We start from the raw sequence: 57,671 nt of genomic DNA on the forward strand, positions 1-57,671 counted from the left end.
GAATCTCGTTTCCCGCTCCAAATTTTAGTTATCAGGTATACACCGTTGTGATGCGGGAATAGCTCAGTTGGTAGAGCACGACCTTGCCAAGGTCGGGGTCGCGAGTTCGAATCTCGTTTCCCGCTCCAATCTCTTTTCTTCTTATATCGTTTTTCTCTTCTGTTCATTTTCTGTTGTAAAAATACCATTATTATTTTTCTGTCTTTCTGAATGCCGCTGCTTTTAGTTAAATTGTTGCCGGTATAAATAAGCATCTGTGTCCGCCGCTGCGGAGAATAATCGCCTGTAATGATTCATAACGGAATAATGCTGATTATTTAACCGGTTAAGGCGATTTTTCTGAAAAAATCAGGTAAAACGCTTGCTAATCCGGGGCTGGCGAAATAGAATGTGCGCCCTCTCTGATGAAGGTCAGGCAGCGGATCACCGGTGGTGATTATTTAAACACAAACAGATTGCCAACGGGACTTTCCGGCAGGTTTTCGGGTTAGTTTCCGGTTTATACCCTCTTTCAGGGGATAATTAAGGTAAACTGACAGATTATTTTTGTCCGCGTGTTATTTTTTATCCATAATCAGGTGCGCCACGCTATTAACATCCTGCGCGCTCAGTCACACTTTCCTGCACAGAGTTATCCACAGATCGGATTTTGACGCCTGTTCTTCTGAATACGGTAAAACTTCGCATGTCATTTATTTAATTCATTGATATTTATATATTAATTTAATTTATGCTATTTGCGTGACAGCTCTCTTGCATTTTTTTCTTCACGTTGATAGACAAGGTTTTTTTTATATTATTCACAACTCATAGCATTGTGGATAACTTTTTCTGCTATAGGGGGAAGGCTCAGGCGTCGCGGGGTAAACCTTTGGAAATAGCACGAATAAGTCGTTTTTGCTGTGAAGTCTGTATTTCAATACCGGATTCATCTCTTTTCACATACTGACAGGCAACCGCCCAGTCAATATGCTCATCCAGCCAGTCTGCCAGCCCTTTTTTCTCTGTCAGGGCAATTACAATATTATCTTCATAAGGCGCATTGCCGAGTGCAACACTGATATTTCTCAGCCAGCGCAGATACCCGATACGCCGTATCGCGGAGCCTTCCGTGATGCGCAGAAAGGTGGCTTCATCCCATGCAAAAAGTGTCAGTAACTCAGGTGTATGCAGTTGTTTACGCGGTGAAAAATCATCTTCATCAGTCAGCTGTGAAAAACGGTTCCACGGACAGATAAGCTGGCAGTCGTCGCAGCCGTAGATCCGGTTACCCATCAGCGGGCGGAATTCTTCAGGGATCGCACCTTCCAGCTCGATAGTCAGATAAGAGATGCAGCGGCGGGCATCAATAGTATAAGGCGCCACAATTGCCTGTGTCGGGCAGGTGGTCATACAGGCCACACAGCGTCCGCACTGCTCTTCAACCGGTTGATCAACAGGCAGAGGCAGGTTAATCAGAAGTTCTCCGAGAAAAAACCAGGAGCCGGCATCACGATTTAAAACAAGTGAGTGCTTACCAACCCAACCGAGACCGGCCTTCGCTGCCAGAGGGCGTTCGAGTACCGGCGCGGAATCAACAAACGGGCGGTAACTCAGGGAATGATCGGATGTCAGCGTATCGCAGTGTGCCTGAATACGCTCACCAAGCTGTTTCAGCCGTTGGCGCAACAGCTTGTGATAGTCCCGTCCCAGAGCATACCGGCTGATATAACCCTGTGCGGGGTTTTGCAGTGTGGCGGCAAATGCTGCTTTGGCAGGCAGATAGTTCATCCGCACACTGATAACACGCAACGTGCCGGGCAGTAATTCATGAGGGCGCGCGCGCATCATGCCGTGGCGCGCCATCCAGTCCATCTCTCCCTGATACCCGGCATCCAGCCACGCCTGCAGTTTCGGCTCTTCGGCACTGAGGTCTGTATCGCAGATACCCACCTGCTGAAAACCAAGTTCATTTCCCCACTGTTTTATCTGTGCGGCGAGGGCGTGTAAATCGGGGCTATTGCTCATGATGTGAGTACTTGCTTACTATGCAGAGGGCGGTCCGGAATGGGGCGGAGTTTATCACAGACTGCCGGACACAAAAACCGCACATTATTGTCGTTTTATCGCACACGGCTATGCAGGTATAATGCCGTAATGTGGTATGTTTATTACGAAACACGCTCAATTATTTCAATAAAAATAACCTGTGACGAAAAAGAACATGAAAGAACGCCTTTTTACGCTGGCAGATGAAGCTGCCACGGTTGCACTGGGCCGCGCATTGGCGCAACAAAGCCAGCGCGGGTTTGTCCTGCATCTTTTCGGTGATTTGGGCGCCGGTAAAACCACATTCAGCCGCGGTTTTGTTCAGGCTCTGGGTCACTCCGGGCATGTTAAAAGCCCGACATACACACTTGTTGAGCCTTATGAGCTCTCCCCGCGTCCGGTTTATCATTTTGATCTGTACCGCCTGTCTGATCCGGAAGAACTGGAATTTATGGGGATCCGTGACTATTTCGGAAAAAATACAGTTTGTCTGGTGGAGTGGCCACAAAAAGGGGCGGGTTTTCTGCCGGATGCAGATTTGGAATTGCACTTACGGTATGATGGAGAAGGTCGGGAAGCCCGTTTTGCTGCCCGCTCACCCTATGGTGAGGAACTCCTGGATAAGTTAGCGGAGAAATAAGGAATTGCCGAGAATGAATGCATATCTGACACGGAAACCGGGTTTAACCTCAGTGTCATGGCTGGCGGGGCTTTTATTTTGTATGAGCCTCCTGTTTACGGTCACCGGACAGGCTGCGGTACTGACAGCGCTGAATGTGACCAATGACGGGTCACAGGGTACATTGTTACTCGATTTTGATGCAAAACCGGATTACAAACTGTTTCCGCTGCACGACCCTGAACGGTTGGTGATTGATATCCGCCAGTCACAGAAAATTACCGGGCTGCCGATGAAGCTCAATAACGGGCTGATTAAGGTTGTCCGGGAAAGCAAGGCTCCTGATGCACAACATCAGCGCATTGTGCTGGAGCTGGCAGAGAAAAACAGTGTCCGCGACGCTGTTGTGAATAAGGGCGGGCAGCCTCAGCTGGTCATTACCCTGACCGGAAAGAATGGTTATTCATCACCGGCATCTGCTCCGGTGGCAGCGGCACAGCCGGTGACCGGTTCCGGTAAACCGCTGAGGATGAATAACAGCGCACCGGCTGTTTCTGCACCGGTCGCAGAGCCTGTTCAGACAAAAATCCCGGTAGTACCGACAGGTAAAATACCGAAAAACAGCCGTCAGGTTGTGGTCGCGATTGATGCCGGGCACGGCGGGAAAGATCCCGGCGCGATTGGTCAGAACGGACTGAAAGAAAAAAATGTCACTATCAGTATCGCCCGCAAGCTTGAAAAACGCCTGAAAAATGACCCGATGTTTAAACCGGTTCTGACCCGCGACGGAGACTATTTTATCTCAGTTGCCGGGCGTTCAGAGGTTGCCCGTAAATTCGGCGCCAATATGCTGGTGTCTGTTCACGCAGACTCTGCACCAAACCGCACTGCGCGGGGTTCTTCTGTATGGGTGCTCTCTAACCGCCGTGCAAACAACGAATTAGGCAGCTGGCTTGAGAAGAGCGAGAAGCAATCTGAGTTACTTGGCGGCGCAGGGGATGCACTGGCAAATGGTGCGGATCCGTATCTCAGCCAGGCGGTGCTGGATTTGCAGTTCGGTAACTCTCAGCGGGTCGGCTATGCCGTGGCACAGGATGTTATCCGCCAGCTCCGTCAGGTGGGTAAAGTTCATAAAGGTACGCCGGAACATGCTAGTCTCGGGGTTCTGCGCTCGCCGGATATTCCGTCCATTCTGGTGGAAACCGGGTTTATCAGTAATGAATCCGAAGAGCAGCTTTTAGGATCAGATACGTATCAGGAGCAGGTCGCTGCCGCGATCCACGGCGGATTACGCGCCTATTTTACGGCGAATCCGCTCCAGGCCGCGCCGTCCAAATAACAGAGAAACGGGAGCGATTATGGCAATCCGGATTTTACCGCCACAGTTGGCAAACCAGATAGCCGCCGGCGAAGTGGTTGAGCGCCCGGCATCGGTGGTAAAAGAGCTGGTGGAAAACAGTCTGGATGCCGGAGCAACCCGTATTGATATTGATATCGAACGGGGCGGGGAGAAACTGATCCGCATCCGTGACAATGGCTGCGGAATAGCCAAAGATGAGCTGGCATTAGCGCTGGCACGCCATGCGACCAGTAAGATCGCCACGCTGGATGACCTTGAAGCCATCATGAGTATGGGGTTTCGCGGCGAGGCGCTTGCCAGTATCAGTTCGGTATCCCGCCTGATGCTTACGTCAAGGACTGAAGATCAAAACGAGGCCTGGCAGGCGTATGCCGAAGGGCGCGATATGGCGGTAACCCTGAAACCGGCGGCACACCCTGTCGGCAGTACAGTGGACGTGATCGATCTCTTCTTCAATACCCCCGCCCGGCGCAAGTTTATGCGCACAGAAAAAACCGAGTTCGGTCATATTGATGAGATTGTCCGCCGTATTGCGCTGTCACGTTTTGATGTGGCGATAAATCTGACCCATAACGGCAAGCTGATGCGTCAGTACCGCGCAGTTAAAGCAGACGATCAGCATGAACGGCGCTTAGGCACTATTTGCGGCACTGTATTTATGCAGCATGCTTTGGCAGTTGCCTGGTCTCATGACGGGCTGGATATCAAAGGCTGGGTGGCGTCACCGGTGGATTACAGCGGTCCTGCGGATTTGCAGTACTGCTATGTAAACGGACGGATGATGCGGGACCGCTTAATTAACCACGCGATCCGTCAGGCGTATGAAGATAAGCTGGGCAGTGACCGGCAGCCCGCCTATGTGCTCTACCTGGAGATTGACCCGCGTCAGGTGGATGTTAATGTTCATCCGGCAAAACACGAGGTACGCTTTCATCAGGCGCGTCTGGTGCATGATTTTATTTATCAGGCCGTACTCAGTGTGCTGAAGCAGCATGAGCAACCTGCACAATTATTTGCTCAGGAAGAGTCTGCCGCCCAAACTCATCATGTGATTGAAAACCGGGCCGCTGCCGGTAAAAATATTTTTGAACGAGAGCAAGTGCTCACACCTGTTTCCCGCCCCGGGGGTGCAGAAAATAATCCTCCCCGCAGTGAACGCAACGGTGCGCTCCCGGCATATTCTGCGGAAAAACCCGTTTACAGCGCAAAAGAAGGCGGGGTATATCAATCATTAATGCAGGTTCCGGCAGAAACAAAGCCGCAGCTGTTCCCTGAACGAAGCCGTTTTCTGTCAGAAAGCCGGGTTAGTGCGGGAAGTCAGCCGGTAACGGAAAAAAATGAGCGTGTAAGTTTTGGTAAAATCCTTACGCTTTATCCGCCGTGTTATGCGTTAATTGAAACAGATGCAGGGATAGCCTTGTTTTCCCTCAGTAAAGCAGCACATTATCTGCGTTGCCAGCAGCTTCTTCCCGGGGTTCAGGGACTGAAAGCTCAGCCGCTGATGATCCCGCTTCAGATTACGCTGAACGCGCAGGAATGTGAGATATTTACGCAATTTTCCGGGGTATTACATGCTTTCGGTATAGAAGGCTCAATTTCCCGTGGAAAAGCGACGATTCGTACGGTATCGTTACCGCTTCGTCAGCAAAATTTACCGCATCTTATCCCCGCGTTACTGAATTTTCTGGCCGCTGCACCTGATGCTGCGTCTGATGCTGTTGCCGGCTGGCTGGCAGAGCAGCTTGTCAGTGAACCGGCGGTACAGAGTAAAGCGCAGGCGGTTCAGATAGTCGCTGAGGTTGAGCGGCTCTGTCCGACCCTGGTACAGAACCCGCCAAAGAATTTATTGCAATTAATTGATTTAACTGAGGTCGTTTCGGCATTTTGTCATGAGTGAACTGAATAATCATAAACCTGCCACCCTGTTTCTGATGGGACCGACGGCCTCAGGAAAAACGGCGCTGGCGATTGAATTGCGTCAGCACCTGCCGGTGGAAATCATCAGTGTGGATTCTGCACTGATCTACAGGGGTATGGATATCGGAACGGCAAAGCCGACCGCAGCCGAACTGGCTCTTGCCCCGCACCGGCTGATTGATATTCTGGATCCGTCCGTTGCTTATTCTGCGGCCGATTTTCGCCGTGATGCGCTGGCCGCCATGAATGAGATAACCGCACAGGGAAAAATCCCGTTGCTGGTGGGCGGCACCATGCTGTACTTCAAAGCCCTGCTGGACGGATTATCACCATTACCGTCAGCGGACCCGGTTATCCGGGCGCAGATTGAGGCGCGGGCAGCACAGGATGGCTGGCAGGTACTGCATGATGAACTGTGTGTTGTTGATCCGGTTGCCGGTGCGCGGATCCATCCGAATGACCCGCAGCGCCTGAGCAGGGCGCTGGAAGTGTATTATATTTCCGGTAAAACAATGACAGAACTGACGCAGACGGCAGGGGAAAATTTGCCCTTTAATGCTTATCAGTTTGCCATTGCGCCGGCAGATCGTAAAATATTGCATCAGCGCATTGAAATGCGTTTTCAGATGATGCTGGAAGCCGGTTTTGAGGACGAAGTCCGCGTGTTGTATCAGCGTGGTGATCTTCATCCTGATTTGCCGTCGATCCGCTGTGTCGGCTACCGCCAGATGTGGTCTTATCTGGCGGGCGAATGCAATTATGACGACATGGCGTACCGCGGCATTTGCGCCACCCGTCAGCTTGCCAAGCGGCAGATGACGTGGTTGCGGGGTTGGGAGGGTGTTCAGTGGCTCGACAGCGAACAGCCTGAACAATCTCTTAAAACCGTTATGCAGGTTCTTCGTGCATAGCGCCGTTGATTGTGTACAATTAACGGGTTATGAAAATTTTTGAGTAGTTATTTTTCGAACCCTGTTTGGGTTTAATCTAAAAAACAACAAAATAAGGATAATACAGAATGGCTAAGGGGCAATCTTTGCAAGATCCGTTCCTGAACGCATTACGTCGCGAAAGGGTTCCGGTTTCTATTTATTTGGTCAACGGCATTAAGTTGCAGGGTCAGATCGAATCATTCGACCAATTTGTTATTCTTTTGAAAAACACGGTCAGCCAAATGGTTTACAAACACGCAATCTCTACCGTCGTACCTTCGCGTCCGGTTTCTCACCATAGTGGCAGCGCAAACCCGGGTACTGGTGGCAGCAGCAATTACCATCAGCCAGCCGGTAATGGCGGAGTTCAACAGGATACTGATGGCGCTGAATAAATCAGTGTCCGGACGTCATTCGCGGAAAAACATGGGTAGGGAGACTTTACCTGTGTTTTTTCCTGCGTATTTTTCACCCGTCCTGAGAGGTTATGCTGTTGTTTGACAGATATGAAGGCGGTGAACGGGCCGTACTGGTCCACGTATTTTTCTCACAGGATAAAAACACTGATGATCTCAGTGAGTTTGAATCCCTTGTGACATCCGCGGGCGTAACTCCCGTCCAGATTGTTACCGGCAGCCGCAGCTCCCCGCACCCGAAATATTTTGTGGGTGAAGGTAAAGCGGAAGAAATCGCCGGTGCCGTGAAAGACAGTGAGGCAGACGTGGTGCTGTTTAACCATGCCCTCAGTCCGGCACAGGAACGCAACCTTGAGCGTTTATGTGAGTGCAGGGTGGTCGGAAGAACCGGGGTTATCCTGGATATCTTCGCCCAGCGGGCACGGACACACGAAGGTAAACTACAGGTGGAACTGGCGCAGTTACGCCACATGTCCACGCGTCTGGTTCGTGGCTGGACGCACCTGGAACGCCAGAAAGGCGGGATTGGTCTGCGGGGACCGGGCGAAACACAGCTTGAGTCTGACCGCCGGATGCTGCGGGATAAAATAAAACTTATCGCCGGTCGTCTGGAAAAAGTAGAACGTCAGCGCGGACAAGGTCGTCAGGCGCGCAGCAAAGCGGATATTCCGACTGTGTCACTGGTCGGTTACACCAATGCCGGAAAATCCAGCCTGTTTAATCACATAACTGACGCGAAAGTCTATGCTGCGGATCAGTTATTTGCGACACTCGATCCGACACTGCGGCGGATTGATGTTGATGATGTCGGCACGGTCGTGCTGGCGGATACCGTCGGGTTTATCCGTCAACTGCCGCACGATTTGGTGGCTGCATTTAAAGCCACATTGCAGGAAACGCGTGAAGCCACCCTATTGCTTCATATTGTGGATGCTGCAGATAACCGTGCTGATGAAAATATTCAAGCCGTTGATAGTGTACTGGAAGAAATAGATGCAAATGAAATTCCGGTACTGATGGTGATGAATAAGATCGATATGCTGGAGGATTTTGAACCGCGTATCGACAGAAATGAGGAAAATCTGCCGGTCAGAGTCTGGCTTTCAGCGCAGACCGGGGCAGGTATCCCGTTATTGTTCCGCGCGCTGACCGAACGCCTTTCAGGTGAGATCGCACATCTGGAATTGTGTTTGCCTGTACAGGAAGGTCGTCTGCGCAGTCGTTTTTATCAGCTTCAGGCGATTGAGCGTGAATGGCTTGATGAAGATGGCCGGATTTGCCTTGAAATCAGACTGCCCATTGTTGAGTGGCGCCGTCTCTGCAAGCAGGAACAACAGTTAGCCGATTACGTTATCTGATTATCAGGGGGCGTAATATATTAATTAAGAGTGCGTTTTTGCGCTCTTAGCCCTGGAAAACCGATCATAAAAGAGTGGAGCGAAGGCATGGCGTGGAATCAGCCCGGCAATAACGGACAGGACCGCGACCCTTGGGGGAGCAGCAATAAAGGCGGCAACTCCGATGGTAACAAAAGCGGCCGCAACCGTGGGGCATCTGATCTCGACGATCTGTTCCGGAAATTGAGCAGAAAACTCGGTGGTCTTGGTGGTGGTAAAGGCGGAAATAACAACGGGCAGTCCGGCGGAAACAGCCGTCCGCCAATGCAGTTCGGCGGTGGGCGTCTTCTGGGCCTGGCAGCGGCTGCAGTTGTCGTCGTCTGGGCTGCAACCGGCTTTTATACGATTAAAGAAACAGAGCGTGGTGTTGTTACCCGCTTTGGTAAGTTCAGTCATGTTGTTCAGCCCGGTCTGAACTGGAGACCGACCTTTGTTGATCGCGTTACTGCGGTTGATGTGGCGACTGTCCAGGATCTGGCAACGAACGGAATGATGTTAACCGCAGATGAAAACGTCGTCCGCGTTAACATGAACGTACAGTTCCAGGTCGTGAATCCGGAAGATTATCTCTTCAGCGTCACAAACCCGAATAACAGTCTTCGCCAGGCGATGGACAGTGCGGTACGTGGTGTTATCGGTAAGTTCACGATGGAAAAAATCCTGACGGCGAACCGTACTGTTGTCCGTAACGAAACCCAGAAAGTGCTCGAGGAAACAATCCGTCCTTATAAAATGGGGATAGCGATTGTGGACGTCAACTTCCAGGAAGCCCGTCCGCCGGCAGAAGTTCAGGCCTCATTTGATGATGTGATTGCCGCCCGTGAAAACGAACAGCAGTCTATCCGTGAAGCTGAAGCCTATTCGAACGAAGTCTTACCACTGGCAAAAGGTAACGCGCAAAGTATGATTGAAAGCGCACAGGCCTATAAAGCCAGTATCGTGCTTAAAGCACGCGGTGAAGTCGCAAGCTTTGCTAAGATGCTGCCGGAATACCGCGCGGCACCGGATATCACCCGTGAACGTCTCTATATCGAAACAATGGAACGTGTGCTGAGCAATACCCGTAAAGTGATCGTAAATGATAAGAGTAACAGCATGATGGTGCTGCCTCTGGATCAGCTTATGCGTGAACAACGGGCAGCTCCGTCTGCATCAGCACCTGCGGCATCAGCAGGAACACCATCCACGCCGGCATCTCGTCCGGCACAAAACAGCAGCCAGAATCCGAATGTACCCGCTGAATACGGCGATACGTACGGGGTTCGTGGCAGCTCTGATCGCGTAGGGAGACAATAATCATGCGTAAGTATTTAGCCGTTATTGTTATTCTGGTTTTAGGCGTCCTGTATGCCTCTGTCTTTGCTGTTCAACAGACAGAGCGCGGTATTGTGCTGCGCTTTGGTAAAGTTCTGCGTGACTCAGATAACAAACCGATTGTGTATGAACCCGGTCTGCACCTGAAAGTGCCGTTTATTGAAACAGTTAAAATGCTGCCGGCCCGTATCCAGACGCTGGATATTCAGGCTGACCGTTTCTTAACCAACGAAAACAAAGACCTGATCGTCGATTCCTACCTGAAATGGCGGATCAGTGATTTCAGTCTGTATTACCTCGCAACAAACAGCGGTAATATTAATCAGGCAGAAAATCTTCTGAAACGTAAATTCAGTGACCGTCTGCGTTCTGAGTTTGGTCGTCTGAGTGTGAAAGAGATTGTGACGGACTCCCGTGGTACGTTAACAACAGAAGTTAAAAACGCACTGAATGAAGGTAGCTCGGGTAACGATCCTAAGGCAACTGATGCCGATAACGCGATTGCCGATGCAGCCGCCCGTGTTCAGGAAGAAACCAAAGGCGCACAGCTGCTGGTGGTGAATCCGAACAGTATGGCCGCGTTAGGTATTGAAGTAGTTGATGTCCGTATCAAGCAGATTAACCTGCCGGCGGAAGTCTCTGAAGCTATTTTCCAGCGTATGCGTGCAGAGCGTGAAGCGGTTGCGCGTCGTCACCGTTCACAGGGTCTGGAAGAAGCGATGAAAATTCGTGCTATTGCAGATAAAACCCGTACTGAAATGTTGGCAGAGTCAGAGCGCCAGTCATTAACACTGCGTGGTGCCGGTGATGCGGAAGCGGCTAAATTGTTTGCTGATGCATTCAGTCAGGATCCGGATTTCTATGCCTTTATCCGAAGCCTGCGTGCCTACGAGCAAAGCTTTAAGTCCGGCGGTAATGACATTATGGTGTTAAGCCCTGATACGGATTTCTTCCGTTATATGAAGGCTCCGACATCATTGCGTCCGGCGTCTGGTCAGTAAATCCGGTGCCGCCCGGCGGCACGGATAAATCATCAGCATACTGATGATCGCAACAAATATATAAAGCCCGCTTTCGCGGGCTTTATTATGTAAATTGCACAGCAGACATTTCAGAATGTGAGAAAAAGTGCTGAAAGGGCGGTCATGAGATGCTAGAATCCTTTTTTAAGCAACCAGGTAAAAACGAAATGGGTAATAACGTTGTCGTATTGGGCACCCAATGGGGTGACGAAGGCAAGGGCAAAATCGTCGACTTGCTTACTGAACGGGCTAAGTACGTTGTTCGTTATCAAGGTGGCCACAACGCGGGTCACACTCTGGTTATCAACGGTGAAAAAACCGTCCTTCATTTGATTCCGTCAGGTATTCTCCGCGAAAATGTCGTCAGCATCATTGCTAACGGTGTTGTTCTCGCACCCGATGCACTGTTAAAAGAAATGACTGCGCTGGAAGCCCGTGGTGTGCCGGTACGTGAGCGTTTACTGATTTCTGAAGCCTGTCCTCTGATCCTGCCGTATCATGTCGCACTGGATAACGCCCGTGAAAAAGCACGCGGTGCGAAAGCTATCGGCACGACCGGACGTGGTATCGGACCGGCTTATGAAGATAAAGTGGCCCGTCGTGGTCTGCGTGTCGGTGACCTGTTTGATAAAGAAACCTTTGCGCTGAAACTCAAAGAGATCCTTGAGTATCACAACTTCCAGTTAGTGAATTACTACAAAGAGCCTGCTGTTGATTACCAGAAAACGCTGGATGACATCATGGCTGTTGCTGACATTCTGACTGCGATGGTCGTTGATGTTTCAGACCTGCTGTATAAAGCAACCGTTAACGGTGAGCTGGTCATGTTTGAAGGCGCACAGGGTACATTACTGGATATCGACCACGGTACTTATCCGTATGTGACCTCATCAAACACCACTGCCGGTGGCGTTGCGACAGGGTCAGGCTTAGGTCCGCGTTATGTGGATTATGTCCTGGGTATCATCAAAGCCTACTCTACCCGTGTGGGTGCAGGTCCGTTCCCGACTGAACTGTTTGATGAAACAGGTGAATACCTGCGTACGCAAGGTCAGGAGTTCGGTGCAACAACCGGACGCAGCCGTCGTTGTGGCTGGTTAGATATCATTGCTATCCGTCGTGCTGTGCAGATAAACTCCCTGTCAGGGTTCTGCATGACTAAACTGGATGTTCTGGATGGTCTGAAAGAAGTGAAAGTGTGTGTCGGCTACCGTTTACCGAATGGTGACGTGATTGAAACCACACCACTGGCAGCAGACAACTGGGAAGGCATTGAGCCAATCTACGAAAGCATGCCGGGCTGGAGTGACAAAACTTTCGGCGCGAAAAGCCGTGAAGAACTGCCACAGGCAGCACTCAATTACATCAGCCGCATTGAAGAACTGACGGGCGTTCCTGTTGATATTATTTCAACCGGTCCGGATCGTTCTGAAACCATGATCCTGCGCGATCCGTTCGACGCATAAGGTTTTTCAGACGAAACCAGTCAGGGCCGGGCATTATTGTCCGGCCTTTTGTTTTTTGAGCGCCGGGCTTTCTGACACAGTTTGTTGCAGGAAATCCGGCGTTTTCAGTAACACTTTTTGCTTAATAAGCAAAAGAAACACATAATGATTATTCATTACATATCGTGTGATCCCCATATGGGATGACAGAACTTCCGGGGTAAAATGTGCAGTTAACCAGTTTTACAGATTATGGCTTACGTGCGCTAATCTATATGGCGTCACTTCCTGACGGCAAAATGACGAATATCACAGAAGTGACAGACGTCTATGGCGTGTCACGTAACCATATGGTCAAGATAATTAACCAATTGAGCCATTTAGGTTATGTCGAGGCGATCCGTGGCAAAAATGGCGGGATCCGCCTGGGAAAACCTGCTAATACTATACGTATCGGTGAGGTTGTCCGTGCGCTGGAGCCATTGACCCTGGTGAACTGTAGCGGTGAATTTTGTCACATTACCCCGGCATGCCGGCTGAAATCGATTCTGGGCAAAGCTATCCGGGAATTTTTGCAGGAACTGGATAAACACACGCTCGCTGATATGGTGCAGGACAATCAGCATCTTTATAAATTGTTGCTGACGGACAAATAGCGTCGGTCATGAAAACCACGGAGGACAAGATGTCAGTGGAAAAACAATCAAACGACCCTTACCAGGAACGCGAAGCGGAAAAATATGATGCCCCGATCGCGAGCCGTGAATTTATTCTTGAAATTATCCGCAACCACACCAAACCGGTCAGCCGCGACGATCTCGCGCAGGAACTGGGGTTAACCGGAGAAGAAGCACAGGAAGCATTGCGCCGCCGTCTGCGCGCAATGGAGCGTGACGGACAGTTGGTCTTTACCCGCCGTCAATGCTACGCGCTGCCGGAACGCCTTGATTTAATTAAAGGAACCGTTATCGGACACCGCGATGGCTTTGGTTTCTTACGCGTTGAAGGACAGAAAGACGACCTGTTTATCGCACAAGATCAGATGAAGCTGTGCATGCACGGCGACGTTATCCTGGCGCAGGTGATGGGTGCCGACCGCAAAGGGCGCCGCGAAGCCCGTGTGGTACGCGTAACTGAACCGAAAACCGGCCAGATAGTCGGGCGTTACTTTATGGAAGAAGGCATGGGGTTTGTCGTACCTGATGACAGCCGCCTGAGCTTTGATATCCTGATCCCGAAAGAATCCATCAACGGTGCCCGCATGGGTAACATCGTGGTGGTGGAACTGACCCGCCGCCCGGCCAAACGGGTACAGGCGCTCGGTGAAATCACTGAAGTACTGGGCGAAAAAATGGGCACCAGTATTGCCGTGGATATTGCCCTGCGCAAACATGATATTCCGTATACCTGGCCGGCTCAGGTTGAGCGTCAGGTGGCTGATGTCAGCGAAAATGTGCCGGAAGAAGCTAAAAAAGGGCGTGAAGATTTACGTGCGCTGCCATTAGTCACGATTGACGGCGAAGACGCCCGTGACTTTGATGATGCGGTTCACTGTGAAGCTAAACGCGGCGGTGGCTGGCGTCTGTGGGTGGCGATTGCTGACGTAAGTTACTATGTGCGCCCGCAAACCGCGCTGGATGACGAAGCACGCAGCAGGGGTAACTCGGTATACTTCCCGTCCCAGGTTGTTCCGATGCTGCCGGAAGTGCTTTCTAACGGAGTCTGTTCACTGAACCCGCAGGTTGATCGCCTGTGTATGGTCTGTGAAATGACTATCTCATCAAAAGGTAAATTATCCGGTTACCGTTTCTTTGAAGCCGTGATGAGTTCCCACGCCCGCCTGACTTACACCAAAGTATGGAAAATTCTTGAAGGGGATGAAGAGCTGCGTGAGCATTATGCGCCGCTGGTAAAACATCTCGAAGAACTGCATAAATTGTATAAAGCACTGGCGGAAGCACGTGATGAGCGTGGCGCGATTGCATTTGAATCAGAAGAAGCCAAATTTATCTTTAATGCAGAAAAACGGATCGATCGTATCGAGCCGGTGCAGCGTAATGATGCGCACAAACTGATTGAAGAGTGCATGATCATGGCGAACGTGGCAGCGGCAAGATTCGTTGAGAAAAACAACGAACCGGCACTGTACCGTGTCCATGACCGTCCGAAAGAAGAGAGCGTCGGTAATCTGCGGACCGTATTCAACGAGCTGGGACTGACCCTGCCGGGCGGACTGACACCGGAGCCGAAAGATTATGCGCAGGTCATGCGTGATGTGGCAGAGCGTCCTGACAGTGAACTGTTACAGACCATGCTGTTGCGCTCCATGAAGCAGGCAATTTACGACCCGGACAACCGTGGACACTTTGGCTTGGCGCTGCCGGCGTATGCGCACTTTACATCACCTATCCGTCGTTATCCGGATCTATCGTTACACCGCGCTATCAAATATCTGCTGGCAAAAGAGCAGGGTGAGAAACCATCCAAAACCGGCGCATGGCACTACGATATACCAGGCATGCTGCAACTGGGGGAACACACCTCCATGACCGAGCGCCGCGCGGACGAAGCAACGCGTGATGTGGCAGACTGGCTGAAGTGTGACTTTATGCAGGATCAGGTCGGTAATGTATTCAAAGGGCTGATTACCAGTGTGACCGGTTTCGGGTTCTTTGTCCGTCTGAATGAGTTGTTTATTGATGGTCTGGTACACGTATCAACACTGGATAATGACTATTACCGCTATGATAATGTCGGCCAGCGCCTGATTGGTGAGTCCTCAAATAATGTGTACCGCCTCGGTGATGAAGTTGAAATCCGCGTGGAAGCTGTACATATGGATGAGCGCACGATTGATTTCGCATTGATTTCAAGCACGCGACGCGCCCGCAATGAAGGTAAAACCGCGAGAACCCGTGCGCGTACCGGTCAGACCGGTGATAAACGCCGCAGCGGGAAAAAAGACGACGTTACCCGTGAGAAAAACTTCGAGCCGGACAGTGCGTTCCGCAAGAAGAAAAAAGACGGTGACGCGCCGAAAGCACCAAAAAGCCCGAAATCACCCCGGACCAAAAAAATTGAAGCGAATATAAAGGCGAAGCGCGCGAAGAAAAAAGCCGCAAAATAATTGCCTTTAGTTCATTTTTTCCCCGGTGAGGCGGTAGCGCCTCACCGGGTATATTATCCTGCAACAAACGGAACGTTATGAGTGAAATTATTTATGGTATTCACGCCGTGGATGCCTTGCTGGCGAGTGATCCCAGCCGTTTTATTGAAGTCTATATCTTAAAAGGGCGCGAAGACCGCCGTCTTATCCCGGTTGCTCAGGCACTGGAAGCGGCCGGTATCCGTGTTCAGGTGGCAAACCGCCAGTGGATGGACAGCCAGGCTGAAGGTGGCGTGCATCAGGGTGTTATCGCTAAAGTTAAAGGCGGTCGTCAGTATCAGGAACAGGATCTGCCGGATTTACTGGCAGAGCATGAAACACCTTTCCTGCTGGTGCTGGATGGCGTGACTGATCCGCACAATTTGGGTGCTTGTCTGCGTACTGCGGACGCTGCCGGTGTTCATGCCGTGATTATCCCGAAAGACCGCTCGGCGCAACTGAATGCGACAGTTAAAAAAAGTGGCATGTGGTGCGGCAGAAAGTGTTCCGCTGATCCGCGTGACCAATCTGGCCCGTACATTGCGCCAGCTGAAAGATGAAAATATCTGGATTGTCGGCACTGCAGGTGAAGCGACACACGATCTCTATCAGAGCAAGATGACCGGTCCTGTGGCGCTGGTCATGGGTGCGGAAGGCGAAGGTATGCGCCGCCTGACCCGCGACCTGTGCGATGAGCTGATCAGCATCCCGATGGCGGGGGCGGTATCCTCTCTGAATGTCTCTGTGGCAACGGGTGTGTGTCTGTTTGAAGCCGTACGCCAGCGCGGAAAATAATCGCGCACCGCGAACTATTGCCTTGTCTTTTGCATCGGGCGTGGGTATAGTTATGCGTCAAATTTTTCAGCCGCACTTAAACAAGTTCCTTGCCTCTCAGGGTTGCGGTTGCCCGGACTGGAGGCTAATAATCCGTAAGGAGCACTACTAATGCGTCATTACGAAATCGTCTTTATGGTTCATCCGGACCAGAGCGAACAAGTACCGGCAATGATCGAGCGTTACAAAACTGCTATTACTAATGCAGAAGGTCAGATCCATCGTCTCGAAGACTGGGGTCGTCGCCAACTGGCTTACCCAATCAACAAACTGCACAAAGCTCACTACGTTCTGCTGAACGTTGAAGCACCGCAGGAAGTGATTGACGAGCTGGAAACTATTTTCCGCTTCAATGATGCCGTTATCCGCAGCATGGTTATGCGCGTTAAGCACGCGGTGACTGAACCTTCTCCGATGGTTAAAGCGAAAGACGAACGTCGCCCGCGCGACATGTCTGACGACATTGAAGAAAATGATGAAGCTGAGGAAACTGAAGAGTAATAACGGTGTCCGCTAACCGTCTGGTGTTATCCGGCACAGTGTGCAGGGAACCCATCCGGAAAGTAAGCCCGGCCGGAATTCCGCATTGTCAGTTTGTGCTTGAGCACCGCTCACAACAGCAGGAAGCCGGACTTAGCCGGCAGGCATGGTGCAGAATGCCCGTGGTTGCCAGCGGACTAACCATCCAAACCATTACTCGCAGTATAACGGTCGGCAGTCATATAACCGTTCATGGATTCATCAGCACCCATCAGGGTCGCAATGGATTAACGAAACTGGTTCTTCATGCCGAACATATTGAATTAATAGATTCTGGAGACTAGCCTTATGGCACGTTATTTCCGTCGTCGTAAATTCTGCCGTTTCACCGCAGAAGGCGTTCAAGAGATTGATTATAAAGACATCGCTACGCTGAAAAACTATATCACTGAAAGTGGTAAAATCGTACCAAGCCGTATTACCGGTACAAGTGCGAAATATCAGCGTCAGCTCGCTCGTGCTATCAAGCGTGCCCGCTACCTGTCTTTACTGCCTTACACTGATCGTCATCAGTAATCGGCACCGTCCATTTAAGAGGATAAGGTAATGCAAGTTATTCTGCTTGATAAAGTAGCGAACCTGGGTAGCCTGGGTGACCAAGTAAATGTTAAGTCTGGTTATGCACGTAACTTCTTAGTACCGCAAGGTAAAGCTGTTCCTGCAACCAAGAAAAATATCGAATTCTTCGAAGCACGCCGCGCAGAACTGGAAGCTAAATTAGCTGACGTTCTGGCAGCAGCTCACGCTCGTGCAGAGAAAATCAATGCCCTGGGCGTTGTGACTCTCTCTTCTAAAGCGGGTGACGAAGGCAAATTATTCGGTTCTGTCGGTACTCGTGACATCGCTGATGCTGTAACTGCAGCTGGTGTTGATATCGCGAAAAGCGAAGTTCGTCTGCCTAACGGCGTTCTGCGTACTCTGGGTGATCATGAAGTTCACTTCCAGGTTCACAGTGACGTGTTTGCAGAACTGAATGTGAAGATTGTTGCTGAGTAATCTCTGATTACGATGTAAACATCTTTGAAAGACGCTGGCTCAGGCCAGCGTTTTTTTTTATGTTTTACATCATAAAGGCTTTTACATCATGAACGGCGGTAACTGCCGTCTTTCTGGCGTTTAAAGGTCACGGACTGTCCGCTGGTCTTATCAATTGTCAGCTCTGTAATCGCTTTGTCTTTCCCCCGGATAACCCGTATTTTATCTCCTGCCTCAACCTGGTTCAGCGGCTTTTGCGCCCCTTCAACGGCGGTCATCCGGAATAAATCATCAACCGGTAACCCGTTATTACGGAAAACCTGCGCGATTGTCTGTCCTTTTTTTACCGTAAACCGCTGCGCTACAAGCGGAGCATCCTGTGCAGCTGTAACGACAGGTGCTGTTTCTGTGATGACCGGTGGCAGTTCTGCCGGGAGTTGTGGTACCGGATCCTGAGCCTGAGCAACAGGCGGCAGGTTATCATCCTGTGGCAGGGTATTTTCTGTTGTGCCCTGTGTGTCGGTAAGCTGACGCTGTGCCATCAGGTCACCCAGCGGATCATCCTGTACCGGTGGTGTCAGACCGATAGTCTGTGGCGGAGATGTCACCGGCGGTTTGGGTGCGGATGGCCATAAAAACAGCACAATAATAACAATCAGCGCGATGGCGGCGATGGTATAAAGATGGAATTTGGGCAGTAACCGCATAGTATTTCCCCGCTATTGTGCATGCGTTATAATCATCAGACGTTCTTTCAGTGTAGCAGTCGCCTCCCTGAAATTATTCGGAATTAGTCCTGTTTTATAATTTGTTTCCTGTGTTTATACCCGATGCTGTTCAGGACGCAGGCAGGTTTAATGAATAAGGACATGTCTGTTGGCTGTTGCATCAGCTTTCACTGATAATCGGGTTTACCGGGGTACATGCTGCTGTTATGCTTGTCCGTCTTACTTATTAATCAGGTATCTCTCATGACACAACCGACTTTTGACACGATGGAAGCACAGGCAAGCTACGGAATTGGCTTACAAATCGGCCAGCAATTACAGGAATCCGGACTGAGCGGATTAGTACCGGAAGCGATTCTTGCCGGTATCACTGACGCATTAGCCAATAATCAGCCTGCTGTCGCGGTTGATGTTCTTCATCGTGCCCTGCGTGAAATGCATGAGCGTGCTGATGCTGTCCGCAATGAAATGCAGGCAGAGCTGGTAAAAGATGGCATGCGCTTTCTGGAAGAGAACGCAAAGAAAGAAGGTGTTTCATCCACTGAGAGCGGTTTACAGTTCTCTGTTATCACTCAGGGTGATGGTCCGATTCCGGCGCGCACTGACCGTGTCCGCGTCCACTATACCGGTCGTCTGACTGACGGCACTGTGTTTGACAGCTCTGTACAGCGCGGTGAGCCGGCTGAATTCCCGGTCAATGGCGTGATCGCAGGCTGGATCGAAGCACTGACCCTGATGCCGGTTGGTTCTAAATGGGAACTGTATATCCCGAGCAACCTGGCTTACGGTGAGCGTGGTGCCGGTGCTTCTATCCCGCCATACAGCACACTGGTCTTTGAAGTTGAGCTGTTAGAGATCCTGTAAGTACGGATTGTGTTACCAAAAGCAGAATATTCGAAATGGCCGGTTTTCACCGGCCATTTTTGTTTCTATACTCAAGTTTCAGATCTCCGGAGACGTGAATAGAATAGCGCGGCTCACTAACCGTTCTGTGAAAGAGGTGAAGGATGCTCAATCAAATTTGTCACCTGGCCCGGCGGGCGGGCGAGGCTATCATGGATATTTATCATCATCCCGACACGATGAATATTTCAGCCAAGGCGGATAACTCGCCGCTGACCGCCGCCGATCTCGCGGCACATCATATTATCCTGCAAGAACTGACGGCACTGACCCCGGATATCCCGGTGCTCTCTGAGGAAGATCCGCAAGCCTGGTCTGAACGTCAGCACTGGACACAATACTGGCTGGTGGATCCCCTCGACGGCACAAAAGAATTTATCAGCCGTAACGGGGAATTCACGGTAAATATTGCGCTGATAAGTGATGGTGTTCCGGTCATGGGGGTGGTGTATGCCCCGGTGACGGATGTGCTCTATTTTGCAGAAGGACCGCGCGCCTGGCGTGAACGTGGCGGGCAGCAGATGCAGATTAAAGTGATAAATGCCGAATTACCGATGGTGGTTATCAGCCGTTCCCATCAGGATGATGAGCTGGCGGATTACCTGGCGCAACTGGGGCCGCATGAAACACAGGCAATTGGTTCATCCCTGAAATTCTGCCTGGTGGCGGAGGGGAAAGCACAGTTGTATCCGCGCTTTAACCCGACCCATATCTGGGATACCGCAGCCGGTCATGCAGTTGCGTTGGCAGCGGGTGCGCACATCACTGACTGGAATGGCAAGACTCTCGATTATACACCGCGTGAATCGATGATTAACCCGGGATTTCGCGTCAGCAGTTTCTGACCACCATTTGATCTCTGAAAAGCCCGTGTAATATGCATGGTTATGCAAATTACACGGGCTTTTTTTTGTTTAGTAAGAATACGCGGTATATCATTTATTGATTAAGTTCTTACGCTTTTTATTATTTATAAAAGTTATAATAATTATAAGGTTATTGTTTATATATCATATTGTGATGCAGTATGTTTCTGGTGTGATGAAGATCTATTTTCTTATGGTTTTGTGAAGTACATCGTAGCAGTATGTCATTTTATGTAAAAATAGTGATTAAAACACATGATTAGTGAACCCCTGATGAGGATTCTGGTCTACCCTGTAATGCATACCCAACGTCATTCAAGATGCAGCCAACGAACCTGCAGTTTGAATGAATAAGGGTATAAAGGTGATGTCAGTAATTTTACCTGTAACCGAAAGGTAAAGGGGAGGACATAAGAGTGATGAAGATTTTTGCCCGTTACAACCCGTCTCAGATAGCGCGCTATGTGAAAACATTGTTCCGTGGTCGGCTGTATATACAGGGAATGGGAGCGTTCGAGTTTGATTACGGTAAGATTTTACCGCCGAAAGTCAGAGATAAACGTCATCTGAGCGCAATGAGTGAGATTAATCAGCAGGTATTGTTGCTGCAGGCGCAATTTTAGCCGCATTAACAATACCTGATGAAAAATAAGGGTTGGTTTTACGGCTGTTGACCGCGGGTATCCGGTGTTACGTCAGACTAACCCTCTTTGTTTTCTCCTGCCGCAGGCGGCAAGGGGGAAACCGGTAAAATAACCGCAGTGACCGGGGAGTCCGGAATTCGCGTAACTAATAACTGGTCAATCTTATAGTTATCAATATCAACGACTTCAAATTTATAACCGACATATTTTACATAATCTGTGCGTTTCGGGATCCGGCGCAGTTTGTACATCATAAAGCCGGCAATAGTTTCATAGTTGCTGTCATCCGGAAACTCATCAATATCCAGCACCCGCTGCACATCTTCAATCGGCGTACCGCCTTCAACCAGCCATGAGTTTTCATCACGGGCAACAATTTGTTCTTCCTGTCCCTGACCCACCAGGTCACCCATCAATGTAATCATCACATCATTGATTGTGATAACACCCATCACCATCGCGTATTCATTGAGGATGATAGCAAAGTCTTCACCGGCGTTTTTAAAGCCTTCCAGGGTATCAGACAAACTGAGTGTGTCCGGGATCATCAGTGCCGGGCGGATTTGTACGCCATCATGCAGGTTCAGGCTCTGACCAATCAGTACGCGGTTGAGCAGATCTTTGGAATCAACATACCCGAGGACATGATCAAGACCCCCGTCACATACCAGGAATTTTGAATGTGGCTGTGTGGAAATCTTTTCTTTAATACTTTCTTCGCTTTCCTTCCTGTCAAAGTAAACGATACTTTCACGCGAGGTCATAGCGGAAGGGACAGTACGGGATTCCAGTTCAAACACGTTTTCAATCAGTTCGTGCTCCTGCTTGCGCAGTACACCGGCGACAGCGCCGGCTTCCACGACGGCGTAAATATCATCAGATGTAATATCTTCATTACGCGCCAGCGGAATTTTGAATAGTTTGAAGAACAGATTAGATAAGCCGTTAAACAGCCAGGCCAGCGGGCGCAGTACAGCCAGACAAAAACGCATCGGCTGAACAATACGGATAGCCACGGCTTCGGGCTTGATCATTCCCATCCGCTTAGGCGTCAGGTCAGCCAGCAGGATAAACATGGAGGTGACGATAACAAATGAACATATGGAGCCGAGCTGTTGTGCGGCGGTATCAGACACAATGTTCTGAAACATAGAGCGCAGTGCCGGTGAAAAAGCAGATTCCCCGACAATACCGGCGAGGATCGCCACAGCATTCAGCCCAATCTGCACCACGGTGAAAAACATTCCCGGTGCTTCCTGAAGGCGGAGAACCAGCGCGGCATTCGCGTTGCCCTCGTCGATCATGATTTTGAGCTTTATACGCCGTGAGGCGGCAAGCGAAATTTCTGATAATGAAAAGAATGCGCTGATGGCGCAAAGTAACAGTACAATTAATACACTATTTAACATATAGGTTCCGAATGGCCGGCACGTTTGCCTGAGGCAGTGCTGTTATTGATTATGCGTGGCGACCGGTTATTTTTGAGATATTTATACTCGTCATACTTCAAAATGCCTGGGTGTTGACTGCGCTCAGCTCATCGGGTCACATACTGATGTATGCTCCCCGGCAATCGGAGCTTGTCGCCTGCATGCATTCCGAATTATTTAGAGTATTGAGTATAAATATCGGATATAAAAAGAGAAATACGCACAGAGGATTGATATTTTCTGTGCGTGGATGTGCAGTATAGCACCGGATCAGGAAAAACGGTTAGTTTCTCAGCGAAGGCGGCATGCAAACGCCGATCCCGCCCAATCCGCAATAACCTTCCGGGTTTTTATCCAGATATTGCTGATGATAATCCTCTGCCACATAAAACGGACCGGCGGGGCGGATTGCTGTGGTGACCGGGCGGTGATCGCCGCTCTCCGACATCGCCTGCTGATATTGCTCCCGCGAGGCGATTGCCTGCACGCGCTGACTGTCTGATTGTGTGAAAACAGCCGAGCGGTACTGAGATCCGATATCGCCACCCTGTTTCATGCCCTGCGCCGGATCGTGGTTCTCCCAGAACAACCGCAGTAAATCGACATAGCTTATGACTGACGGGTCATAGACAACACGCACCGCTTCGGTGTGTCCGGTGTTGCCGGTACATACAGCGTCATAGCCCGGATTCTGAGTGACTCCGCCGGTATAACCTGCGGTGGTACTGTAAATTCCCGGTTGCTGCCAGAACAGACGCTCCACACCCCAGAAGCATCCCATCGCAAAATAAGCGATATCAAAGCCTTCCGGAATATGGTTCACATCATTCCCGGTGACGGTATGACGGGGACTGATGGTCAGCGCAACAGTACTGCCGGGAAGTGCGTTTTCAGCAGAAACAGGTGAAATAATTGTATCCTGAGGGTAATTAATTATCGTTTTTATCATGTGCGGTGGCTCCTGTTTTAAGAATAATCGGTGTATTATCAATAGAATTCAGGTTATTTATCTTATGTATCTATAGTAAACTTCAAATAATTTTCATATTGTTTTCAATCAAATCTAAGACATTCAGGAGTTGATGTGATCCGATACCCTCTTATTTGTGTTGTGGCCGTGTCTCTCACATCCCCTCTGGCATATAGTGCAAATCTTCGGTTAAAAGTGGAAGGGCTGAACGGCCAACTTGAAAAAAAATGCAAGAGTCCAGCTTTCGACAATCTCAACGGATGAAGTAGTGGCTGATGGCCGTTTCCGCTCCCGTGTGGAAAAAGCCATTAAAGAAGGTCTGCGCCCGCTTGGCTATTATGAACCCACAGTTACCTTTGAATATCAGGATAATCAGCCACCTGCACGCCCGGTATTACTTGCCCGCGTCACGCCGGGTGAACCCGTCAAAATTGCCGGGGTGACCGTCGATATTGAAGGTGCGGCAAAGGACGATACTGCTTTCAGTCAGTTTGTGACTAAAAATAAACCTGAAATCGGCACTGTCGTCAATCATGGTGAGTATGAAAGTTTCAAGGGCGGATTATCCGGGCTTGCGTTAAAGCGGGGTTATTTTGATGCGGAGATGGAAAAAAGCCAGCTCGGTATCGCACTGTCCCAACATGCGGCATATTGGGATTTTGTATTCAACAGCGGCAAACGATACCGTTTTGGTAAAGTGAATTATGAAGGTTCACAAATCCGTGACACCTATCTGGAAGGGTTGGTGCCCTTTAAAGAGGGTGATTATTATACCTCAGAACAGTTAGCTGATTTTAACCGCCTGCTGGCACAAACCGGCTGGTTCCAGTCTGCGATTGTGACGCCAAATATCGCGCAGGCACGGACAGATAACAGTGATTATCTGACAATGGACGCCTCTTTTACCCCGCGTGCACAAAATTTTGTGGAGCTGGGTGGTGGTTTCGCGACTGACGTGGGACCGCGCGTACAGGCAAAATGGAATAAGCCGTGGGTTAACTCCCGCGGGCACAGCCTGACTTCCAGCATCAGTTTGTCAGCGCCTGAACAGATTATCGACACCTCCTACCGTATTCCGCTGAAAGTAAATCCTATTGAGCAATATTATTCTGTTTCCGGTGGCTACAAACGCACTGATCTGAATGATACCAAAGCGGATACCGCAACGGTCGGTGTGTCACGTAACTGGGATTTATCGAGCGGCTGGCAGTACGGTATCAATATGCGCTGGAGCCTCAGCCACTTTACACAGGCAGATATCACCAACACCACCATGCTGCTCTATCCCGGCGTCAATGTCAGCCGTGTCCGCTCCAGGGGCGGAATGATGCCGTCCTGGGGAGACAGTCAGCGCTATTCTGTTGATGTATCCAATGAAATGTGGGGTTCGGATGTGGATTTTGCTGTATTCCGCGCCCGTAATGTCTGGGTCAGAACGCCGTGGGAAGGTCATCGTTTCGTGATGCGCGGGACACTTGGCTGGATAGAAACGAATAATTTTGACCGGGTTCCGCCTGACCTGCGATTTTTCGCAGGGGGTGACGGCAGTATCCGTGGCTATCGCTACAACAAAATCTCGCCGGAAGATGCTGACGGTAAACTGACCGGTGGCTCGAAATCCGCAGTTGGCTCCCTGGAGTATCAGTACAACGTGACCGGTGACTGGTGGGGCGCGGTATTTGTGGACAGCGGCGAAGTGGTGAATGACATCAAACGGAGTAATTTTAAAACCGGTGCGGGTGTCGGGGTGCGCTGGGCATCACCGGTCGGACCGGTGAAGTTTGATCTGGCGGCACCTGTCGGTGACGATCAGACAAAAAATATTGAGTTTTACATCGGATTGGGAGCAGAACTCTGATGAAATGGCTGAAGTATCTTAAATGGCCGGCAATCGTTCTGCTGGTGCTTATCCTGATGATTGGCGGCACGCTGGGCTGGGTACTTGGCACTCAGTCCGGGCTGCATTTTGCCCTGAATCTGGCACCGCGTTTTGTGTCCGGTCTGACACTCGGGCAGGTGGAAGGGGATTTGCGTAACCTGACCCTGAAGCAGGTGAAATACACCATGCCGGGCATTGATGTCAGCGTGGATAAAGTCAATCTCGCACTGCGCCTTAACTGCCTGAAAAATATGACACTGTGTGTTGAAAATCTCAGTACAGACGGCACCCGCGTCTCTGTTGATACAACAAAACTGCCGCCGTCAGAAGAAACGCCGCCGTCTGAACCACTGACGGAACTGAATGCGCCACTGACTATTTTTCTTGATTCGCTTTCTGTCACCAATACGCAGGTGACAGTCGATGATATGGCGATCAATCTGGACTCATTTCGTACGGCGATGACCTGGGAGGGCGACCAGCTCACACTCAAACCGACTGTGATTAAGGCGCTCTCTGTTGTGCTGCCGGAATCTGACCCTGCGGCTGTTGCGGAAAAACCGGAACCGGTAACTGACGAGCCGGAAAAACCCCTGAGTGAAACCATTAATGCTATTTTTGCCAAACCTCTGCTGGCAGAACTGCCGGACGTTATTCTTCCGCTGAATATTTCGGTTGAAGGTATTTCCGGAGATAACTGGCAGGTGAGTGGTGATACACCGGTAACGATACATTCTCTGCATCTGGCACTGTTTAACAAAGGGCAGACACTGACACTGAGTGATTTCTCAGCAGACGCACCGCAGGGAAATATCAGTATCAGCGGGGAAGCCACTCTCAGTGATAACTGGCCGGTGGCGCTCTCAGTTAAAGGTGCGGTTCGCGATTTTGATGAATTCAGCGGGCAGAGTATTGATCTGAACCTCAAGGGCGGGCTGCTGGATGAACTGACACTGGCACTGGCACTGAAAGGGCCGGTTAATGCGACCCTGGATGCACAAACGAATCTGACACAAGCGGATTTACCGGTATTGCTGACACTGGAGAGTCAGAAAGTCAGCTGGCCGCTGACCGGTGAGGCGGATTATCAGCTCAATGGTGTGAAATTACGCCTTAACGGTAAAGTCAGCGGATATGATCTCTCCCTGCGCTCAGACATCAAAGGTAAGGATATCCCACCCGCACTGCTGACGCTGGATGCCAAAGGCAATACAGAACAGCTTAATCTCACCCGGCTGCGCCTGAATGCTTTACAGGGCTTTGCTGAGGTCACCGGTGTGGCGGACTGGCAAAAAGCCATCAGCTGGCAGGCGGTGCTGACACTGTCCGGTCTGAATACCGCAAAAGCCTACCCTGAATGGCCGGCGAAAGTGGATGGTAAAATTACCACGCGCGGCAGTCTGTACGGCGGTAACTGGGAATTGTCTGTTCCGGATATCACGCTCGACGGAAAAGTGAAAAATTATCCGCTGAAAGCGCGCGGAAATGTAAAAGGTAACGCCGGCGGGCAGTGGACTATCCCGGAGCTGAAACTGGCGCTGGGTAATAATAAGCTGGATATCAATGGGCAACTGGCTGACAACTGGAAGCTGGATGCGGATATTAATGCCCCGGCGCTGGGTGGTCTGGTTCCGGGTCTTGCCGGGACCATTAAAGGTAAGCTGAATGTTCGCGGCAATATGGAAAAACCGCAGATCCTGGCTGATCTCTCAATCCACAGTCTGAAGTGGCAGAATGATTTATCTGTCGCTAATGCCACGATCAAAGGGGATGTTACTTCAGCCGAACAGATCAAAGGTCAGTTGGATGTCACCGTCACTCAGCTCAGGCAGGCGGATCTGGTGATAAGCAATCTGACCCTGAATGCAAAAGGGACAGAAGCACAGCACGCGCTGAAACTGACAATGAAGGGAGATCCGGTATCGGCACAACTGATGCTCAACGGCGGGTTTGATCGTAAAACACAAATCTGGAAAGGCTCTCTGAATAATACCCGTTTTGAAACGCCGGTGGGTGAATGGCAGCTCAGCAAAGCAATGGCGCTGACGTATCTGAATGAAAAACAGGAAGTCACAGTCGGAACCCACTGCTGGGTGAACCCGGATGCGCGTATCTGTGTGCCGAAACCGATTACTGCCGGTGCATCCGGTAATGCCTCGGTTGCGCTGGAGCGGTTTGATTTATCGATGATAAAACCGTTCCTGGACCAGGGCACAAAACTGAGCGGCGTATTCAGCGGAAATGCGAATGTCCGCTGGTTTGCTGATGGTTCGCAGCCGGTGATGGATGTCTCCCTGAAAGGGAGTGGCGTGAAGGTGGTGCAGAGCCTGGAAGGCACCAATCTGCCGGTTGCGTTTGATACCCTTACACTGACGGCAGCAATGAAGAGCGGCAAACTGAATCTTCAGTGGCTGATTGCTATCGCCGGAAACGGAAAAATAAACGGCAATGTACAAATTTCTGATTTGGAAAAGCGTCGTCAGCTGAGCGGAAATGTCGGAATCGACAATATCTCGCTGGATCTGATTAAACCGCTGTTGGGTAAAGGCGATAAAGCCACCGGGCGGCTGAATGCGAATCTGCGCCTCGGCGGTAATGCTGCCGGACCTTTGCTGTTTGGTCAGCTCGGATTGTCCGATCTTGCTGTCAGCGGGAAGTTGCTGCCGTTTGATATTACACAGGGCGGCCTGACGGTTAATTTTGACGGCGCGCGTTCTGATCTGAACGGACAAATTAAAACCCCGGAAGGGTATCTGAACCTCAGTGGTAATGCAGACTGGCGCAAGATGGATGCGTGGTACGCTAAAATCAGTGCGCAGGGTGATAAGCTGCGGGTTTCATTGCCGCCGATGATACGGATTGATGTCAGTCCTGATCTGGTTTTTGAAGCGACACCGTCAGTGCTGAAGCTGGACGGAACCGTCAATATTCCGTGGGCGCGGATAACGGTACATGACGTGCCGGAGTCAGCGGTTGCCTCAACATCTGATGAAGTGATGCTGGACAATAATCTGCAACCGATTCATGAAAAACCGGTCAGTATTCCGATTCAGAGCAACCTGAAAATCCATATTGGTCCGGATGTGGCACTTGATGCATTTGGTCTTAGTGCGATGCTGACAGGGAACCTGAGGGTCGCGCAGGACAAACAGGGTCTGGGGCTGAACGGACAGGTTGATATTCCGCGCGGGCGTTTCAAAGCGTACGGGCAGGATCTGCTGGTGCGCAAAGGACAGATTCTGTTCTCCGGTCCGGCTGACCAGCCGTTCCTGAATATGGAGGCCATCCGTAATCCGGATAACACCGCTAATGGTGTTATTGCCGGTGTCCGGGTGACCGGGCTTGCGGATCGTCCGAAAGTGGAAATATTTTCTGACCCTGCAATGTCACAGGAAGAGGCCCTTTCTTATCTGTTACGGGGTGAGGGGCTTAATACCGGTGATGCTGACAGTTCTCAGATGACATCCATGTTAATCAGCCTTGGGGTAGCACAAAGCGGGCAGTTAGTCGGAAAAATTGGTGAAACATTCGGCATTTCAGACCTGGCTCTGGACACCCAGGGCGTGGGTGATAAGTCCCAGGTTGTGGTCAGCGGCAAGATAACGAATGACTTGCAGGTAAAATATGGTGTCGGTATATTTGACTCTTTAGCGACCTTGACGTTACGCTATAGGTTAATGCCCAGGTTATATCTGGAAGCGGTGTCTGGCGTAAGCCAGGCGATCGATCTGCTTTATCAGTTTGAGTTCTAATATATGCGAGTGATCGTTTATGGCAGTTTGCGGCAAAAACAGGGAAACCATCACTGGATGACCTATGCCGCCCTGCTGGGTGAGTATACGCTTGAAGGTTATGATCTGTATGATCTGGGGCACTATCCTGCGGTTGTACCGGGAACCGGTAAAATCGAATGTGAAGTGTACCGGATCTCTTCGTCGATCCTGACAGAGCTGGATGAATTGAAAAAAGATGGTCAGGATTACCGGCGCGAGCTGGTTTCAACGCCTTATGGCAGCGCCTGGATTTACCTGTATCAGCGTTCTGTGGACGATTTGGTGCGGATAAACTGCGGTGACTGGCTCAGGCGTCACGGGGAACCGGGACCGGAAAGCGAATAACATACCTGCAAAAATAAAAAACCGCTGTGAAAACAGCGGTTTTTTTTATCAAAACGGGATGCGGATTATTTTTTCGCAGCGCGTTCGAAAGAAGCAATGATTTCTGCTTTTGCTGACGCGGCATCTTCCCAGCCGTCAACTTTAACCCATTTGCCTTTTTCCAGATCTTTGTAGTGCTCGAAAAAGTGAGTAATTTGCGCTTTCAGCAGTTCAGACAGATCGCCCACATCTTTGATGTGATCGTATTCTTTGCTCAGTTTGGTGTGCGGAACCGCAACCAGTTTGGCATCTTCACCGGATTCGTCAGTCATTTTCAGAACACCGACCGGACGGCAGCGGATCACAGAACCCGGCTGTAACGGATACGGAGTCGGAACCAGGACGTCTACCGGGTCGCCATCCAGTGATAACGTATGGTTGATATAACCATAGTTGCACGGATAGAACATCGCCGTTGACATGAAACGGTCAACAAACAGCGCACCGGATTCTTTATCCACTTCGTATTTAATCGGATCTGCGTTTGCAGGGATTTCGATAACAACATAGATATCTTCCGGCAGATCTTTACCTGCAGGAACATTATTCAGGCTCATGAGCGGTTTCCTTTAAGTCTTCAAACCAAATAGCGTGGCAGACATTATAACGAAAAAAAGGCGGTGGTATACCGCCTTTTCCTCCGCTTACTTCCCGTGTTCGTCCGGGAATTCAGCCATAAAGCTTTCTGCTTTCTCTACCATCGATTTTGTACCGACAAAGTACGGCGAACGCTGGTGGAGTTTTTCAGGAATGATATCAAGGATACGGTTTTTACCGTCACTCGCTTTACCGCCCGCCTGTTCTGCGAGGAAAGACATCGGGTTGCACTCATACAACAGGCGCAGTTTGCCGGTCGGATGGCTTGCTGTGCTCGGGTAGATGTAGATCCCGCCTTTGAGCAGGTTGCGGTGGAAGTCTGCAACCAGTGAGCCGATATAACGGGTGGTATAAGGGCGGTTTGTTGCCTCATCTTCATCCTGGCAGTATTTAATGTACTTTTTCACACCCTGCGGGAAGCGGATATAGTTCCCTTCATTGATGGAGTACATATTGCCTTTTTCCGGGAATTGCACGTCTGCCTGACACAGACAGAATACGCCTAATGACGGATCATACGTAAAGGCGTGAACCCCGTTGCCGGTGGTGTAAACCAGCATAGTGGAAGACCCGTATACCACATAACCGGCTGCGACCTGGCGGTTGCCCGGTTGCAGGAAGTCAGCTTCTGTTACCGGCTGACCCAGAGGCGTGATACGGTGATAGATAGAGAAAATGGTTCCGACAGACACATTTACGTCAATGTTGGATGAACCATCGAGCGGATCCATCAGAACAACATATTTGGCATTCTCGGCACGTCCGCCTTCAAAAATGACGATGTCATCTTCTTCTTCGGAAGCAATACCGGCAACTTCACCACGGGCTTTTAGTGCCGCTTTCAGTTTCTCGTTAGCGTAGAGATCCAGTTTCATCTGGACTTCACCCTGCACATTAGAGATACCATTGGTACCAAGGATATCAACCAGCCCGGCTTTGTTGATATCACGATGAATAATTTTAGCACCTAACTTAATCGCAGAGAGGAGAGCAGTCAGTTCTCCGGTTGCGTGAGAAAAGTCCTGCTGTTTTTCGACGATAAATTCGCCTAATGTTTTCATGACGTGCGTCCTGAAGTGGGTGAAATAAAAGTATTACGAAAGCGGTTGCCCGGCAACGCGCGTGCAAGTTTAGCCAAAGAAAATCATAATTGATAGGCTAATCCGTTTCAGTTCTTTTGATAGATGGTTAGAATAGTGACCAACGTCATGCTATTGGATAAAAATAATGCATATTCATATTCTCGGTATCTGCGGCACCTTCATGGGCAGCCTCGCAATTCTTGCCCGCTCGCAGGGACATAAAGTGACCGGCGCTGATCAAAATGTCTACCCGCCGATGAGTGACCTGCTGACGGAGCAGGGGATTGAGCTTATCCAGGGCTATGACCCGGTGCAGCTTGAACCCCGCCCGGATATTGTGGTGATCGGCAACGCCATGAAGCGCGGAAACCCGTGTGTGGAAGCTGTGCTGAACCTGGGTATCCCATATACCTCAGGACCGCAGTGGCTGCATGACCATGTATTACCGGAGCGCTGGGTGCTCGCCGTGGCGGGAACGCACGGCAAAACCACTACTGCCGGTATGCTGGCGTGGATTCTGGAAGACTGCGGCTATCAGCCGGGTTTTCTGATCGGCGGCGTTCCGGGTAATTTTGATGTCTCTGCCACACTGGGTAACAGTCCGTTCTTTGTGATTGAGGCGGATGAATATGACTGTGCTTTTTTTTGATAAGCGCTCGAAATTTGTGCATTACAGCCCGCGCACACTGCTGCTCAATAATCTTGAGTTTGACCACGCAGATATTTTTGAAAATCTCGCCGCGATTGAAAAGCAATTTCATCATCTGGTGCGTGTTGTTCCCGGAGACGGAAAGATTATTGCTCCGGCAAATGATTCGAATCTGAAACAGATGCTCGCTATGGGGTGCTGGAGTGAAGAAGAATATACCGGTGAAAATGCCCGCTGGCAGGCGGAGAAAGTAACGAATGACTGCGGTGAGTTTGATGTACGCTATGACGGTGACATTAAAGGTCGTGTGAACTGGGGGCTGGTCGGTGAGCATAACATGCAGAATGCGCTGATGGCCGTTGCGGGAGCACATCACGTCGGGGTTCCTGTGGAGGAAGCCTGCCGCGCACTGGGTAAATTTATCAATGCCCGCCGCCGTCTGGAGCTGCGTGGTGAAGTGAACGGCATCAGTGTTTACGATGACTTCGCTCATCACCCGACAGCCATACTCGCCACGCTACAGGCATTGCGCAGTAAGGTCGGTGGCACAGCCCGGATCCTGGTGGTGCTTGAGCCGCGTTCAAATACCATGAAAATGGGGATCAGCAAAGACGATATCGCCCCGGCACTGGGACGTGCAGATGAAGTGTTTATTCTCCAGCCGGCAAATATTCCGTGGCTGGTGAGTGAAATTACTGAGCACTGTGTTCAGCCGGCGTACTGGAGTGGTGACCTGGATGCGCTGACCGCGATGGTGGCAGAGCATGCCCAGCCGGGCGATCACATCCTGGTGATGAGTAACGGCAGCTTTGGCGGTATTCACGATAAGCTGCTGGAAAAACTGAAGTAATCTGACATTAATTATACCCAACGTCATTCAGGATGCGGGAAGGCGGCAAGCTCCGCCCGCCGGGGAGCATACATTAGTATGTGACTCGGCGGGCTGAGTGCAGCCAACGAACCTGCAGTTTGAATGAATAAGGGTATACAAAAAAAAACCGCGCGGTAGCATAGCTCACCGCGCGGTTTTTTTATGCCGGAAGCCGGTATTACAACTCTTGCTCGAACAGTGCCAGAATGGCCTCACAAAGCTGTTCTGTTGTGAAACCCTGTGCCGGTGTTGAGAAAATGGTGTCATCACCGGCAATACTGCCGAGGATACCCTCAGATTTCCCGATGGAATCCAGCAGGCGGGCAATCAGCTGTGCAGCTCCCGGACTGGTGCGGATCACCACGACAGAGTCGTTATAATCAATATCCAGCACCAGATTTTTTAACGGGCTGGTGGCAGTCGGAACGCCCAGCTCCGCAGGCAGACAGTAAACCATTTCCATTTTCGCATTACGGGTACGGACGGCGCCGAACTTCGTCAGCATTCTGGAAATCTTGGATTGATTTATATTTTCAAAGCCCTCTTCCTGCAGGGCAGTGACAATCTCCCCCTGAGAACTGAATTTTTCTTCTTTCAACAGCGCTTTAAACGCTTTGATTAAATCTTCTTGTTTAGAAGGTGCGCGCATAGTCATTCCTGAAAAATTAGCAACAAACGCTATTATTATGCGTATAAATGCATTTTTATGCAAATCAAACCCGTATGCCTGAATATATAAAATGGTATCAATGATCAAAATTGGTGAGTGGCTCACGTAATGAGTTTTACTTTTCCGCCCGGCTGGTTTATCCCCATAGGTAAAAATAATGTTAATCAAATGATGTTGTTAACAGCCGCTCATTGATATATTAATGAGTGTGACCGTAAGTGCGTTTAAAGTAAAATAATTGTCAGAATAGTGCCCCTTATCTCATTAACAGATAAGCGATTTGTTTAGAATAATGTCACTATAGACAAACAGATTTAAATGCGTGAATATGCAATCAGTCTGTTAAAATATTGTATTTTCAGCCCTCATGCGCTGATTCGTGCCAGGCACTGAATCGGTGCTCACAGTCCCAAGTCAAGGAGTATCAGATGAAAGTTGCAGTTCTCGGAGCAGCAGGTGGTATTGGTCAGGCCCTCGCCCTTCTTCTTAAAACCCAACTTCCTTCAGGCTCAGATCTTGCCTTATATGATATTGCGCCGGTCACTCCCGGAGTGGCGAAAGATCTCAGCCACATCCCGACAGATGTCCGTATCACCGGGTTCGCCGGTGAAGACCCGACTCCGGCATTAGAAGGCGCGGATATTGTTCTGATTTCTGCCGGTGTTGCCCGTAAACCGGGAATGGATCGCTCTGATCTGTTCAATATCAATGCCGGAATCGTCCGTAACCTGGTAGAAAAGGTAGCCAAAACCTGCCCGAAAGCATTGATTGGTATTATTACTAATCCGGTGAATACCACAGTCGCGATTGCAGCAGAAGTACTGAAAAAAGCCGGTGTGTATGACAAAAACCGCCTGTTTGGTGTCACTACGCTGGATATTATCCGTTCCAACACGTTTGTGGCTGAACTGAAAGGGAAAAAACCACAGGAGCTGGAAGTGCCGGTCATTGGCGGACACTCCGGTGTTACTATTCTGCCACTGCTGTCGCAAATCCCGGGTGTCAGCTTCAGTGATGCTGAGATTGACAGTCTGACCAGGCGCATTCAGAACGCCGGTACAGAAGTGGTGGAAGCTAAAGCGGGTGGCGGGTCTGCAACACTTTCTATGGGTCAGGCAGCGACACGTTTCGGCTTATCTCTGGTGCGCGCCATGCAGGGTGAAAGCAATGTGGTGGAGTGCACCTATACTGAAGGTGACGGCAAATATGCCCGTTTCTTCGCTCAACCTGTGGTATTAGGGAAAAACGGGGTTGAAAAGCGTTTGGATATCGGTTCACTCAGTGCGTACGAGGAAAAAGCCCTGAATGGTATGCTCGATGTTCTGAAAGCGGATATTGCGCTCGGTGAGAAATTTATTAACAGCTAAATTAGCCGAATAGTTGTATTTGTTTTTTTTGAATCGTAAATAAAACCGCTAATAATGATTAGCGGTTTTATTGTTTTATAACTATATATAAAAATTAATTAGTTATCTTCTCTCTTATTTTCCTATCTAATAATTCACCTGTGATAGAATTAAAATAACGGCTGGGCCATATCTCTGACGGATGGACTGTAAGAAAGTTTGCAATGATCCATTCTCCTTTTGGCCACGGGCGCGAAAGGGCATTTGCAAGCGTTGAGGAGCTGAGTCCGGCTCCCCGTGACAGCGCAGCCAGGGTTGTCCCCCGTTTTTTCAGCGATGCGATAATATCGGCAGGGTGCCAGTCGGATTTACCGGAATCCATATATTGAGTCCTTTTTATTTTAGATTAATGTCGTGTTAGTGGTATAAATAACGGGTCGCTATCACATTAAAGGTGAACCAAATTCGTTATTAAGAAAATAAAATACCATTATTTTTCTAAATATTTTCTTAAATTTTTTCTTAAAAATATCTTTTTTGAACTCTGTTACAGAATTAAGAAACAGAATGAAAATGTGTAGGCAGCACAAAGGAAATGAACGCGGTAAGAGTATTTACTTACTTAACATAAGGAGCTTGTTGATGAAACGAAAGAGATTTTTACCTGTTGTCAGGCATGATGCGTCAGAGATGACACCGGATCGGGTATCATTTTCTGATCTATTTTCATTACACGAATGATTTACAGTGTTTAGGTTGAAAAATGCCGACTATTCATAAAAAGGTGATATTTTATCCTTACGTTTGTCAAATGATGTCGAATAATTTGGTATTTATCCAGAAACTGTTAAAAAATTAAGTGTAACTAACGCATTTGTCATTTTTGGGAAAGTACTTGGCGAGCTGACTACGTTTTAGCACTTAGAGAGCCAGTTTTTTGCTGAAAATGGGTTGCAGGAGAAAAGATGAAAAAAGAATGGTATTCCGCGAAGGAATTGGTTGGTTTGGCGGGCTTGCCATCATCTCCTCAAGGTGTCAACCTGATGGCGAGACGGGAAGGCTGGCATCAGCGGCGTAAACGCGGTGTGCAGGGTAAAGCGGTTGAATACAGCGTGGATAGCCTGCCGGATGAAGTCCAGGCTATTTTGCATGCATGCGATAACAGCGCAAGTTACCAGGCGAAGCGGCAGGATGCGTTTCTGATATGGGTGGAAGCCTATTATCAGCTGACCCGCGAGGAGCGGGAGAAGATTGTGACATTTATCCTGCGGGAAGGGCTGGCTCAGTTGATCCAGCATCTCGATGCACATGAGCTTCATCTTCCGGGGAACCGGGAGCAGGACGAAAAGCCGGAATAGTAAAACGGGATCCTCAAAAGGATCCCGTTTGCTTATGGTCAGGCGGAGCGGCGTACTGCGATATGTGCAAGGCCTGCCAGTGCGGCTTTATAAGGTGAATCCGGCAATAAGGATAACGCGGCAATAGCTTTGTCCGCTTCCTCTTCAGCCCGGTTATAGGTATATGTCAGGGAGCCGCAGCGTTTCATCGTGGTGAGAACCGCCTCCAGCAGATGACGCCCGTTACCCTGTTCAATGGCCTGACGGATAAGTGCGGACTCTTCCGGTGTGCCGTTATGCATGGCATGAAGCAGCGGAAGTGTGGGTTTACCTTCATCCAGGTCATCACCGGTATTTTTACCGAGTGTCGTATTATCTGCATCATAATCCAGCACATCATCAATCAGCTGAAATGCGGTACCGAGATAACGGCCGTAATTCTGAAGGGCAATTTCCTGTTCCGGTGTGGCACCGGCCAGGATCGCGGCAGATTGTGAAGCGGCTTCAAACAAACGGGCCGTTTTACTGTAGATAACCTGCATGTAGTCCGCTTCGCTTATCTCCGGATTATTACAGTTCATCAGTTGCAGTACTTCACCTTCCGCGATCACGTTCGTGGCTTCTGCCATCAGCTTCAGGACGCGCATGGAATCAAGATCCGTCATCATCTGAAACGATCGCGTGTAGATAAAATCACCGACCAGCACACTTGCGGCGTTGCCGAACACTTCATTTGCAGTCTGTTTACCACGGCGCATATCTGATTCGTCCACCACATCATCATGCAGCAGTGTTGCAGTATGGATAAACTCGATCAATGCGGCGACCTGAATATGTTTGTCACCTGTGTATCCCAGAGCCCTGCCGGTCAGCACAGCGATCATCGGGCGGATCCTTTTCCCTCCTCCGCTGATAATGTAATAACCCAGCTGGTTAATAAGTGATACATCTGAGGTTAACTGTTTTTGAATCTTTTGATTGACTGCGGTCATATCATCAGCAGTCAGCGCGATTATTTGTTCTGAGTTCATGATACTGGCTTTAACCTTGTTTTTGACATCCCGATCAAAGGTAATGGTTTATGATAGCAGTGTTTTTTGCCCTTCATGATTGTACTGTAAAAAAGTTTCAAATAAACGGCTATCTGCAAAGTGACGTTTTTTTTACTATTAGATCGGTTTCAGCTCTTGTCATTAGCAGCGTTTTTGCGTAAAATCCGCGCCCTATGTGAATAATTTTATAGTGCACTCTCAGAATCAAATTTATGGGGTGTGCGGAAAGCGGAGTTTATATGTACGCGGTTTTCCAAAGTGGTGGTAAACAACACCGGGTCAGCGAAGGTCAAATCGTTCGCTTGGAAAAGCTGGACATCGCAACAGGTGAAACTGTTGAGTTTGACCAGGTTCTGATGATTGCAAATGGTGAAGACATCAAGATCGGCGCTCCAGTCGTTGAAGGTGTTACAATCAAAGCTGAAGTGGTTACACACGGTCGTGGCGATAAAATTAAAATCGTTAAATTCCGTCGTCGTAAACACAGCCGGAAACAGCAGGGCCACCGTCAGTGGTTCACTGATGTTAAAATCACCGGTATCGCTTAAGAATTAGGAGAGCAGATCAATGGCACACAAAAAGGCTGGCGGCTCGACTCGAAACGGTCGCGATTCCGAAGCAAAACGTCTGGGTGTAAAACGTTTCGGTGGTGAAGCTATCTTAGCAGGCAGCATCATCGTTCGTCAGCGTGGTACTAAGTTCCACGCCGGCACAAACGTAGGTTGCGGTCGCGACCACACTCTGTTCGCATTAGCTGACGGAAAAGTAAAATTCGAAGTTAAAGGCCCGAAAAACCGTAAATATATCAGCATCGAAGCTGCTGAATAAGTTTTTCACGTCTTAACCGAGTCCGAAGCCCTGCAAACCTTTTTGCAGGGCTTTTTATATGCGTAAAACGTCATCCCTGGGCATACGGACCCGATAGTCCGGACACGGCAACGTTACGGAGAAAAATAATGAAATTTGTAGATGAAGCGAAGATCCTGGTCGTGGCAGGAGATGGCGGTAATGGTTGCGTCAGCTTCCGCCGCGAAAAATATATTCCGCGAGGCGGGCCTGATGGCGGAGATGGCGGTGATGGTGGTGATGTTTACCTCGAAGCCGATGAAAATCTCAATACCCTGATTGATTACCGTTTCGAAAATTCGTTCCGCGCAGAACGGGGACAAAACGGACAAAGCCGTGACTGTACCGGCAGGCACAGCAGTGATATCTTTATTCATGTGCCTGTAGGTACCCGTATCCGCGACACGGCGACCAATGAGGTATTGGGCGACATGTTGCTGCACGGACAGCGCCTGATGGTTGCTAAAGGCGGATATCACGGTCTGGGCAATGCCCGCTTTAAATCCTCCGTCAACCGGGCACCACGTCAGCGTACCATGGGAACGCCGGGTGAAGCCCGCGAACTGATGATGGAACTGATGTTGCTGGCTGATGTGGGCATGCTGGGTATGCCGAATGCCGGTAAATCCACGTTTATCCGCTCTGTCTCTGCGGCGAAGCCAAAAGTAGCGGATTATCCGTTTACTACCCTGGTACCAAGCCTGGGTGTGGTACGGATGGATAACTTACAGAGTTTTGTGGTTGCTGATATTCCCGGGCTGATTGAAGGCGCATCCGACGGCGCAGGCCTCGGTATCCGCTTCCTGAAGCATCTGGAGCGCTGCCGCGTCCTTCTGCACCTCATTGATATTTTCCCGGTTGATGAAAGTGATCCGGTTGAAAATGCGAAAATCATTGTGGGTGAGCTGGAGAAATACAGCGAAAAACTGGCTGAAAAGCCACGTTGGTTAGTCTTCAACAAAATTGATCTTGTTGATCCGGAAGAAGCTAAAGCGCGCGCTCAGGCGATCGCCGATGCGCTGGGCTGGGAAGATAAGTTCTATATGATCTCTGCGGTGAATCACGAGGGCGTGAAAGCACTGTGCTGGGATCTGATGGAATTCCTGAATACGCATGCGCGTGAAGCTGCTGAAGCCGCCGTTGTTGTTGATGATGCAAAAGTCGATTTCATGTGGGATGATTACCACAAGGAACAGCTTGAGCAGGCAGACGATCTGACTGATGACCTGGACGATGATGACTGGGATGAAGATGATGAAGAAGGTATCGAATTCATCTACCAGAAATAATGTCCTGAGTAATAAGAAGCCCGGTGCTGATGCCCCGGGTTTTTTTATGCCCGGATAAAGCAGGTATGAACGTATTTTTATTTATAATAATCAGAAAAATAAGAGCATACCAATTTCTTAAAAGGCGGGTTTTTGGCATGCAACTATACCCGGATAAAACCGGTATAAGTCGTTTATTGAAAAGACTATCTACCGATATTTTATGCATAAAGTCACGTCATTATGGATAATGATTATCCCTGATAGTTAATTATTCAGAGATTAATATATTTTCATATATTAATTTTTATATGTTTATTTTGTATTAAATGATTAGCTTATTTTCATCATACAATTAAAGTGTATTTCCCATGCCATTAAAATATATGATTAATATCATTACTGTTATCAGCTGCCCTGATTCTATTGATAAATATATTATGGTAGTGGTTTGTCAATAAATTGTATTTATAAATCAGTTACGTATAACGACCTGCTCTTTTTAATCTTCCGTTTGTTGTTTGCAGAGTGAAATTACAGAGTTATAAATTACTATAAAATAGTATTAAGTCTCCCTGATAATGCAGGGAGACTTGTTATAGGCAGGCTACGATTAATAGTTACGATAGAGATCTTTATACAAATGACCTTCAAACCGGACCAGCGGTACACGACGGCTGCGCTGCTGAGCAGGCGGAACGGCATAAGCCGAGATAAATTGCACGAATGCAATACGCTGTCCGCTGGCGGTAGTCAGGAACCCTGCCAGATTATAAACGCCCTGTAAGGAGCCTGTTTTGGCAGAAAGCTTGCCGTTTACCCCCGCTTCTGTCAGACCGCCCCGGTATTGCAGCGTTCCGTCATAACCTGACAGCGGAAGCATTTTAATAAATTGCAGCTGATCATCATGTTTGGCTATGAATTGCAGCGCATCCATCATTGTTGCCGGTGTTATCAGGTTATGGCGTGATAATCCGGAGCCATCAACCATCACCGTATTGCCCATGTCGATCCCTGCTTTCTCTTTCAGGATATGGCGTACAGCCTCCTGACCTGAGCGCCAGGTGCCCGGCACACCATAATAACTGCGACCGATTGTCCGGAAAACTTCATCGGCAATCATATTATCGGATTTTTTCAGCATTTTTGTCAGCAGGTCATGCAGTGGTACGGATTGTGCCTGTGCCAGCACGGTGCCGGGTTGATCCGGATGTGTCTGACGGCGGACATTGCCGCTCAGTGTGATCCCCGCCTGTATCAGCTCGTTTTTCACTATCGCGCCGGCATAACTTGCGCCGTTTTGCACACCAAAGGCCAGCGGCAGAGGTTCACTGCGCTGATTCATACAGCCGGTGACGGTATAGCGGTTCAGTTCGCCCGGCACGACATCCAGCTCGCAAAAGCGGGCCTCAGCAGAACCGCGCTCCAGAGTTTTCACTTCACTGAACATGGTGACAGGATAGTAACTTGCCGTGCGGATAGTCGCGATATCACCGGGATTTGCGCCGGGATAGAGAGTGACTGAAAAGCAGTTGCGGTCAATAATTGCTGCACCCGGCGGGGCGCTGAAGCATTGTGTCAGGTCATTCCACACCCAGCCCGGTGCTTTGTCATGGCTGGCGTACGCAGAGATATCAATCACCAGATCGCCCTGAATAGTCTGTACACCCGCTTTACGCAGCTCATTGACCATATTGCGGATCTGCTGGCGGGTCAGCGTCGGGTCCCCGGTAAAACGGGTGATTAAATCCCCTTGTAATATATTACCGTTCAGCTGTCCTTTGGTTTCCAGGGTCGTGATAAAACGGAAATCCGACCCAAGTTGCAGGAGGGCGGCAAGCGCAGTGACCACTTTCTGGGTGCTGGCAGGCATTGCCATTTGCTGACCCTGATACTCGACAATAGGTTGTGAATCCCCCACGCGCTGCGCGATCAGAGCCAGGTTTGTACCTGCCGGCAGATATTGGGTATATTGTTCAACCGGGGTGGCGGGCGCGTTACCGGTAAGTAATACAGACAATCCCATCGCATAAGCGGTCCGGGTAAAAAAGTTCATTGAGCGACCTATCCATCACAATCCGGGTTGAGAAGCCGTTATACTAAAGCCCCGGGCTGGTAAAAGTAAACGATGACCGACACTGCACACCGGGATAGAATGCCGGGTAAGGATTTCAGTACAGCCCGCGCGGATAACGCGTTACAGTGCTGATGATGTCCGCATAATGATGACAGTATCAGCGCAAATTTACACGGTTTTACTTAATAGTAGTGTGCCACACATGGCGCATACGGTACTGTTATCGTTTAATCAGGATGATATGAATATTACTTAGGAATGATTCAGAGGTAGAGAATGAAACAAGTCCCTATGACGGTACGCGGCGCAGACCAACTGCGTGAAGAATTAGAATTTCTGAAAAATGAGCGCCGTCCGAAAATTATCGCCGATATCGCGGAAGCCCGTGCGCACGGTGATCTGAAAGAAAACGCAGAATACCACGCTGCCCGTGAACAACAGGGTTTTTGTGAAGGCCGCATTCAGGAGATTGAAGCTAAACTCTCCAACGTGCAGGTGATCGACATCACAAAAATCACTAATAATGGCCGCATTATTTTTGGTGCCACAGTCACTGTACTGAATGTCACCACGGATGAAGAACTGACTTATCGTATCGTGGGTGATGATGAAGCGGATATCAAATCGAATCTGCTCTCAGTCAACTCACCGATTGCCCGCGGGCTGATTGGTAAGGAAGTCGATGATGCTGTCGTTATTCAGACGCCGGGCGGTGAAGTTGAGTTTGAAGTTCTTAAGGTGGAATACCTGTAAGTCTTGTCGTTCAGCAGACCGGATGACGGTTGCCGGAACGATATTTCATAATACGGGTATCTCATGCGGAAAAGGCACTGAGGTGCTTTTTTACTGAACTTTACATTTCAGAAAACGTAAAAAGGAATGCCACCAACAAGATGATATATTCAGAAATCTTCTGTTGGTGGCATTTTTTTTATAAATATGCAATTATCATTTAGGTAGAATGATCTTCCGTGCTTCTGACGGACGATACAGTACCAGGATCTTACCGATAATTTGCACATTGTACGCACGGGTCTCGCGCACAATCGCATCAGCGATCAATGCTTTCATTTCGCGGTCTTCGCCCGCGATTTTAACTTTGATAAGCTCATGATGCGTAAGAGCGACTTCAGTTTCTGCGAGAACGCCTTCAGTCAGTCCGTTGTTGCCAATCATGACAACCGGGTTTAAATGATGCGCGAGCGCTTTCAGGTGCTGGACTTGCTTTTTAGTGAGGTTCATTGTTTTTTTTTACTTAATAACTATTGAAAACGGTGTATTCTACCGCCATATCATGCTTATCACCATCATTAGGTGAGAGGTATTATTCGTGGTAATCGCACTTTACGTATCGTTAAGCGAAAAAACTGAGTCAGAAATAACAGGTTAGTCGGAAATCACAATGGCCAATAAAAAAACGTTCAGCAAGCTCCAGTCGCTGGTTGCAGGAACACTTTAGTGATAAATATGTCCTGCAGGCGCAAAAAAAGGGGCTTCGCTCTCGTGCCTGGTTTAAGCTCGAAGAGATTCAGCAGGGCGACAATATTTTTAAACCGGGTATGACTATTGTGGATCTGGGTGCCGCACCGGGCGGTTGGTCACAATATGCTGTAAATCACATAGGTCAGTCCGGGCGGGTAATTGCCTGTGACCTGTTACCGATGGATCCTATCGTCGGTGTTGATTTCCTTCAGGGAGATTTTCGTGATGAAAACGTGCTCAATGCCTTACTGGGGCGCGTTGGTGACAAAAAAGTCCAGGTTGTTATGTCAGATATGGCACCAAATATGAGCGGAACACCAGCAGTTGATATTCCGCGCGCGATGTATCTGGTTGAGCTGGCGCTTGATATGTGCCGGTCTGCTCTGGCACCGGGGGGTAGTTTGATTATCAAAGTCTTTCAGGGAGATGGCTTTGATCAATACCTCCGGGATGTTCGTTCCCTGTTCACCAAAGTGAAAGTCCGTAAACCCGATGCTTCGCGGGCCCGATCGCGTGAAGTATACATTGTAGCGACAGGGTGGAAAGTGTAGTACCCTGTGCTTTATTTGTTAACACAGATGTAAAAAGAGGTTAATCCCTTGAGTGACATGGCGAAAAACCTAATTCTCTGGCTGGTCATCGCAGTTGTGCTGATGTCTTTGTTTCAGAGTTTTGGCCCAGGCGATTCAAACAGTCGTAAGGTGGACTACTCTACCTTTATCACTGAGTTAGCACAGGATCAGGTGCGCGAAGTTCGTATTTCCAATCGTGATCTTAACGTCTCTAAAAAAGACGGCTCCAAATACACCACATACTTGCCGATGCAGGATAACCAACTGCTGAACACCATGCTGAACAAAAACGTCAGCGTAGTGGGCGAACCACCTGAAGAACCGGGGATTCTGACCACTATCTTCATTTCGTGGTTCCCGATGCTGCTGTTAATTGGTGTCTGGATCTTCTTCATGCGCCAGATGCAGGGCGGTGGTGGAAAAGGTGCGATGTCCTTCGGTAAAAGCAAGGCGCGCATGCTGACAGAAGATCAGGTGAAAACCACTTTTGCAGATGTGGCCGGTTGTGATGAAGCCAAAGAGGAAGTGGGCGAGCTGGTGGAATACCTGCGCGAACCAAGCCGCTTCCAGAAGCTCGGTGGTAAAATCCCGACAGGGATCCTGATGGTGGGACCTCCGGGTACCGGTAAAACGCTGCTGGCAAAAGCTATTGCCGGCGAAGCGAAAGTACCGTTCTTTACTATTTCCGGCTCTGATTTCGTTGAAATGTTTGTGGGCGTGGGTGCATCCCGTGTCCGTGATATGTTTGAACAGGCGAAAAAAACGGCACCTTGTATCATCTTTATTGATGAGATTGATGCGGTCGGTCGTCAGCGCGGAGCAGGTCTGGGCGGGGGTCACGATGAACGTGAACAGACTCTGAACCAGATGCTGGTAGAGATGGATGGTTTCGAAGGTAACGAAGGTATTATCGTTATCGCGGCAACTAACCGTCCTGATGTGCTTGACCCTGCATTACTGCGTCCGGGCCGTTTCGACCGTCAGGTCGTGGTCGGTCTGCCGGATGTGCGCGGGCGTGAGCAGATCCTGAAAGTTCACATGCGTCGTGTTCCGTTATCGCCGGATGTTGAGCCGTCAGTACTGGCGCGTGGTACACCGGGCTTCTCAGGTGCGGATCTTGCCAACCTGGTGAACGAAGCGGCATTGTTTGCGGCACGCGGTAACAAGCGTGTGGTGACGATGAACGAATTCGAAAAAGCCAAAGATAAAATTATGATGGGTGCTGAACGTCGCTCCATGGTGATGACAGAAGCGCAAAAAGCGTCTACTGCCTACCATGAAGCCGGACACGCCATCATCGGTCGCCTGGTTCCGGAGCATGATCCTGTCCATAAAGTGACGATTATTCCGCGCGGACGTGCGCTGGGTGTGACATTCTTCCTGCCGGAAGGTGATCAGATCAGTGCCAGCCGTCAGAAACTCGAAAGTCAGATTTCGACTCTGTACGGTGGTCGTCTGGCTGAAGAAATCATCTACGGGCCGGAGCATGTGTCAACAGGCGCATCAAATGATATCAAAGTGGCAACTAACATTGCCCGCAGCATGGTGACACAGTGGGGCTTCTCAGAAAAACTGGGACCGTTACTGTATGCGGATGAAGAAGGTGAAGTGTTCTTAGGCCGCTCTATGTCGAAAGCACAGCACATGTCTGATGAAACCGCCCGGACCATCGATGAGGAAATCCGTGAGTTAGTCGAGCGCAACTATAAACGCGCCCGCCAGATTCTGATGGATAACTTAGATGTTCTGCACACCATGAAAGATGCATTAATGAAGTATGAAACCATTGATGCACCACAGATTGATGACCTGATGAACCGCGTAGAAGTGCGTGAGCCTGCCGGTTGGGAAGGTGATAAGCCGAAAGCGGATACCCGTCCGCCGGAAAGCAGCAACCAGGTACCGGTTCAGGAAAATACCGGTTCTGATGATGCGGATGTGCAATCGTCTGAAAACGATAAGCAGCCTTAATCATCACCATGGTTGTATCAACTGTATAAATATCTGTGACAGAAACCCGGCGGTAACACCAGCCGGGTTTTTTTATGTCTTTATCCCGCCGGGGTCAGGCATTACAATCTGTTTATGTATTGATTAAAAATAGTAAGAAGGCCGGATTATGAAACTTACCGCACGCGGTCAGACTCTCTCCCTGGCAACACCACAGGTGATGGGGATCCTCAATGTGACTCCTGATTCATTCTCTGACGGCGGCACACACAACACGCCTGTACAAGCACTTGCACATGCCCGCCGGATGATTATGGAAGGTGCTGCAATTATTGATATCGGTGGTGAATCAACCCGCCCGGGAGCGGCAGAAGTCAGCCCTGAGCAGGAAGCAGAACGCGTAATACCTGTTGTTGAAGCGATTGCCCGCGAATCTGATGTCTGGATTTCAGTCGATACCTCTAAAGCACTGGTTATCCGTGAAGCCGCGAAAGCCGGTGCGCATATTATCAATGATATCCGCTCATTAACAGAGCCCGGAGCCCTTCAGGCAGCAGCTGTAAGCGGTTTGCCTGTCTGTGTCATGCACATGCAGGGCGAACCCCGTACAATGCAGCAGGCACCGCATTACGCGGATGTGGTGCGTGATGTTTATGCGTATCTTGATGCACAGGTGGCACGCTGCATGGCCGCCGGTATTGAAAAAAATCACATAATTCTCGATCCGGGCTTCGGTTTTGGTAAATCTTTAGCGCATAATTATCAACTGTTAGATAAATTAGACGAATTTCATAAACTGGGATTACCGGTTCTCGCCGGAATGTCACGTAAATCAATGATTGGTCAGCTGATGGATCTTCCCCCTGATGAACGGGTTGCCGGCAGTGTGGCTTGTGCGGTGATTGCCGCAATGAAAGGGGCACACATTATTCGTGTCCATGATGTAAAAGAGACTGTTCAGGCCATGAAAGTGGTGGAAGCGACCCGTTTAGCAAAGGAAAAAAACGACAATGAGTGAGCGCAAATATTTTGGTACTGATGGTATCCGCGGAAAAGTGGGCGACAGCCCGATTACCCCTGATTTTGTGCTCAAGCTGGGCTGGGCTGCCGGGAAAGTGTTGGCGCGTCATGGATCACGGAAAATCATTATCGGCAAAGATACGCGTATTTCCGGTTATATGCTGGAATCCGCCCTTGAAGCCGGACTGGCCGCGGCCGGGTTATCTGCTTCGTTCACCGGTCCTATGCCGACACCGGCAGTTGCTTATCTGACCCGCACTTTCCGCGCGGAAGCCGGTATTGTTATCTCTGCATCTCATAATCCATTTTATGACAACGGTATTAAATTTTTCTCTATCGATGGCACAAAGTTACCGGATCATGTGGAAGAAGCCATTGAAGCTGAAATGGAAAAACCGCTGACCTGTGTGGAATCTGCTGAATTAGGCCGTGCAAACCGTATTGTGGATGCCGCCGGGCGTTATATCGAATTTTGCAAAGGGACTTTCCCGAACGAACAGAGTCTGAACGGGCTGAAAATGGTGATCGACTGCGCACACGGCGCGACGTATCACATAGCACCGAATGTCCTGCGCGAGCTGGGTGCGGACGTTATTGCTATCGGCTGTGATCCTAACGGGATCAATATCAACGAAGAGTGCGGCGCGACCGATGTCCGTCAGTTGCAGGAACGTGTTATCGCTGAAGGCGCGAGTGTCGGACTGGCGTTTGATGGTGACGGTGACCGCCTGATTATGGTCGATCACCTGGGCGAAAAAGTGGATGGCGACCAGATCCTTTACATTATTGCGCGCGAAGCGTTACGTCAGGGGCAACTGCGCGGTGGTGCGGTAGGCACACTGATGAGTAACATGGGTCTGGAGCTGGCACTGAAACAACTGGGTATTCCGTTTGAGCGCGCGAAAGTCGGCGACCGCTACGTGCTGGAAAAATTGCAGGAAAAAGGCTGGCGTTTAGGTGCGGAAAACTCCGGACACATCATTTTGCTGGATAAAACCACAACCGGAGACGGTATTGTGGCGGGTCTGCAGGTACTCAGCGCCATGGTGCGCAATAATATGAGTCTGCACGACCTGTGCAGCGGTATGAAACTGCTGCCGCAGATCCTTATCAATGTCCGCTTTACCGGGCAGCACGACCCTCTGTCAGCTGACGAGGTTATCCGCGTGACGCAGGAGGTTGAAAAAGAACTGAATGGCAAAGGTCGCGTGTTGTTGCGTAAATCCGGTACAGAGCCGCTGATCCGCGTTATGGTGGAAGGTGAGGATGAAGCTCAGGTTACTGCGATGGCGAATCGTATCGCCGATGCGGTAAAGCGGGTGTAGTTTTATTACATTATTTATAATGTAATAAACCCGTAATTATTATCAGGGGTGTGAATGGTTTTGCCGGAAAAAATTATTGAGATTTTGCGCCGGCTCTGTCAGAATCTGCCCCTTGTTGTTGTTTTTTTCCGCAACTGATGCGGCAGGCTGAAAATAGACTTGCGTGTCAGCGTTTGTTTGGTTAGTATTCTGACCCGCTCAGCAAGGTAATTCATTTTGCCTGTGGGTGTGCAGATTAATACCGAATCAGTCGGTATACCGTACGGGGAACAGGTATATAGTTATGACTTTTTATACAATACTCTTGATCGTTTTTTTACTTGTTGCGATTGCCTTAGTCGGCATGGTTTTGCTGCAGCAGGGTAAAGGTGCGGACATGGGTGCTTCGTTCGGTGCAGGCGCTTCTGCAACTCTGTTTGGTTCTTCAGGCTCAGGTAATTTCCTGACCCGCACGACCGGCATTTTAGGAACACTGTTTTTTGTACTGAGTTTAGTTCTGGGCAACATGACCAGCAATAAAGTCGGAACAGGCAGCAAGTTTGATAATCTCGCTGTGCCGGCGCAGACAGAACAGAAAACAGATGTACCCGTAGCACCAGCAGCACCTAACAGCGATATTCCACGCTGATTGTTGCAGGACCGGAAAGCAGTAACGTTTTAAAAACGGGATTGATATGACACCATCAGTCAGTTCCGTCAGAGTACTCAGTGCCGAGGTGGTGAAATTGGTATACACGCTACCTTGAGGTGGTAGTGCCTACAAAACAGGCGTACGGGTTCAAGTCCCGTCCTCGGCACCATTTTTGTTTGAAGCTTGCGTTTTGCAGGTGATCGGCGTAGAATTTTTCACGTTTCGAACGCGGGATGGAGCAGTCTGGTAGCTCGTCGGGCTCATAACCCGAAGGTCGTCGGTTCAAATCCGGCTCCCGCAACCTCTTCTTAAAACGAATCGTTTTTTCCTAGGTTGATTAAATCAACAACTCTTTGAAGTTATCCCCTGATTTGGAAAAGCGATTAAGAAGTGTGAAGTATACAGGGTCCAGTTGTTGCTTAAAGCCCCGAAATTTCGGGGTTTTTTGTTATAAAACAACAGAACTACTGGGCGTTATGCCCTTTTTTTATGTCCTGGGGGTGGTCTTGTCCACATTAGAGCAGAAATTAACAGAGATGGTCACAGCACCTGTCGAAGCACTCGGTTTTGAGCTTGTCGGCCTGGAATTTATTCGTGGTCGTGTCTCAACACTGCGTATTTATATTGATAGTGATGAGGGTATCACTGTTGAAAATTGCGCGGACGTCAGCCATCAGGTCAGTGCCGTTCTTGATGTTGAAGATCCTATTACCGTCGTTTATAACCTTGAAGTGTCGTCTCCGGGTATGGAGCGTCCGTTATTTACGGCAGAGCATTATCAGCGGTTCACAGGTGAAGAAGCTAGTCTGACTTTACGTATCGCTATGCAGAACCGTCGCAGATGGCAGGGTATTATTAAAGCTGTTGACGGCGAAATGATCACGGTTACAGTGGATGGCAAAGACGAAGTGTTCGCACTTGGCAACATCCAGAAAGCTAACCTGGTACCCCACTTTTAATATAAAGTTCAAAAGAGGCAACTAGGATGAATAAAGAAATTCTGGCTGTTGTTGAGGCAGTTTCTAACGAAAAATCGCTTCCTCGTGAGAAAATTTTTGAAGCCCTGGAAACTGCACTGGCAACCGCCACTAAGAAAAAATACGAGCAGGAAATTGAAGTTCGTGTTTGTATTGACCGTAAAACCGGTGATTTCGACACTTTTCGTCGCTGGGTAGCGGTTGATGAAGTCACTCAGCCAACCCGTGAAATTACACTGGAAGCGGCTGAATATGATACGCCGGGCATCCTGCTGGGTGAATATATCGAAGATCAGATTGAATCTGTTACCTTTGACCGTATCACCACTCAGACGGCCAAGCAGGTTATCGTTCAGAAAGTCCGCGAAGCAGAGCGCGCAATGGTCGTTGACCAATTCCGCCAGCATCAGGGCGAAATCATCACGGGTGTGGTGAAGAAAGTGAACCGTGAAAACATTACGCTGGATTTAGGCAGTAATGCAGAAGCGGTTATCATACGTGAAGACATGTTACCGCGTGAAAACTTCCGCCCGGGTGACCGCATCCGTGGTGTCCTGTATGATGTTCGTCCGGAAGCCCGTGGTGCACAATTATTTGTGACCCGCTCCCGTCCGGAAATGTTGGTCGAATTATTTAAAATCGAAGTACCGGAAATCGGTGAAGAGATTATTGAAATTAAAGCGGCTGCCCGCGACCCCGGTTCCCGTGCTAAAATAGCGGTGAAAACCAACGACAAACGTATTGACCCGGTAGGGGCGTGTGTCGGAATGCGTGGTGCCCGTGTACAAGCCGTTTCCAGTGAACTGGGCGGGGAGCGGATTGATATCGTATTGTGGGATGATAATCCGGCACAATTCGTGATTAATGCAATGGCTCCGGCAGATGTTGCATCTATTGTGGTTGATGAAGATAACTGCACAATGGACGTTGCTGTGGAAAGCAGTAACCTTGCACAAGCCATTGGCCGTAACGGCCAGAATGTGCGTCTCGCTGCACAACTGCTGAAGAAACATCGCGATAATGACAAGTGGGAACTCAATGTCATGACCGCCGATGAACTTAACGCGAAACATCAGGCGGAAGCACACGCCTCCATTGAAACTTTTGTTAAGCATCTCGACATCGATGAAGATTTCGCCACCATATTAGTGGAAGAAGGTTTTTCCACACTGGAAGAACTGGTCTATGTGCCGGTCAGCGAACTGCTGGAAATCGACGGCCTCGATGAGGAAACAGTTGACGCCCTGCGTGAACGTGCAAAAGCCGTTTTAACAACGCTCGAACTGGCACAGAAAGAGAGCCAGTCAGGTGCAATACCGGCGGATGATTTGTTAAATCTTGAAGGCATGGACCGCACACTGGCATTTAGTTTGGCTTCTCGTGGTATTTGTACTCTTGAAGACCTTGCCGAACAGGGTATCGACGACCTGACTGATATTGAAGAACTGAGTGATGAGAAAGCAGGTGTTCTCATTATGGCAGCACGTAATATCTGTTGGTTTGGCGACGATGCATCTTAATTTGTAGCGGGAAGGAGCAGCATGACAGAATCAGTAAAAACACTGGCAGATGAAATTCAGACTTCAGTAGAGCGCCTGGTACAGCAATTTGCTGATGCAGGCATCGAAAAAACTGAGTCAGATAACGTCTCTCAGCAAGAAAAAGAGGCCCTGCTGGCCCATCTGAACCGTGAACAAGGCGGGGCAAGTCAGTCGGGTAAATTAACACTTCAGCGCAAAACACGCAGTACGCTGAGTGTTCCGGTAACCGGTGGTAAGAGTAAATCGGTTAATATTGAAGTCCGCAAAAAACGCACTTATGTCAACAGCGATACCGTAGAACAGGCGAAAGCCGCGGAAGAGCAGGCGCAGCGTGAAGCGGAAGAGCAGGCAAGACGCGAAGCTGAAGAACAGGCCCGTCGTGAAGCTGAAGAGAAAGCCAAACAGGACGCGAAAGCGAAACGTGACGCTGAAGAAAAGGCAAAACGCGAAGTGGCAGCAGCGCAGGCAACTGATAAAGCAGCAGAACCGGCTAAGCGTGAAGTAGCGGAAAAGAATAACGTGAAAGAAAATAAAACGAAATCAGCACCGGCTGATACACGGGAACACAGCGAGAAAGTACGTCGCGAAGCTGAGGCTGCTGAATTAAAGCGCAAAGCCGAAGAAGAGATGCAACGTAAACTGGAAGCTGAAGTAAAACGTACAACAGAAGAAACCCGTCTTCTGGCAGAACAAAATGCAGAAAAATGGTCTGCAGCTCCGGCAGGTGACGAAACCGAAAGCGCTGACTATCACACCACCACTCTGCTCACGCCCGTGAAGCTGAAGATGAAAGTGATGCGAAAGTTGAAGGTGAAAACCGCGCCCGTACCCGTCCGGTCAAAAATGTCCGCCAGAAGAAAAATAACCGCCATTCCGAGAAAGCCGATCGCGAAGAAGCCCGTGCGCAGCAGCCACGCGGTAAGAAACAGCGTAAAGGCAGTTCACTGCAGCAGAGCTTTAACAAGCCGGTTGCAGCGGTTACCCGTGATGTGGTTATCGGCGAAACCATTACTGTCGGCGAATTAGCCAACAAAATGGCAGTGAAAGGTTCCCAGGTTATTAAAACCATGATGAAGATGGGCGCTATGGCGACTATCAATCAGGTGATTGACCAGGAAACCGCACAACTGGTTGCCGAAGAAATGGGTCACAAAGTTATCCTGCGTCGTGAAAACGAGCTGGAAGAGGCGATTCTGAACGACCGTGACATGGGCGAAGTATCAACTGAGTCCCGTGCACCGGTTGTGACTATCATGGGTCACGTTGACCATGGTAAAACCTCATTACTGGACTATATCCGTTCAACGAAAGTAGCCTCCGGCGAAGCGGGTGGTATCACCCAGCATATCGGTGCTTATCACGTTAAAACGGATAAAGGCGCGATTACGTTCCTGGATACTCCGGGACACGCCGCGTTTACTTCGATGCGTGCTCGTGGTGCGCAGGCAACGGATATCGTTGTTCTGGTTGTTGCGGCAGACGATGGCGTAATGCCACAAACCGTCGAAGCTATCCAGCATGCGAAAGCCGCTGGTGTGCCGGTTGTGGTTGCGGTGAACAAAATTGATAAACCTGATTCAGATCCTGAGCGCGTAAGAAGTGAGCTGTCTCAGTACGGTATCCTTTCTGAAGAATGGGGTGGTGAAAACCAGTTCATCAGTGTTTCTGCGAAGCAGGGACTGGGTATCGATGATCTGCTTGATGCTATTCTGCTCCAGGCTGAAGTTCTGGAACTTAAAGCGGTTCGCGCAGGTATGGCCAGCGGTGTGGTTATCGAATCCTACCTTGATAAAGGTCGTGGTCCGGTTGCGACCATTCTGGTTCAGAGCGGCACCCTGAATAAGGGCGATATTGTACTGTGTGGCTTTGAATATGGCCGTATTCGTGCGATGCGCAATGAACTGGGTCAGGATGTGACTGAAGCAGGTCCTTCTATGCCGGTCGAGATTCTGGGTCTGTCCAGCGTACCGTCAGCCGGTGATGAAGCGACAGTTGTCCGTGATGAGAAGAAAGCCCGTGAAGTGGCTCTCTATCGTCAGGGTAAATTCCGTGACGTGAAACTGGCACGCCAGCAGAAATCTAAACTGGAAAACATGTTTGCGAACATGGAAAGCGGTAAGGTTTCTGAACTGAATATCGTACTGAAAACTGACGTTCAGGGTACATGTGAAGCGATTACTGAATCACTGATGAAATTGTCTACCGACGAAGTCAAAGTGAAAATTATCGGTTCCGGCGTGGGTGGTATCACCGAAACGGATGCAACACTTGCTGCGGCATCCAATGCGATTATCCTTGGCTTCAACGTTCGTGCTGATGCATCTGCACGCCGCGTAGTTGAAAGCGAAAGTGTTGACCTGCGTTATTACTCTGTAATCTATAGTCTGATTGATGAAATCAAACAGGCGATGAGCGGAATGCTGGAACCTGAGTACAGACAAGAAATTATGGGTCTGGCAGAAGTCCGCGATGTCTTCCGTTCACCTAAATTCGGCGCAATCGCCGGTTGTATGGTGACAGAGGGTAACATCAAGCGTAATAACCCAATCCGTGTTCTGCGTGACAACGTGGTTATTTATGAAGGCGAGCTGGAATCTCTGCGCCGCTTCAAAGATGACGTTGCCGAAGTCCGTAACGGAATGGAATGTGGTATCGGTGTGAAGAACTACAATGATGTCCGCCCGGGCGACATGATTGAAGTCTTCCAGGTGATTGTAGTCAAACGGACTATCTAATCGCCTGACGGTATTACAATACATGATATAATTAGGGGGCTTATAGCCCCCTTACTTTTCAGGAGATGAAACTATGGCAAGAGAATTCAGCCGGTCTCAGCGCGTTTCACAGGAAATTCAGAAAGAAATTGCGATTATCCTGCAACGCGAAATTAAAGATCCCCGTGTGGGCATGGCAACAGTATCCGGTGTCGATTTATCCCGTGATATGGCTTATGCCACTGTATTTGTTACTTTTCTGAATTTTATAGGTGAAGATCATAATTCAGAACAGGTCAAATTGGGTATCAGAGTCTTAAATGATATTTCCGGTTATATCCGCTCTCTGCTCGGGAAAGAGATGCGTTTACGCATTATCCCGGAGCTTAAATTTGAATATGACAGTTCCCTCGTCGAAGGGATGCGTATGTCCAATCTCGTTTCTGATGTGATTAAACATGACGAAGATATGCGCAAATCTGCGGACGACAAAGAGGATAACTGATGGCGCGCCGTCGTCGTGGCCGTGAAATCAACGGCATTTTTCTGCTGGATAAACCGCAGGATATTTCATCAAATGATGCTCTGCAAAAGGTCCGCCGTCTTTTTAATGCCAGCAAAGCCGGGCATACCGGGGCGTTGGATCCGCTGGCGACCGGGATGTTACCGATCTGCCTGGGCGAAGCGACTAAGTTTTCTCAGTTCCTGCTCGATTCGGATAAGCGTTACCGTGTGATTGCCCGTTTAGGGCAGCGTACAGACACCTCAGATGCGCATGGTGAGGTGATAAGTGAACGTCCGCTGACTTTCACACAGGAACAGCTTGATGTTGCTCTGGATTCATTCAGGGGCGATACCTTACAGGTACCGTCTATGTATTCAGCGCTTAAACATCAGGGTCGTCCGCTGTATGAGTATGCCCGTAAGGGGATAACCATTGAGCGCGAAGCCCGTCCGATCACGGTATATGAACTGCTGTTCATCCGCCGGGAAGGCGATGAGCTGGAGATGGAAATCCATTGCTCAAAAGGCACGTATATCCGCACGATCACTGATGATCTCGGTGAAATGCTCGGCTGTGGTGCGCATGTGATTTTCCTGCGCCGTTTACAGGTGGCAACGTATCCGGCAGAACGGATGGTTACCCTGGAGCAGTTACAGGCACTGCGCAGCAATGCCGATGAAACAGAAACCCCGCTTGAAATGGCGTTAGATCCGCTTTTGCTGCCAATGGATACCGCAGTGTCACATTTCCCGCAGGTTAATCTGACGGATGTGACGGCGGCTTATTTTAAGCAGGGACAGCCGGTACGGGCACAGCATGAGCTTGCCGCACAGACGTTAACGCGCGTGACGCAAGGGAATGATGCCGGCTTTATCGGTCTTGCGGTCATCAGTGATGAAGGATTGGTCGCACCGCGCCGTCTGGTGGTTGAACACACGCCTGAACAGGCAGAATAAGCACCGGACGCATCTTGCGTTCAGGTGCGTTGCAGCGTAGAATAGTGCGGCAATTTCCTTGAGATGCTGAATTAGAGATCGGCACTCATTTTGTTTATCAATCAATGTATATTGGAGTTTTTTATGTCTCTAAGCACTGAAGCAACAGCGAAAATTGTCGCTGATTTTGGTCGTACTGAAAACGACACCGGTTCAAGCGAAGTTCAGATCGCGCTGCTGACTGCACAGATTAACCATCTGCAAGGTCACTTCTCCGAGCACAAAAAAGATCACCACAGTCGTCGTGGTCTGCTGCGTATGGTTGCTCAGCGTCGTAAGCTGCTGACCTACCTGAAGCGTAAAGATTTAGCCGGCTATACCTCGATTCTTGAGCGTCTTGGTCTGCGTCGCTAATCCGACAAGTTTCAGTGGAAAGGGGCCGAAGATGGCCCCTTTTCTTCTGAAAGCGGTATATCCCGCTGTTATCCGCTTACAACGACTCTTTAAATACAGCGATTCGCGCGACTAATGACAGCGCTTTCCGGCAAACGGAAAAGGTTGTCATTAGTCGCGAGGATGTATCTGAAGAGACCATTTCAACGCTTGCCCCTGCCGGGGTGAGAGACCCAGAAGGATATTATTTTGTTAAATCCGACAATTCGTAAATTCCAGTATGGTCAGCACTCTGTCACTATCGAAACCGGTATGATGGCTCGCCAGGCGACAGCTGCTGTTATGGTTAATATGGACGACACCGCGGTATTCGTTACCGTTGTCGGCCAGAAAAAAATGAAACCGGGCCAGGACTTCTTCCCGCTGACGGTTAACTATCAGGAGCGTACTTACGCAGCCGGCCGTATTCCGGGAAGTTTCTTCCGTCGTGAAGGCCGTCCGGGCGAAGGCGAAACACTGATCGCGCGTCTGATTGACCGTCCGTTACGTCCTCTGTTCCCTGAAGGTTTCCTGAACGAAGTTCAGATTATCGCAACCGTTGTTTCTGTTAACCCGCAGGTTAATCCTGATGTGGTGGCAATGATTGGTGCTTCTGCGGTACTGGCACTGTCCGGTATTCCGTTTAATGGCCCGATTGGCGCAGCGCGCGTTGGTTTTATCAATGACCAGTATGTGCTGAACCCGACGACTGATGAGCTGGCTGTAAGCCGCCTGAACTTAATCGTTGCCGGTACCAAAGGTGCTGTGCTGATGGTTGAGTCAGAAGCTGAGCTGATGACTGAAGAACAAATGTTAGGCGCAGTTGTATTTGGTCATGAACAACAACAAGTTGTTATCGACAACATCAATGCATTAGCAGCAGAAGTCGGTAAAGACAAATGGGACTGGCAGGCAGAGCCTGTTAATCAGGTACTGCACGACCGTGTGGCTGAGCTGTCTGAAAAAGCCCTGGGTGATGCTTACCTTATCACTGAAAAACAAGAGCGTTATGCTCAGGTTAATATCATTAAAGATACAACCATCAGTGCACTGGAGCAGGATTATACTGCGCGCGGCGAAGAGCTGACCAGCGAACTGAAACATGAAGTGTCTGATATCCTGGCAGCGGTTGAGAAATCAGTCGTCCGTACCCGTGTTCTGAACGGTGAACCGCGTATCGATGGCCGTGAAAAAGACATGGTTCGTGCGCTGGATGTCCGTACCGGTCTGCTGCCACGTACCCACGGTTCTGCACTGTTCACCCGTGGTGAAACACAGGCGCTGGTTACTGCAACACTGGGTACTGCGCGTGATGCACAGACTCTCGACCAGGTTATGGGCGAGTACACTGATACCTTCTTATTCCATTACAATTTCCCTCCGTACTGCGTAGGTGAAACTGGTATGGTCGGTTCGCCTAAGCGTCGTGAAATTGGTCACGGTCGTCTGGCAAAACGCGGCGTGCTGGCTGTTATGCCATCAGCCGAAGAATTCCCGTACACCATCCGTGTGGTATCTGAAATTACAGAATCCAACGGTTCTTCTTCTATGGCATCAGTTTGTGGTGCGTCTCTCGCACTGATGGACGCCGGTGTTCCGATTAAATCAGCTGTTGCGGGTATCGCAATGGGTCTGGTTAAAGAAGATGACAAATACGTTGTTCTGTCTGATATCCTCGGTGATGAAGATCACCTCGGCGACATGGATTTCAAAGTGGCAGGTAGCCGCGACGGGATCAGTGCTCTGCAGATGGATATCAAAATCGAAGGTATCACCAGCGAAATCATGCAGGCAGCTCTGAACCAGGCTAAAGGTGCGCGTCTGCACATCTTGGGTGTCATGGAACAGGCTATCAATTCACCACGCGCTGATATTTCTCAGTTCGCACCACGCATTCACACCATCAAGATCAGTCCGGACAAAATCAAGGATGTGATCGGTAAAGGTGGTTCTGTTATCCGTGCGCTGACTGAAGAAACCGGTACAACTATCGAAATCGAAGATGACGGTACGGTGAAAATTGCTGCAACTGATGGCGACAAAGCGAAAATGGCTATCCGCCGCATTGAAGAAATTACCGCAGAAGTTGAAGTCGGTCGTATCTACAGTGGTAAAGTTGTACGTATCGTTGATTTCGGTGCGTTCGTTGCTATCGGCGGCGGCAAAGAAGGTCTGGTGCATATTTCTCAGATCGCAGACAAGCGCGTTGAAAAAGTGTCAGATTATTTACAGATGGGCCAGGAAGTTCCGGTTAAAGTACTGGAAATCGAC

The 57,671-nt window shown here is 49.6% G+C and carries 48 protein-coding genes, 3 tRNA genes and 4 pseudogenes (1 of these 55 running past the window's edge); 44 read left to right on the forward strand and 11 right to left on the reverse strand.

Annotated elements, in window-relative coordinates; genetic code table 11:
- Positions 1-52: 52 nt before the first annotated feature.
- Positions 53-128: transfer RNA gene (locus AYY16_RS10380), tRNA-Gly, on the forward strand.
- A 721-nt stretch (positions 129-849) separates the two neighbouring features.
- On the opposite strand, the gene queG is transcribed toward AYY16_RS10380, so the two are convergent.
- Positions 850-2,007, reverse strand: coding sequence for a tRNA epoxyqueuosine(34) reductase QueG (gene queG / locus AYY16_RS10385; RefSeq protein WP_067365943.1), 1,158 nt, complete (start codon positions 2,005-2,007; stop codon positions 850-852).
- 196 nt (positions 2,008-2,203) lie between these two features.
- Between queG and tsaE the strand changes: the two genes are divergently transcribed.
- The 16 genes and pseudogenes from tsaE (at position 2,204) to rplI (ending at position 17,965) form a co-directional block, all read left to right on the forward strand.
- On the forward strand, positions 2,204-2,668 hold the full coding sequence (tsaE, locus tag AYY16_RS10390; RefSeq protein ID WP_067365946.1) for a tRNA (adenosine(37)-N6)-threonylcarbamoyltransferase complex ATPase subunit type 1 TsaE: 465 nt from the start codon (positions 2,204-2,206) through the stop codon (positions 2,666-2,668).
- 13 nt (positions 2,669-2,681) lie between these two features.
- Entirely contained in the window at positions 2,682-3,986 is a 1,305-nt protein-coding gene (locus AYY16_RS10395) for an N-acetylmuramoyl-L-alanine amidase (RefSeq protein ID WP_067365949.1), read from the forward strand.
- Positions 3,987-4,005: 19 nt separating this feature from the next.
- The gene (gene mutL / locus AYY16_RS10400) at positions 4,006-5,904 is read left to right on the forward strand and encodes a DNA mismatch repair endonuclease MutL (protein WP_067365951.1); all 1,899 of its coding nucleotides are present in this window, start codon (positions 4,006-4,008) and stop codon (positions 5,902-5,904) included.
- Positions 5,897-6,835: a tRNA (adenosine(37)-N6)-dimethylallyltransferase MiaA gene (gene miaA / locus AYY16_RS10405; protein WP_067365953.1), complete on the forward strand. Its 939-nt coding sequence runs from the start codon at positions 5,897-5,899 to the stop codon at positions 6,833-6,835. The genes mutL and miaA overlap by 8 nt, the downstream gene beginning before the upstream one ends.
- 107 nt (positions 6,836-6,942) lie before the next feature.
- A complete protein-coding gene (gene hfq, locus AYY16_RS10410; protein WP_067365956.1) occupies positions 6,943-7,251 on the forward strand; it encodes an RNA chaperone Hfq in 309 nt (102 codons plus the stop codon).
- A 98-nt stretch (positions 7,252-7,349) separates the two neighbouring features.
- Complete coding sequence (hflX, locus tag AYY16_RS10415; RefSeq protein WP_067367208.1) at positions 7,350-8,630, forward strand: ribosome rescue GTPase HflX; 1,281 nt, start codon at positions 7,350-7,352, stop codon at positions 8,628-8,630.
- A gap of 87 nt (positions 8,631-8,717) precedes the next feature.
- Positions 8,718-9,965, forward strand: coding sequence for an FtsH protease activity modulator HflK (gene hflK, locus AYY16_RS10420; RefSeq protein WP_067365959.1), 1,248 nt, complete (start codon positions 8,718-8,720; stop codon positions 9,963-9,965).
- A 2-nt stretch (positions 9,966-9,967) separates the two neighbouring features.
- Positions 9,968-10,984, forward strand: a complete 1,017-nt coding sequence (gene hflC, locus AYY16_RS10425) for a protease modulator HflC (RefSeq protein WP_067365963.1) — start codon at positions 9,968-9,970, stop codon at positions 10,982-10,984.
- A gap of 188 nt (positions 10,985-11,172) precedes the next feature.
- A complete protein-coding gene (locus AYY16_RS10430) occupies positions 11,173-12,471 on the forward strand; it encodes an adenylosuccinate synthase (RefSeq protein WP_067365966.1) in 1,299 nt (432 codons plus the stop codon).
- Positions 12,472-12,677: 206 nt separating this feature from the next.
- Complete coding sequence (gene nsrR / locus AYY16_RS10435; protein ID WP_067365968.1) at positions 12,678-13,106, forward strand: nitric oxide-sensing transcriptional repressor NsrR; 429 nt, start codon at positions 12,678-12,680, stop codon at positions 13,104-13,106.
- Between the two features lie 29 nt (positions 13,107-13,135).
- Positions 13,136-15,577 carry a ribonuclease R gene (rnr, locus tag AYY16_RS10440; RefSeq protein ID WP_067365971.1) on the forward strand — a complete coding sequence of 814 codons (2,442 nt, stop codon included), beginning with the start codon at positions 13,136-13,138 and terminating at the stop codon, positions 15,575-15,577.
- A 77-nt stretch (positions 15,578-15,654) separates the two neighbouring features.
- A pseudogene (rlmB, locus tag AYY16_RS10445) lies at positions 15,655-16,390 on the forward strand (23S rRNA (guanosine(2251)-2'-O)-methyltransferase RlmB).
- Positions 16,391-16,540: 150 nt separating this feature from the next.
- Positions 16,541-16,930 (forward strand): 30S ribosomal protein S6, encoded by a 390-nt coding sequence (gene rpsF / locus AYY16_RS10450; RefSeq protein WP_004241366.1) that lies wholly within the window; start codon positions 16,541-16,543, stop codon positions 16,928-16,930.
- A 5-nt stretch (positions 16,931-16,935) separates the two neighbouring features.
- Positions 16,936-17,253: a primosomal replication protein N gene (gene priB, locus AYY16_RS10455; RefSeq protein ID WP_067365973.1), complete on the forward strand. Its 318-nt coding sequence runs from the start codon at positions 16,936-16,938 to the stop codon at positions 17,251-17,253.
- A gap of 4 nt (positions 17,254-17,257) precedes the next feature.
- Positions 17,258-17,485: a 30S ribosomal protein S18 gene (gene rpsR / locus AYY16_RS10460; RefSeq protein WP_004234502.1), complete on the forward strand. Its 228-nt coding sequence runs from the start codon at positions 17,258-17,260 to the stop codon at positions 17,483-17,485.
- A 30-nt stretch (positions 17,486-17,515) separates the two neighbouring features.
- Entirely contained in the window at positions 17,516-17,965 is a 450-nt protein-coding gene (rplI, locus tag AYY16_RS10465) for a 50S ribosomal protein L9 (protein ID WP_067365975.1), read from the forward strand.
- An 86-nt stretch (positions 17,966-18,051) separates the two neighbouring features.
- On the opposite strand, the gene AYY16_RS10470 is transcribed toward rplI, so the two are convergent.
- Positions 18,052-18,651 carry a LysM-like peptidoglycan-binding domain-containing protein gene (locus tag AYY16_RS10470; RefSeq protein WP_223861210.1) on the reverse strand — a complete coding sequence of 200 codons (600 nt, stop codon included), beginning with the start codon at positions 18,649-18,651 and terminating at the stop codon, positions 18,052-18,054.
- A 264-nt stretch (positions 18,652-18,915) separates the two neighbouring features.
- Between AYY16_RS10470 and AYY16_RS10475 the strand changes: the two genes are divergently transcribed.
- From AYY16_RS10475 to AYY16_RS10485, 3 genes are all read left to right on the forward strand, one after another.
- Positions 18,916-19,536 carry a peptidylprolyl isomerase gene (locus AYY16_RS10475; RefSeq protein WP_067365979.1) on the forward strand — a complete coding sequence of 207 codons (621 nt, stop codon included), beginning with the start codon at positions 18,916-18,918 and terminating at the stop codon, positions 19,534-19,536.
- A gap of 143 nt (positions 19,537-19,679) precedes the next feature.
- Positions 19,680-20,420, forward strand: coding sequence for a 3'(2'),5'-bisphosphate nucleotidase CysQ (gene cysQ, locus AYY16_RS10480; protein ID WP_067365983.1), 741 nt, complete (start codon positions 19,680-19,682; stop codon positions 20,418-20,420).
- A 440-nt stretch (positions 20,421-20,860) separates the two neighbouring features.
- A complete protein-coding gene (locus AYY16_RS10485) occupies positions 20,861-21,064 on the forward strand; it encodes a DUF1107 domain-containing protein (protein ID WP_067365985.1) in 204 nt (67 codons plus the stop codon).
- A 77-nt stretch (positions 21,065-21,141) separates the two neighbouring features.
- Here AYY16_RS10485 and paeA read toward each other — a convergent pair whose 3' ends face one another.
- On the reverse strand, positions 21,142-22,494 hold the full coding sequence (paeA, locus tag AYY16_RS10490; protein WP_067365988.1) for a polyamine export protein PaeA: 1,353 nt from the start codon (positions 22,492-22,494) through the stop codon (positions 21,142-21,144).
- 304 nt (positions 22,495-22,798) lie between these two features.
- The gene (gene msrA / locus AYY16_RS10495) at positions 22,799-23,464 is read right to left on the reverse strand and encodes a peptide-methionine (S)-S-oxide reductase MsrA (RefSeq protein WP_067365992.1); all 666 of its coding nucleotides are present in this window, start codon (positions 23,462-23,464) and stop codon (positions 22,799-22,801) included.
- A 135-nt stretch (positions 23,465-23,599) separates the two neighbouring features.
- On the opposite strand from msrA, the pseudogene tamA reads away from it, so the two are divergent.
- From tamA to AYY16_RS10510, 3 genes and pseudogenes are all read left to right on the forward strand, one after another.
- Positions 23,600-25,343: pseudogene (gene tamA / locus AYY16_RS10500) on the forward strand (autotransporter assembly complex protein TamA).
- Positions 25,343-29,116, forward strand: coding sequence for an autotransporter assembly complex protein TamB (gene tamB / locus AYY16_RS10505; RefSeq protein WP_067365994.1), 3,774 nt, complete (start codon positions 25,343-25,345; stop codon positions 29,114-29,116). The pseudogene tamA and the gene tamB overlap by 1 nt, the downstream one beginning before the upstream one ends.
- A 3-nt stretch (positions 29,117-29,119) precedes the next feature.
- Positions 29,120-29,482: a gamma-glutamylcyclotransferase family protein gene (locus AYY16_RS10510; protein WP_067365997.1), complete on the forward strand. Its 363-nt coding sequence runs from the start codon at positions 29,120-29,122 to the stop codon at positions 29,480-29,482.
- Positions 29,483-29,547: 65 nt separating this feature from the next.
- Here the strand turns inward: AYY16_RS10510 and ppa are convergent, their stop codons facing one another.
- The gene (gene ppa / locus AYY16_RS10515; protein WP_067366000.1) at positions 29,548-30,078 is read right to left on the reverse strand and encodes an inorganic diphosphatase; all 531 of its coding nucleotides are present in this window, start codon (positions 30,076-30,078) and stop codon (positions 29,548-29,550) included.
- Positions 30,079-30,165: 87 nt separating this feature from the next.
- Positions 30,166-31,179, reverse strand: coding sequence for a class 1 fructose-bisphosphatase (gene fbp / locus AYY16_RS10520; RefSeq protein WP_067366004.1), 1,014 nt, complete (start codon positions 31,177-31,179; stop codon positions 30,166-30,168).
- A 166-nt stretch (positions 31,180-31,345) separates the two neighbouring features.
- On the opposite strand from fbp, the pseudogene mpl reads away from it, so the two are divergent.
- A pseudogene (gene mpl / locus AYY16_RS10525) lies at positions 31,346-32,699 on the forward strand (UDP-N-acetylmuramate:L-alanyl-gamma-D-glutamyl-meso-diaminopimelate ligase).
- Positions 32,700-32,898: 199 nt separating this feature from the next.
- On the opposite strand, the gene argR reads toward mpl, so the two are convergent.
- Positions 32,899-33,369, reverse strand: coding sequence for a transcriptional regulator ArgR (gene argR, locus AYY16_RS10530; RefSeq protein WP_067367210.1), 471 nt, complete (start codon positions 33,367-33,369; stop codon positions 32,899-32,901).
- Positions 33,370-33,818: 449 nt separating this feature from the next.
- On the opposite strand from argR, the gene mdh reads away from it, so the two are divergent.
- Positions 33,819-34,757, forward strand: coding sequence for a malate dehydrogenase (gene mdh, locus AYY16_RS10535; protein WP_067366007.1), 939 nt, complete (start codon positions 33,819-33,821; stop codon positions 34,755-34,757).
- A gap of 94 nt (positions 34,758-34,851) precedes the next feature.
- On the opposite strand, the gene AYY16_RS10540 is transcribed toward mdh, so the two are convergent.
- Positions 34,852-35,118, reverse strand: a complete 267-nt coding sequence (locus AYY16_RS10540) for a helix-turn-helix domain-containing protein (RefSeq protein ID WP_067366009.1) — start codon at positions 35,116-35,118, stop codon at positions 34,852-34,854.
- Positions 35,119-35,701: 583 nt separating this feature from the next.
- Between AYY16_RS10540 and AYY16_RS10545 the strand changes: the two genes are divergently transcribed.
- Positions 35,702-36,094, forward strand: a complete 393-nt coding sequence (locus AYY16_RS10545) for a DNA-binding protein (protein WP_067366011.1) — start codon at positions 35,702-35,704, stop codon at positions 36,092-36,094.
- A gap of 38 nt (positions 36,095-36,132) precedes the next feature.
- On the opposite strand, the gene ispB is transcribed toward AYY16_RS10545, so the two are convergent.
- A complete protein-coding gene (gene ispB / locus AYY16_RS10550; RefSeq protein ID WP_067366014.1) occupies positions 36,133-37,104 on the reverse strand; it encodes an octaprenyl diphosphate synthase in 972 nt (323 codons plus the stop codon).
- Between the two features lie 260 nt (positions 37,105-37,364).
- Between ispB and rplU the strand changes: the two genes are divergently transcribed.
- From rplU to cgtA, 3 genes are all read left to right on the forward strand, one after another.
- A complete protein-coding gene (gene rplU, locus AYY16_RS10555; RefSeq protein WP_067366017.1) occupies positions 37,365-37,673 on the forward strand; it encodes a 50S ribosomal protein L21 in 309 nt (102 codons plus the stop codon).
- Positions 37,674-37,692: 19 nt separating this feature from the next.
- A complete protein-coding gene (gene rpmA, locus AYY16_RS10560; protein WP_067366019.1) occupies positions 37,693-37,953 on the forward strand; it encodes a 50S ribosomal protein L27 in 261 nt (86 codons plus the stop codon).
- Between the two features lie 128 nt (positions 37,954-38,081).
- On the forward strand, positions 38,082-39,260 hold the full coding sequence (gene cgtA / locus AYY16_RS10565) for an Obg family GTPase CgtA (protein ID WP_067366022.1): 1,179 nt from the start codon (positions 38,082-38,084) through the stop codon (positions 39,258-39,260).
- A 592-nt stretch (positions 39,261-39,852) separates the two neighbouring features.
- On the opposite strand, the gene dacB is transcribed toward cgtA, so the two are convergent.
- A complete protein-coding gene (dacB, locus tag AYY16_RS10570) occupies positions 39,853-41,295 on the reverse strand; it encodes a serine-type D-Ala-D-Ala carboxypeptidase (protein ID WP_067366024.1) in 1,443 nt (480 codons plus the stop codon).
- 297 nt (positions 41,296-41,592) lie between these two features.
- On the opposite strand from dacB, the gene greA reads away from it, so the two are divergent.
- Positions 41,593-42,069 carry a transcription elongation factor GreA gene (greA, locus tag AYY16_RS10575; protein ID WP_067366026.1) on the forward strand — a complete coding sequence of 159 codons (477 nt, stop codon included), beginning with the start codon at positions 41,593-41,595 and terminating at the stop codon, positions 42,067-42,069.
- Between the two features lie 195 nt (positions 42,070-42,264).
- Here the strand turns inward: greA and yhbY are convergent, their stop codons facing one another.
- Positions 42,265-42,558, reverse strand: coding sequence for a ribosome assembly RNA-binding protein YhbY (yhbY, locus tag AYY16_RS10580; protein ID WP_067366029.1), 294 nt, complete (start codon positions 42,556-42,558; stop codon positions 42,265-42,267).
- Positions 42,559-42,725: 167 nt separating this feature from the next.
- On the opposite strand from yhbY, the gene rlmE reads away from it, so the two are divergent.
- The 14 genes and pseudogenes from rlmE to pnp all read left to right on the forward strand — a co-directional run.
- Positions 42,726-43,349 carry a 23S rRNA (uridine(2552)-2'-O)-methyltransferase RlmE gene (gene rlmE, locus AYY16_RS10585; protein ID WP_067366031.1) on the forward strand — a complete coding sequence of 208 codons (624 nt, stop codon included), beginning with the start codon at positions 42,726-42,728 and terminating at the stop codon, positions 43,347-43,349.
- 48 nt (positions 43,350-43,397) lie between these two features.
- Positions 43,398-45,341 carry an ATP-dependent zinc metalloprotease FtsH gene (ftsH, locus tag AYY16_RS10590; RefSeq protein WP_067366034.1) on the forward strand — a complete coding sequence of 648 codons (1,944 nt, stop codon included), beginning with the start codon at positions 43,398-43,400 and terminating at the stop codon, positions 45,339-45,341.
- Between the two features lie 148 nt (positions 45,342-45,489).
- Positions 45,490-46,338, forward strand: coding sequence for a dihydropteroate synthase (gene folP / locus AYY16_RS10595; protein WP_067366037.1), 849 nt, complete (start codon positions 45,490-45,492; stop codon positions 46,336-46,338).
- Positions 46,331-47,665 (forward strand): phosphoglucosamine mutase, encoded by a 1,335-nt coding sequence (gene glmM, locus AYY16_RS10600; RefSeq protein WP_067366040.1) that lies wholly within the window; start codon positions 46,331-46,333, stop codon positions 47,663-47,665. The genes folP and glmM overlap by 8 nt, the downstream gene beginning before the upstream one ends.
- Positions 47,666-47,948: 283 nt before the next feature.
- Positions 47,949-48,293, forward strand: coding sequence for a preprotein translocase subunit SecG (secG, locus tag AYY16_RS10605; RefSeq protein ID WP_067366043.1), 345 nt, complete (start codon positions 47,949-47,951; stop codon positions 48,291-48,293).
- A gap of 82 nt (positions 48,294-48,375) precedes the next feature.
- A tRNA-Leu gene (locus AYY16_RS10610) sits at positions 48,376-48,465 on the forward strand.
- 58 nt (positions 48,466-48,523) lie between these two features.
- A tRNA-Met gene (locus tag AYY16_RS10615) sits at positions 48,524-48,597 on the forward strand.
- Between the two features lie 205 nt (positions 48,598-48,802).
- The gene (gene rimP, locus AYY16_RS10620) at positions 48,803-49,255 is read left to right on the forward strand and encodes a ribosome maturation factor RimP (protein WP_067367212.1); all 453 of its coding nucleotides are present in this window, start codon (positions 48,803-48,805) and stop codon (positions 49,253-49,255) included.
- Positions 49,256-49,281: 26 nt separating this feature from the next.
- Positions 49,282-50,793 (forward strand): transcription termination factor NusA, encoded by a 1,512-nt coding sequence (nusA, locus tag AYY16_RS10625; RefSeq protein WP_067366046.1) that lies wholly within the window; start codon positions 49,282-49,284, stop codon positions 50,791-50,793.
- 21 nt (positions 50,794-50,814) lie between these two features.
- Positions 50,815-53,549: pseudogene (infB, locus tag AYY16_RS10630) on the forward strand (translation initiation factor IF-2).
- Positions 53,550-53,622: 73 nt separating this feature from the next.
- Entirely contained in the window at positions 53,623-54,033 is a 411-nt protein-coding gene (rbfA, locus tag AYY16_RS10635) for a 30S ribosome-binding factor RbfA (RefSeq protein WP_067366049.1), read from the forward strand.
- Positions 54,033-54,989, forward strand: a complete 957-nt coding sequence (truB, locus tag AYY16_RS10640; protein WP_067366051.1) for a tRNA pseudouridine(55) synthase TruB — start codon at positions 54,033-54,035, stop codon at positions 54,987-54,989. Before rbfA ends, truB begins: the two co-directional genes overlap by 1 nt.
- 123 nt (positions 54,990-55,112) lie before the next feature.
- Positions 55,113-55,382 carry a 30S ribosomal protein S15 gene (rpsO, locus tag AYY16_RS10645; RefSeq protein ID WP_067366054.1) on the forward strand — a complete coding sequence of 90 codons (270 nt, stop codon included), beginning with the start codon at positions 55,113-55,115 and terminating at the stop codon, positions 55,380-55,382.
- A gap of 228 nt (positions 55,383-55,610) precedes the next feature.
- A protein-coding gene (gene pnp, locus AYY16_RS10650; protein WP_067366057.1) for a polyribonucleotide nucleotidyltransferase crosses the window boundary here: on the forward strand, positions 55,611-57,671 show its 5' portion. 96 nt of this gene lie beyond the right edge of the window; 2,061 of the gene's 2,157 nt are visible here — the first part of the coding sequence; it begins with the start codon at positions 55,611-55,613; its stop codon lies beyond the right edge, outside the window.

This window comes from Morganella psychrotolerans, from assembly GCF_001676155.1.
Classification (GTDB): domain Bacteria; phylum Pseudomonadota; class Gammaproteobacteria; order Enterobacterales; family Enterobacteriaceae; genus Morganella; species Morganella psychrotolerans.

Coding starts and splice junctions, on each gene's coding strand:
- queG (WP_067365943.1), bottom strand. CDS start 2,007: ATGAGCAATAGCCCCGATTTACACGCCCTCGCCGCACAGATAAAACAG.
- tsaE (WP_067365946.1), top strand. CDS start 2,204: ATGAAAGAACGCCTTTTTACGCTGGCAGATGAAGCTGCCACGGTTGCA.
- AYY16_RS10395 (WP_067365949.1), top strand. CDS start 2,682: ATGAATGCATATCTGACACGGAAACCGGGTTTAACCTCAGTGTCATGG.
- mutL (WP_067365951.1), top strand. CDS start 4,006: ATGGCAATCCGGATTTTACCGCCACAGTTGGCAAACCAGATAGCCGCC.
- miaA (WP_067365953.1), top strand. CDS start 5,897: ATGAGTGAACTGAATAATCATAAACCTGCCACCCTGTTTCTGATGGGA.
- hfq (WP_067365956.1), top strand. CDS start 6,943: ATGGCTAAGGGGCAATCTTTGCAAGATCCGTTCCTGAACGCATTACGT.
- hflK (WP_067365959.1), top strand. CDS start 8,718: ATGGCGTGGAATCAGCCCGGCAATAACGGACAGGACCGCGACCCTTGG.
- hflC (WP_067365963.1), top strand. CDS start 9,968: ATGCGTAAGTATTTAGCCGTTATTGTTATTCTGGTTTTAGGCGTCCTG.
- AYY16_RS10430 (WP_067365966.1), top strand. CDS start 11,173: ATGGGTAATAACGTTGTCGTATTGGGCACCCAATGGGGTGACGAAGGC.
- rnr (WP_067365971.1), top strand. CDS start 13,136: ATGTCAGTGGAAAAACAATCAAACGACCCTTACCAGGAACGCGAAGCG.
- rpsF (WP_004241366.1), top strand. CDS start 16,541: ATGCGTCATTACGAAATCGTCTTTATGGTTCATCCGGACCAGAGCGAA.
- rpsR (WP_004234502.1), top strand. CDS start 17,258: ATGGCACGTTATTTCCGTCGTCGTAAATTCTGCCGTTTCACCGCAGAA.
- rplI (WP_067365975.1), top strand. CDS start 17,516: ATGCAAGTTATTCTGCTTGATAAAGTAGCGAACCTGGGTAGCCTGGGT.
- AYY16_RS10470 (WP_223861210.1), bottom strand. CDS start 18,651: ATGCGGTTACTGCCCAAATTCCATCTTTATACCATCGCCGCCATCGCG.
- AYY16_RS10475 (WP_067365979.1), top strand. CDS start 18,916: ATGACACAACCGACTTTTGACACGATGGAAGCACAGGCAAGCTACGGA.
- cysQ (WP_067365983.1), top strand. CDS start 19,680: ATGCTCAATCAAATTTGTCACCTGGCCCGGCGGGCGGGCGAGGCTATC.
- AYY16_RS10485 (WP_067365985.1), top strand. CDS start 20,861: ATGAAGATTTTTGCCCGTTACAACCCGTCTCAGATAGCGCGCTATGTG.
- paeA (WP_067365988.1), bottom strand. CDS start 22,494: ATGTTAAATAGTGTATTAATTGTACTGTTACTTTGCGCCATCAGCGCA.
- msrA (WP_067365992.1), bottom strand. CDS start 23,464: ATGATAAAAACGATAATTAATTACCCTCAGGATACAATTATTTCACCT.
- tamB (WP_067365994.1), top strand. CDS start 25,343: ATGAAATGGCTGAAGTATCTTAAATGGCCGGCAATCGTTCTGCTGGTG.
- AYY16_RS10510 (WP_067365997.1), top strand. CDS start 29,120: ATGCGAGTGATCGTTTATGGCAGTTTGCGGCAAAAACAGGGAAACCAT.
- ppa (WP_067366000.1), bottom strand. CDS start 30,078: ATGAGCCTGAATAATGTTCCTGCAGGTAAAGATCTGCCGGAAGATATC.
- fbp (WP_067366004.1), bottom strand. CDS start 31,179: ATGAAAACATTAGGCGAATTTATCGTCGAAAAACAGCAGGACTTTTCT.
- argR (WP_067367210.1), bottom strand. CDS start 33,369: ATGCGCGCACCTTCTAAACAAGAAGATTTAATCAAAGCGTTTAAAGCG.
- mdh (WP_067366007.1), top strand. CDS start 33,819: ATGAAAGTTGCAGTTCTCGGAGCAGCAGGTGGTATTGGTCAGGCCCTC.
- AYY16_RS10540 (WP_067366009.1), bottom strand. CDS start 35,118: ATGGATTCCGGTAAATCCGACTGGCACCCTGCCGATATTATCGCATCG.
- AYY16_RS10545 (WP_067366011.1), top strand. CDS start 35,702: ATGAAAAAAGAATGGTATTCCGCGAAGGAATTGGTTGGTTTGGCGGGC.
- ispB (WP_067366014.1), bottom strand. CDS start 37,104: ATGAACTCAGAACAAATAATCGCGCTGACTGCTGATGATATGACCGCA.
- rplU (WP_067366017.1), top strand. CDS start 37,365: ATGTACGCGGTTTTCCAAAGTGGTGGTAAACAACACCGGGTCAGCGAA.
- rpmA (WP_067366019.1), top strand. CDS start 37,693: ATGGCACACAAAAAGGCTGGCGGCTCGACTCGAAACGGTCGCGATTCC.
- cgtA (WP_067366022.1), top strand. CDS start 38,082: ATGAAATTTGTAGATGAAGCGAAGATCCTGGTCGTGGCAGGAGATGGC.
- dacB (WP_067366024.1), bottom strand. CDS start 41,295: ATGAACTTTTTTACCCGGACCGCTTATGCGATGGGATTGTCTGTATTA.
- greA (WP_067366026.1), top strand. CDS start 41,593: ATGAAACAAGTCCCTATGACGGTACGCGGCGCAGACCAACTGCGTGAA.
- yhbY (WP_067366029.1), bottom strand. CDS start 42,558: ATGAACCTCACTAAAAAGCAAGTCCAGCACCTGAAAGCGCTCGCGCAT.
- folP (WP_067366037.1), top strand. CDS start 45,490: ATGAAACTTACCGCACGCGGTCAGACTCTCTCCCTGGCAACACCACAG.
- glmM (WP_067366040.1), top strand. CDS start 46,331: ATGAGTGAGCGCAAATATTTTGGTACTGATGGTATCCGCGGAAAAGTG.
- secG (WP_067366043.1), top strand. CDS start 47,949: ATGACTTTTTATACAATACTCTTGATCGTTTTTTTACTTGTTGCGATT.
- nusA (WP_067366046.1), top strand. CDS start 49,282: ATGAATAAAGAAATTCTGGCTGTTGTTGAGGCAGTTTCTAACGAAAAA.
- rbfA (WP_067366049.1), top strand. CDS start 53,623: ATGGCAAGAGAATTCAGCCGGTCTCAGCGCGTTTCACAGGAAATTCAG.
- truB (WP_067366051.1), top strand. CDS start 54,033: ATGGCGCGCCGTCGTCGTGGCCGTGAAATCAACGGCATTTTTCTGCTG.
- rpsO (WP_067366054.1), top strand. CDS start 55,113: ATGTCTCTAAGCACTGAAGCAACAGCGAAAATTGTCGCTGATTTTGGT.